At 63.7% G+C, this 53,337-nt stretch carries 51 protein-coding genes, 1 tRNA gene and 2 pseudogenes (1 of these 54 running past the window's edge); 24 read left to right on the top strand and 30 right to left on the bottom strand.

What is annotated here, in order from left to right; all coding sequences use genetic code 11:
- Nucleotides 1-20: 20 nt before the first annotated feature.
- The 3 genes and pseudogenes from IVA87_RS28905 to IVA87_RS28895 all read left to right on the top strand — a co-directional run bounded on the left by IVA87_RS28905 (nt 21) and on the right by IVA87_RS28895 (nt 3,192).
- Nucleotides 21-787, top strand: a pseudogene (locus tag IVA87_RS28905) (AAA family ATPase).
- A gap of 885 nt (nt 788-1,672) precedes the next feature.
- Nucleotides 1,673-2,236: an SRPBCC family protein gene (locus IVA87_RS28900; protein ID WP_247279904.1), complete on the top strand. Its 564-nt coding sequence runs from the start codon at nt 1,673-1,675 to the stop codon at nt 2,234-2,236.
- Nucleotides 2,237-2,238: 2 nt separating this feature from the next.
- Nucleotides 2,239-3,192 carry a cytochrome D1 domain-containing protein gene (locus tag IVA87_RS28895; protein ID WP_247295421.1) on the top strand — a complete coding sequence of 318 codons (954 nt, stop codon included), beginning with the start codon at nt 2,239-2,241 and terminating at the stop codon, nt 3,190-3,192.
- 265 nt (nt 3,193-3,457) lie between these two features.
- On the opposite strand, the gene IVA87_RS28890 is transcribed toward IVA87_RS28895, so the two are convergent.
- The 5 genes from IVA87_RS28890 to IVA87_RS28870 form a co-directional block, all read right to left on the bottom strand.
- Nucleotides 3,458-4,126 carry an HAD family hydrolase gene (locus tag IVA87_RS28890; RefSeq protein WP_247336335.1) on the bottom strand — a complete coding sequence of 223 codons (669 nt, stop codon included), beginning with the start codon at nt 4,124-4,126 and terminating at the stop codon, nt 3,458-3,460.
- A 142-nt stretch (nt 4,127-4,268) separates the two neighbouring features.
- Nucleotides 4,269-4,874, bottom strand: a complete 606-nt coding sequence (locus tag IVA87_RS28885) for a hypothetical protein (RefSeq protein WP_247336333.1) — start codon at nt 4,872-4,874, stop codon at nt 4,269-4,271.
- A 158-nt stretch (nt 4,875-5,032) separates the two neighbouring features.
- Entirely contained in the window at nt 5,033-8,008 is a 2,976-nt protein-coding gene (gene uvrA, locus IVA87_RS28880; protein WP_247336330.1) for an excinuclease ABC subunit UvrA, read from the bottom strand.
- 287 nt (nt 8,009-8,295) lie between these two features.
- Nucleotides 8,296-8,964, bottom strand: a complete 669-nt coding sequence (locus IVA87_RS28875; RefSeq protein ID WP_247279901.1) for an outer membrane protein — start codon at nt 8,962-8,964, stop codon at nt 8,296-8,298.
- A gap of 232 nt (nt 8,965-9,196) precedes the next feature.
- Complete coding sequence (locus IVA87_RS28870) at nt 9,197-9,979, bottom strand: outer membrane beta-barrel protein (protein WP_247279900.1); 783 nt, start codon at nt 9,977-9,979, stop codon at nt 9,197-9,199.
- A 448-nt stretch (nt 9,980-10,427) separates the two neighbouring features.
- Here IVA87_RS28870 and IVA87_RS28865 point away from each other — a divergent pair, with 448 nt between their 5' ends.
- The 3 genes from IVA87_RS28865 (at nt 10,428) to gyrA (ending at nt 14,006) form a co-directional block, all read left to right on the top strand.
- Nucleotides 10,428-10,922, top strand: a complete 495-nt coding sequence (locus IVA87_RS28865; RefSeq protein WP_247295213.1) for a single-stranded DNA-binding protein — start codon at nt 10,428-10,430, stop codon at nt 10,920-10,922.
- A gap of 138 nt (nt 10,923-11,060) precedes the next feature.
- Nucleotides 11,061-11,183, top strand: a complete 123-nt coding sequence (locus IVA87_RS35190; protein WP_256466510.1) for a hypothetical protein — start codon at nt 11,061-11,063, stop codon at nt 11,181-11,183.
- Nucleotides 11,184-11,276: 93 nt separating this feature from the next.
- Nucleotides 11,277-14,006 (top strand): DNA gyrase subunit A, encoded by a 2,730-nt coding sequence (gyrA, locus tag IVA87_RS28860; protein WP_247295211.1) that lies wholly within the window; start codon nt 11,277-11,279, stop codon nt 14,004-14,006.
- A 195-nt stretch (nt 14,007-14,201) separates the two neighbouring features.
- On the opposite strand, the gene IVA87_RS28855 is transcribed toward gyrA, so the two are convergent.
- Both IVA87_RS28855 and IVA87_RS28850 read right to left on the bottom strand, forming a co-directional pair.
- Nucleotides 14,202-16,055, bottom strand: a complete 1,854-nt coding sequence (locus tag IVA87_RS28855; RefSeq protein ID WP_247295419.1) for a KUP/HAK/KT family potassium transporter — start codon at nt 16,053-16,055, stop codon at nt 14,202-14,204.
- A 300-nt stretch (nt 16,056-16,355) separates the two neighbouring features.
- Entirely contained in the window at nt 16,356-16,613 is a 258-nt protein-coding gene (locus IVA87_RS28850) for a hypothetical protein (protein ID WP_247295208.1), read from the bottom strand.
- A gap of 245 nt (nt 16,614-16,858) precedes the next feature.
- Between IVA87_RS28850 and coaD the strand changes: the two genes are divergently transcribed.
- The 5 genes from coaD (at nt 16,859) to queA (ending at nt 20,051) form a co-directional block, all read left to right on the top strand.
- Nucleotides 16,859-17,353 (top strand): pantetheine-phosphate adenylyltransferase, encoded by a 495-nt coding sequence (gene coaD / locus IVA87_RS28845; protein ID WP_247295205.1) that lies wholly within the window; start codon nt 16,859-16,861, stop codon nt 17,351-17,353.
- Nucleotides 17,354-17,391: 38 nt separating this feature from the next.
- Nucleotides 17,392-17,955 (top strand): peptidylprolyl isomerase, encoded by a 564-nt coding sequence (locus IVA87_RS28840; protein WP_247295203.1) that lies wholly within the window; start codon nt 17,392-17,394, stop codon nt 17,953-17,955.
- 9 nt (nt 17,956-17,964) lie between these two features.
- Entirely contained in the window at nt 17,965-18,375 is a 411-nt protein-coding gene (locus tag IVA87_RS28835) for a hypothetical protein (RefSeq protein WP_247295201.1), read from the top strand.
- Complete coding sequence (locus IVA87_RS28830) at nt 18,372-18,836, top strand: peptidylprolyl isomerase (protein ID WP_247295200.1); 465 nt, start codon at nt 18,372-18,374, stop codon at nt 18,834-18,836. The genes IVA87_RS28835 and IVA87_RS28830 overlap by 4 nt, the downstream gene beginning before the upstream one ends.
- Nucleotides 18,837-18,977: 141 nt before the next feature.
- A complete protein-coding gene (gene queA / locus IVA87_RS28825; RefSeq protein ID WP_247295198.1) occupies nt 18,978-20,051 on the top strand; it encodes a tRNA preQ1(34) S-adenosylmethionine ribosyltransferase-isomerase QueA in 1,074 nt (357 codons plus the stop codon).
- 182 nt (nt 20,052-20,233) lie between these two features.
- Here queA and IVA87_RS28820 read toward each other — a convergent pair whose 3' ends face one another.
- The 4 genes and pseudogenes from IVA87_RS28820 to IVA87_RS28805 all read right to left on the bottom strand — a co-directional run bounded on the left by IVA87_RS28820 (nt 20,234) and on the right by IVA87_RS28805 (nt 24,395).
- Nucleotides 20,234-21,271 carry an aspartate-semialdehyde dehydrogenase gene (locus IVA87_RS28820; RefSeq protein ID WP_247336326.1) on the bottom strand — a complete coding sequence of 346 codons (1,038 nt, stop codon included), beginning with the start codon at nt 21,269-21,271 and terminating at the stop codon, nt 20,234-20,236.
- A gap of 233 nt (nt 21,272-21,504) precedes the next feature.
- The gene (locus IVA87_RS28815; RefSeq protein WP_247295194.1) at nt 21,505-22,107 is read right to left on the bottom strand and encodes a PepSY domain-containing protein; all 603 of its coding nucleotides are present in this window, start codon (nt 22,105-22,107) and stop codon (nt 21,505-21,507) included.
- A gap of 251 nt (nt 22,108-22,358) precedes the next feature.
- Nucleotides 22,359-23,102, bottom strand: coding sequence for a TetR/AcrR family transcriptional regulator (locus tag IVA87_RS28810; protein WP_247295416.1), 744 nt, complete (start codon nt 23,100-23,102; stop codon nt 22,359-22,361).
- Nucleotides 23,103-23,237: 135 nt separating this feature from the next.
- Nucleotides 23,238-24,395 (bottom strand): annotated as a pseudogene (locus IVA87_RS28805) (patatin-like phospholipase family protein).
- A 241-nt stretch (nt 24,396-24,636) separates the two neighbouring features.
- On the opposite strand from IVA87_RS28805, the gene tgt reads away from it, so the two are divergent.
- Nucleotides 24,637-25,782 (top strand): tRNA guanosine(34) transglycosylase Tgt, encoded by a 1,146-nt coding sequence (tgt, locus tag IVA87_RS28800; protein WP_247336323.1) that lies wholly within the window; start codon nt 24,637-24,639, stop codon nt 25,780-25,782.
- A 13-nt stretch (nt 25,783-25,795) separates the two neighbouring features.
- On the opposite strand, the gene IVA87_RS28795 is transcribed toward tgt, so the two are convergent.
- Nucleotides 25,796-26,014, bottom strand: coding sequence for a hypothetical protein (locus IVA87_RS28795; RefSeq protein WP_247295185.1), 219 nt, complete (start codon nt 26,012-26,014; stop codon nt 25,796-25,798).
- A gap of 225 nt (nt 26,015-26,239) precedes the next feature.
- Here IVA87_RS28795 and cysK point away from each other — a divergent pair, with 225 nt between their 5' ends.
- On the top strand, nt 26,240-27,217 hold the full coding sequence (gene cysK / locus IVA87_RS28790; protein WP_247336320.1) for a cysteine synthase A: 978 nt from the start codon (nt 26,240-26,242) through the stop codon (nt 27,215-27,217).
- A gap of 3 nt (nt 27,218-27,220) precedes the next feature.
- The gene (locus tag IVA87_RS28785; protein ID WP_247336317.1) at nt 27,221-27,460 is read left to right on the top strand and encodes a BrnA antitoxin family protein; all 240 of its coding nucleotides are present in this window, start codon (nt 27,221-27,223) and stop codon (nt 27,458-27,460) included.
- A 193-nt stretch (nt 27,461-27,653) separates the two neighbouring features.
- Here the strand turns inward: IVA87_RS28785 and IVA87_RS28780 are convergent, their stop codons facing one another.
- Nucleotides 27,654-29,084, bottom strand: a complete 1,431-nt coding sequence (locus IVA87_RS28780) for a caspase family protein (RefSeq protein WP_247336315.1) — start codon at nt 29,082-29,084, stop codon at nt 27,654-27,656.
- Nucleotides 29,085-29,288: 204 nt separating this feature from the next.
- A complete protein-coding gene (locus IVA87_RS28775) occupies nt 29,289-30,164 on the bottom strand; it encodes a DMT family transporter (RefSeq protein ID WP_247336312.1) in 876 nt (291 codons plus the stop codon).
- Nucleotides 30,165-30,314: 150 nt separating this feature from the next.
- Between IVA87_RS28775 and IVA87_RS28770 the strand changes: the two genes are divergently transcribed.
- Nucleotides 30,315-30,713 carry a RidA family protein gene (locus IVA87_RS28770; RefSeq protein ID WP_247336309.1) on the top strand — a complete coding sequence of 133 codons (399 nt, stop codon included), beginning with the start codon at nt 30,315-30,317 and terminating at the stop codon, nt 30,711-30,713.
- Nucleotides 30,714-30,763: 50 nt separating this feature from the next.
- Here the strand turns inward: IVA87_RS28770 and IVA87_RS28765 are convergent, their stop codons facing one another.
- The 3 genes from IVA87_RS28765 to IVA87_RS28755 all read right to left on the bottom strand — a co-directional run bounded on the left by IVA87_RS28765 (nt 30,764) and on the right by IVA87_RS28755 (nt 32,365).
- Nucleotides 30,764-31,309 carry a hypothetical protein gene (locus IVA87_RS28765; protein WP_247336306.1) on the bottom strand — a complete coding sequence of 182 codons (546 nt, stop codon included), beginning with the start codon at nt 31,307-31,309 and terminating at the stop codon, nt 30,764-30,766.
- Nucleotides 31,254-31,604, bottom strand: a complete 351-nt coding sequence (locus IVA87_RS28760) for a hypothetical protein (RefSeq protein ID WP_212432599.1) — start codon at nt 31,602-31,604, stop codon at nt 31,254-31,256. The genes IVA87_RS28765 and IVA87_RS28760 overlap by 56 nt, the downstream gene beginning before the upstream one ends.
- Before the next feature lie 173 nt (nt 31,605-31,777).
- The gene (locus tag IVA87_RS28755) at nt 31,778-32,365 is read right to left on the bottom strand and encodes a formyltransferase family protein (protein ID WP_247336303.1); all 588 of its coding nucleotides are present in this window, start codon (nt 32,363-32,365) and stop codon (nt 31,778-31,780) included.
- A gap of 477 nt (nt 32,366-32,842) precedes the next feature.
- Between IVA87_RS28755 and IVA87_RS28750 the strand changes: the two genes are divergently transcribed.
- Nucleotides 32,843-33,073 (top strand): hypothetical protein, encoded by a 231-nt coding sequence (locus IVA87_RS28750; protein ID WP_247336341.1) that lies wholly within the window; start codon nt 32,843-32,845, stop codon nt 33,071-33,073.
- Between the two features lie 5 nt (nt 33,074-33,078).
- Here IVA87_RS28750 and IVA87_RS28745 read toward each other — a convergent pair whose 3' ends face one another.
- The 3 genes from IVA87_RS28745 to IVA87_RS28735 form a co-directional block, all read right to left on the bottom strand.
- A complete protein-coding gene (locus IVA87_RS28745; protein WP_027575377.1) occupies nt 33,079-33,381 on the bottom strand; it encodes a hypothetical protein in 303 nt (100 codons plus the stop codon).
- Between the two features lie 163 nt (nt 33,382-33,544).
- Nucleotides 33,545-33,769, bottom strand: a complete 225-nt coding sequence (locus tag IVA87_RS28740) for a hypothetical protein (protein ID WP_247336300.1) — start codon at nt 33,767-33,769, stop codon at nt 33,545-33,547.
- A gap of 81 nt (nt 33,770-33,850) precedes the next feature.
- Entirely contained in the window at nt 33,851-34,075 is a 225-nt protein-coding gene (locus tag IVA87_RS28735; protein WP_247279876.1) for a hypothetical protein, read from the bottom strand.
- A gap of 142 nt (nt 34,076-34,217) precedes the next feature.
- Between IVA87_RS28735 and IVA87_RS28730 the strand changes: the two genes are divergently transcribed.
- Nucleotides 34,218-35,297 carry an AI-2E family transporter gene (locus tag IVA87_RS28730; RefSeq protein ID WP_247336294.1) on the top strand — a complete coding sequence of 360 codons (1,080 nt, stop codon included), beginning with the start codon at nt 34,218-34,220 and terminating at the stop codon, nt 35,295-35,297.
- 146 nt (nt 35,298-35,443) lie between these two features.
- Complete coding sequence (locus IVA87_RS28725) at nt 35,444-35,833, top strand: NUDIX hydrolase (protein WP_247336291.1); 390 nt, start codon at nt 35,444-35,446, stop codon at nt 35,831-35,833.
- Between the two features lie 477 nt (nt 35,834-36,310).
- On the opposite strand, the gene IVA87_RS28715 is transcribed toward IVA87_RS28725, so the two are convergent.
- Entirely contained in the window at nt 36,311-36,550 is a 240-nt protein-coding gene (locus IVA87_RS28715; protein WP_247336285.1) for a hypothetical protein, read from the bottom strand.
- 328 nt (nt 36,551-36,878) lie between these two features.
- Entirely contained in the window at nt 36,879-37,100 is a 222-nt protein-coding gene (locus IVA87_RS28710; RefSeq protein WP_247336282.1) for a hypothetical protein, read from the bottom strand.
- Between the two features lie 206 nt (nt 37,101-37,306).
- Between IVA87_RS28710 and IVA87_RS28705 the strand changes: the two genes are divergently transcribed.
- Together IVA87_RS28705 and IVA87_RS28700 are read left to right on the top strand one after the other, a co-directional pair.
- Nucleotides 37,307-40,414 (top strand): DEAD/DEAH box helicase, encoded by a 3,108-nt coding sequence (locus IVA87_RS28705; RefSeq protein ID WP_346658382.1) that lies wholly within the window; start codon nt 37,307-37,309, stop codon nt 40,412-40,414.
- Nucleotides 40,415-40,883: 469 nt separating this feature from the next.
- Entirely contained in the window at nt 40,884-41,540 is a 657-nt protein-coding gene (locus tag IVA87_RS28700; RefSeq protein ID WP_247336274.1) for a hypothetical protein, read from the top strand.
- A 391-nt stretch (nt 41,541-41,931) separates the two neighbouring features.
- Here the strand turns inward: IVA87_RS28700 and IVA87_RS28695 are convergent, their stop codons facing one another.
- Complete coding sequence (locus IVA87_RS28695; protein ID WP_247336271.1) at nt 41,932-42,090, bottom strand: hypothetical protein; 159 nt, start codon at nt 42,088-42,090, stop codon at nt 41,932-41,934.
- A gap of 403 nt (nt 42,091-42,493) precedes the next feature.
- Here IVA87_RS28695 and IVA87_RS28690 point away from each other — a divergent pair, with 403 nt between their 5' ends.
- Nucleotides 42,494-42,709 carry a hypothetical protein gene (locus IVA87_RS28690; RefSeq protein WP_247336268.1) on the top strand — a complete coding sequence of 72 codons (216 nt, stop codon included), beginning with the start codon at nt 42,494-42,496 and terminating at the stop codon, nt 42,707-42,709.
- A gap of 109 nt (nt 42,710-42,818) precedes the next feature.
- Here the strand turns inward: IVA87_RS28690 and IVA87_RS28685 are convergent, their stop codons facing one another.
- From IVA87_RS28685 to IVA87_RS28670, 4 genes are all read right to left on the bottom strand, one after another.
- A complete protein-coding gene (locus IVA87_RS28685) occupies nt 42,819-43,139 on the bottom strand; it encodes a hypothetical protein (RefSeq protein ID WP_247336263.1) in 321 nt (106 codons plus the stop codon).
- Between the two features lie 443 nt (nt 43,140-43,582).
- Nucleotides 43,583-43,658, bottom strand: a tRNA-Lys gene (locus tag IVA87_RS28680).
- Nucleotides 43,659-43,948: 290 nt separating this feature from the next.
- Nucleotides 43,949-46,612, bottom strand: coding sequence for a glycosyltransferase (locus tag IVA87_RS28675; protein WP_247336260.1), 2,664 nt, complete (start codon nt 46,610-46,612; stop codon nt 43,949-43,951).
- A 215-nt stretch (nt 46,613-46,827) separates the two neighbouring features.
- Nucleotides 46,828-47,418, bottom strand: coding sequence for a beta-1-3, beta-1-6-glucan biosynthesis protein (locus IVA87_RS28670; RefSeq protein ID WP_247336256.1), 591 nt, complete (start codon nt 47,416-47,418; stop codon nt 46,828-46,830).
- 329 nt (nt 47,419-47,747) lie between these two features.
- Between IVA87_RS28670 and IVA87_RS28665 the strand changes: the two genes are divergently transcribed.
- Complete coding sequence (locus IVA87_RS28665; RefSeq protein ID WP_247336253.1) at nt 47,748-49,307, top strand: beta-(1-6) glucans synthase; 1,560 nt, start codon at nt 47,748-47,750, stop codon at nt 49,305-49,307.
- Here IVA87_RS28665 and IVA87_RS28660 read toward each other — a convergent pair.
- A complete protein-coding gene (locus IVA87_RS28660; RefSeq protein WP_247275669.1) occupies nt 49,267-49,647 on the bottom strand; it encodes a hypothetical protein in 381 nt (126 codons plus the stop codon). The genes IVA87_RS28665 and IVA87_RS28660 overlap by 41 nt on opposite strands.
- 141 nt (nt 49,648-49,788) lie before the next feature.
- Here IVA87_RS28660 and IVA87_RS28655 point away from each other — a divergent pair, with 141 nt between their 5' ends.
- Nucleotides 49,789-49,935 (top strand): hypothetical protein, encoded by a 147-nt coding sequence (locus IVA87_RS28655; RefSeq protein ID WP_247275668.1) that lies wholly within the window; start codon nt 49,789-49,791, stop codon nt 49,933-49,935.
- Between the two features lie 419 nt (nt 49,936-50,354).
- Here IVA87_RS28655 and IVA87_RS28650 read toward each other — a convergent pair whose 3' ends face one another.
- Entirely contained in the window at nt 50,355-51,749 is a 1,395-nt protein-coding gene (locus IVA87_RS28650; RefSeq protein ID WP_247336250.1) for a hypothetical protein, read from the bottom strand.
- A gap of 170 nt (nt 51,750-51,919) precedes the next feature.
- On the opposite strand from IVA87_RS28650, the gene glmU reads away from it, so the two are divergent.
- Nucleotides 51,920-53,287, top strand: a complete 1,368-nt coding sequence (gene glmU / locus IVA87_RS28645) for a bifunctional UDP-N-acetylglucosamine diphosphorylase/glucosamine-1-phosphate N-acetyltransferase GlmU (RefSeq protein ID WP_247336247.1) — start codon at nt 51,920-51,922, stop codon at nt 53,285-53,287.
- A gap of 6 nt (nt 53,288-53,293) precedes the next feature.
- Here glmU and IVA87_RS28640 read toward each other — a convergent pair whose 3' ends face one another.
- Nucleotides 53,294-53,337, bottom strand: partial view of a hypothetical protein gene (locus IVA87_RS28640; protein ID WP_247336244.1) — the end only. Its footprint extends 175 nt past the window's final position; the window shows 44 of its 219 coding nt (coding positions 176-219); its start codon lies beyond the right edge, outside the window; it ends in the stop codon at nt 53,294-53,296.

The following is a 53,337-nucleotide window of genomic DNA, read 5'->3' as shown; positions in this document are numbered from 1 at the left end:
CTCCGCATCCGACCCCCTCCATGCTCTGGGAGTCGTCTTCAGAATCTCTCTTGCTCTCCAATGCAATAGGCCAGAGAAATCCATATGCGATTCCCCTGCCATCTTCAGGGATGAGTTCGATCACAGCTTCGAGTCCGCGGTCACGATCATCGTCGGCGAGAACGGCGCCGGAAAATCGACCATTCTTGAGGGCATCGCGGGGTTGGCCGGCTTTGCCAGCACGGGCGGCCGCAAGGGCTTTCAGGAGATAGACGGCGGCGGCATCGAAATCACTGGCGAAGAGCTGTCGTCTGCGTTGCGGGGCGCGTGGGTCCCGAAGGTGACCGACGGCTGGTTCTTCCGTGCCGAGACGTTCTTTTCGATTGCGCGCTACATGGACCGCTCGGCCGTGAGCGCCGCGCAAGCCATGGAGGGCGTGTTTGGTGCAAGCGTTCAGGAGGCGCCGGACTATCTCTCCTTTTCCCATGGCGAGGGCTTTTTGGTCTTCTTCGAGGAGCGCTGCCAGAAGCAGGGCATCTACATCTTCGACGAGCCGGAATCGGCGCTGTCGCCGGCGCGGCAGATGGATTTCCTCAAGCTCCTGCATCGCATGGATCTCTCCGGCAATTGTCAGGTGATCATGGCGACCCACGCGCCCTTGCTGATGGCCTATCCGAATGCGCAGTTGCTGCGGCTGGGTAAATACGGCCTCAAGCCCGTTACGGTTGAGCAGACCGATCATTATCGGGTGATGCATGAATTTTGCGCCGACCCGCGCGGCTTCGTGGAGGCCACGCTGGCGGAATGATTGAGGGCAATCGTCACACCCACTCTCCCGGTCGTCATTGCGAGGAAAGCGAAGCAATCCAGAGTCTTTCCAGGGTGACAGTTTGGATTGCTTCGCTTCGCTCGCAATGACGCAGTACGCGGTATGGAAGCAGCCTGCATCCACCTTGGCCTTTTGGTTGCAAGCACAGGTTCATCTTCTCGCGGCACATCTGCCCGAGCTTTATGGTGGTCGTCGCCCTCGAAGATGCCGAGGGCGCAGGGAAGACCTGGCGCCGGCTGGCGCCCGCGGTCCGCTGTGCGCAAATGCGCTGGAAACACATGCACAGCGGCATACAGGGCAGCCTGGACATCCCGGCCTTCCCTGCGCAGTGGTTTGACGGCTTATGTCGTGCTCTCCTCGGGGAGCGATGCACTATTGCCCCCGTCGCCTTGCGGATGGCTGATGCCGCGGACCCGGTCGGGCTGCAGGCATCACCGCAACACTTGGCGCACAGACCCCGGGCGCCAGGACCACACGATTTTGCCGTACGCAGGCTGCACCCATCGTATGCGCGCGGCATTGGCTCACGGAGTGACCCGCCCTGCAAACCATCTGCGCGCGGCGCTGCCCGCGTCCACCACGTCCCATCCCGCGTTCGTGACGATCGCGATCCGCCCCTCGGCCCGGGTTGGGGTGACCGAAACATGCGATAATTCCGAATTCTAGTAAAGCGAATTATTTTGAATGAACGCATTGACCTTGGCCTCGTGTGGTTGCCCGTCAGGCAACGCAAGGGATGGTGTGGATATTCGACACCACGCCCGCCACAAGCGCGCCACGAACACGTCTCCCCGCGGTCCAAAAATGCGCTACGATGACCTCAGCGCGCTCCAAGTCGCGCAGATTGATGAATGAGGAAACGACATGAGGATGACGATGGGAACGGCGATCGCCGGGGTGGCGGCGCTGGTGGTGGCGGGGATGGCTCTGACGGCGGCTCTTGAGCCGGTCTGGGCCCATGGGCCGACACGGCAGAAGGTGCGGGAATCCATCGAGATCAGCGCGCCGCCGGCCAAGGTCTGGGCGGCGATCGGCAATTTTCAGGACATGAGCTGGCTCCCGCCCGTCACCAAGACTGAGGGCCAGAAGGGCAACGAGATCGGCGCGACGCGGACGCTGACCCTAACCGGCGGCCCGACGGTCGAGGAGGAGCTCTACAAATACGAGCCCGACATGCTGAGCTATTCGTACCGGATCACCAAGGTCGACGTGAAGGTGCTGCCGGTGACCAATTATTCCTCGACCTTGACGGTGTCGCCTGCGCCGGATGGCAAGGCGAAGCTGGAATGGGCCGGCGCGTTCTATCGTGGCTATCCCAACAACGATCCGCCACCGGAGCTGAGCGACGAAGCCGCGGTGAAGGCGGTGAGCGGGCTGTACAGGGCCGGGCTCGAGTCGCTCAAGAAGAAGATCGAGAGCGGTAGCTGATGGTGCGAGCGCTGGTCCTGGCGGCCTTGGCCGCCAGCCTTTGCGGTGCCGGTCTCCCACGTGCGTCCGCCGACGAGGCGTTCGTCACCAACCAGCTCAGCGACGATCTGATGGTCGTGGACCTCGCCACTGCGCGCAGCGTTGCAACCATTCCGATCGGAGGCAAGCCGGCGGGCGTCGCCGTCAGCGCGGACGGACGTTTTGCCTATGTGACGAGCCCCGATGGCAAGGCGGTGACGGTGGTGGACGCGGCCGCGCGCCAGGTTGCGGGGCGGATCGAGGTGGGCGGCGGGCCGCTCGGCATTGCCGTCGCGCCCGATGGCAAGACCGTCTATGTCGCCGACTGGTATGCCGCCGCGGTGCGGGTGATCGATACGGCTTCGCGCAGCGTCACGGCCAGCATCGCGCTCGGTGCCTCGCCATCGGGCCTTGCGGTGACGCCGGACGGCAAGCTGCTGCTCTCGGCAGACCGCGACGACGACAGCGTCTCTGTGGTGGACACGACGACGCGGCAGCGCAAAGCAATGATCAAGGTCAGCACGCGTCCTTTCGGCATCACCATCGACGCCGCGGGCAAGCGCGCCTACACCGCCAATGTCGGATCCGACGACGTTTCCGTGATTGACATCGCCGAAGGCCGCGAGATCGGCCGCGTGCCGGTCGGGATGCGGCCCTACGCGGTGGCGCTGACGCAAGGGCGCGGCTTCGTCACCGACCAGTATGGCGGCACCGTCAGCGTGTTCGATCTGGCGACGCTGAAGCCAATCAAGCGCATCAATGTCGGCGATTATCCCGAAGGCATTGCCGCCACCGCCGACGGCAAGCGCGTCATCGTCGCCTGCTGGGAGAGCAACACGCTCAACATCATCGACGCGACTGATCTGAAGGTACTCGGCGAGGTCAAGACCGGCGACGGCCCGCGCGCGTTCGGGGCGTTTTTGCGCAGGACGGAGTAGGGCGGTAGCCCGCATGAGCGAAGCGACATGCGAGACACCTTCCCGGACCGCGATTCCGCGTTCGCTCGTTTGAGCTGTGGCGAACAAGCAGCTTCATCGGGCTACGAGGCCTATGATTGTTGATCGGCGCGTACGCGCGGTTTTCGCGTCGCGTGGGATGAGAACTCATCTCGGATCGCCTTTGCGATCATCTCGTCCTTTTCGCTCGCAATGTCCGTTGCGCGGCCCCGATCAGCAAGGTCGAAGACAGCGGAAATACCTTCATTTAGGTTAGAGGCAGCTGACATGTAGGTTTCTCCGGCCAATCCTGCCCTAGGCAAATGTTGAGAATATCTTTCATTTGGTGGAAAAGGAAATCCGGCCCCAGCGCCCGCAGCGCCGCCGGGGCCGCATAGCCCCAGCACACTGCACCGCAGGCAATGCCGACGTTGCGTGCCGCCTCGATGTCGCGGACCTCGTCGCCGATCGAAATGACCTTGCTAGGCTCGACGCCCGCGCGCCCGATGACCCGGCGGAATTTCGCCGGCTTGCCGAACAGCGACGCCGAGCAGTCGAAATGCGAAAACAGCGCGGCAGCATCCCCGAGCTTCTCGCGCGCATTGGCTTCGCTGTCGGACGTAACCAGCGCGAGCTGCACGCGGTTGTCGGCAAGCGTCTGTAGCATCGCCTCGACACCGGCAAACAGCGAAATCTCGCTAGCTGCCTCCGCCTTCAGCCGCCGCGCATGCCGCGCGATCGCCGGCAGCTTCCACAAGGGCACCTCGAGGTGGCTGAGGATCTCGCGGCTCGACGCATGCCGCAGCTTTTCGATGTCCTCATCCTTCACGCGGCGAAAGCCGAAGCGATCGGCGACGTCGTTGATGGTGCGCAGGAACCAGGGGAAGCTGTCGGCGAGCGTGCCGTCGAGATCGAAGATGGCGAGGGAGTAGGGCATTGATCTCGCTGAGCGCTTTGGTTCGCGGAGCCTTTAGTTCGAACGTGACGTTGCGGAAGAGATTTACGTCCATTTCACACAGCGCGGCCGTCACAAAGCGAGGACTTTGATCTTTGGGTTGGCAAGGTCTCGCTGTAGGACGCTAGCTTCGCTCGGGTGTTGGGAACAATTTTGTGGGCCTGGTGGCGTCCGCCGCAATGGCAGGGCGGCGCAAGCGCTCCCCCGCCCATTCTACGAAGGCCGCGCGCGCGGAGGAGTCACCAATGACTCGTGCCGGAATGAAAAACCCCTGTCTCGCACTGTACCAGAATGCGACCATGACTGGGCTATCTTGAATCGTCGCAATCTCGTCCCAAGACATCCGGCTCTCGGTGTTCGGACCTCTGTGGACGATCGAGAAGTCGTCAAAAATAACGTGCCTCGTCTTCTGACTGAGACGATCCAACTCAAAGAGTTTCTCGAATATTTGGCGAGAAATCCAGCTCGAGACAAAATACATGTAGAGCTGTCCCACTACTAAGCACAGTATCGCGGCAAACACGGCGGGCGGCGTCAGCCACTCCTGAAGTAAGGCGATATAGCTTGCCACGATCATGAAGGCATAAACGGTCAACGCCAAGGTCATTTGGCTACGCCAATCGATGAGGGCCTTCAGGTTGGCTTTCGCAAGTCTTCTGAAGAATCTATCTTCTTCTCTAGAAATTATGAATTCGAAGCTAAAGCTGGATGAATCGGCTGCATCGCTCAATCTAACCTCCTGCAGGCGAAATCAAAAAAGTATAGCATCAACCTTCAACTGAACCACAGATTGTTGGCCGAGGCGCCACTTGAGATGCGTGCTAACGAATGCGCGTCCGACTGGTCCGAGTCATTTCCGGGAAATTCGATCACGGCTGCGAGGCGGCGTCACTCCGCCGCCTCGCTCGTCCTCCCGCGCTTCGGCTTGCTTGCCTTCTTCAGCACCGGCTCCAGGAACTTGCCGGTATAGCTCCGCGGTGCCTTGGCGATGTCTTCCGGCGGGCCCCAGGCCACGATCTCGCCGCCGCCATCGCCGCCTTCGGGGCCGAGATCGATGACCCAGTCGGCGGTCTTGATGACCTCGAGATTGTGCTCGATGACGACGACGGTGTTGCCCTGCGCGACCAGCTCGTGCAGCACTTCCAGCAGCTTCTTGACGTCGTGGAAGTGCAGGCCGGTGGTGGGCTCGTCCAGGATGTAGAGCGTGCGCCCGGTGGCGCGCTTCGACAGCTCTTTTGCCAGCTTGACCCGCTGGGCTTCGCCGCCGGAGAGCGTGGTGGCCTGCTGGCCGACGTGGATGTAGTCGAGGCCGACGCGGTGCAGCGTGTTAAAGGTCTCGCGAACGCGCGGCACCGCCTTGAAGAACTCGGCGGCCTCCTCCACGGTCATGTCGAGCACGTCGGCGATGCTTTTGCCCTTGAACAGCACCTCCAGCGTCTCGCGATTGTAACGCTTGCCCTTGCAGACGTCGCAGGTGACGTAGACGTCGGGCAAAAAGTGCATCTCGATCTTGATGACGCCGTCGCCCTGACAGGCCTCGCAGCGGCCGCCCTTGACGTTGAAGGAGAAGCGGCCGGGCTCGTAGCCGCGCGCTTTGGCCTCGGGCAGGCCGGCGAACCATTCGCGGATCGGCGTGAAGGCCCCGGTGTAGGTCGCGGGATTGGAGCGCGGGGTGCGGCCGATCGGCGACTGGTCGATGTCGATGATCTTATCGATGTGCTCGAGGCCCTCGATGCGGTCGTGCGGCGCTGCGCCTTCGCTGGCATTGTTGAGCTTGCGGGCGATGGCACGATAGAGCGTATCGATCAGCAGCGTCGACTTGCCGCCGCCGGAGACGCCGGTCACGCAGGTGAACAGGCCGAGCGGAATCTCGGCAGTGACGTTCTTGAGGTTATTGCCGCGCGCATTGACCACCTTGATGGTGCGGCGATGGTTCGGTGGGCGCCGCTCCGGCACCTCGACTTCGAGCTCGCCGGTCAGGTACTTGCCAGTCAGGGATTTCGGATTGCGCATGATCTCCGCGGGCGTGCCCTCGGCGACGATGTGGCCGCCGTGCATGCCGGCGCCGGGGCCGATGTCGAGCACGTAATCGGCAAGCCGGATCGCGTCCTCGTCATGCTCGACCACGACAACGGTGTTGCCGAGGTCGCGCAGGCGCTTGAGCGTATCGAGCAGACGGGCGTTGTCGCGCTGGTGCAGGCCGATCGAGGGCTCGTCGAGCACGTAGAGCACGCCGGTCAGGCCCGAGCCGATCTGCGAGGCCAGGCGGATGCGCTGGCTCTCGCCGCCGGACAGCGTGCCGGAGGATCGGGACAACGTGAGATAGTTGAGGCCGACGTCGAGCAGGAAGGTGAGGCGCTCGCGAATTTCTTTCAGGATGCGCCCGGCGATCTCGTTCTGCTGCGCGTTGAGCGCATCGGGCACGGTCTCGAACCATTCGCCGGCGCCCTTTACGGACAGCTCCGAGATCTCGCCGATATGCTTGCCGCCGATCCTGACGCAGAGCGCCTCGGGCTTGAGCCGAAACCCGTGGCACGCCTCGCAGGGGACGTCATGGAAATATTTCGCCAGCTCCTCGCGCGCCCACTCGCTCTCGGTCTCGCGATAGCGGCGGTTGATGTTGGTGATGACGCCCTCGAACGGTTTTTTGGTGTCGTAGGAGCGCACGCCGTCTTCATAGGAGAACTTGATCTCATCCTCGCCGGAGCCGTAGAGAAGCGCGTTTTGCGTCTTCTTGGGCAGGTCCTTCCACTTGGTGTCGAGCGTGAACTTGTAGTGCTTGCCGAGCGCGTTCAGCGTCTGCACGTAATAGGGCGATGATGACTTGGCCCAGGGCGCGATCGCACCCTTGCGCAGCGTCAGATCCTTTTCGGGGATGACGAGATCCTCGTCGACATGCTGCTCGACGCCGAGCCCGCCGCAGGCGGGGCAGGCGCCGTAGGGATTGTTGAAGGAAAAGAGTCTCGGCTCGATCTCGGGGATGGTGAAGCCGGAGACCGGGCAGGCGAACTTTTCCGAGAACAGGATGCGCTCGGGCCCGCTCTTGTCGTGGATCTTCGCGGTCTTTTTTTTCTCTTCCGCGGGCGCGGCCGCCGGCGTGTCGGCGAATTCGACGACGGCAAGGCCTTCGGCGAGCTTCAGCGCGGTCTCAAAGCTCTCGGCGAGGCGCTGGCCGATGTCGGCGCGCACTACGATCCGGTCGACCACGACGTCGATGTCGTGCGGGAATTTCTTGTCGAGCGTCGGCGCCTCCGCCAGCTCGTAGAAGGTGCCGTCGATCTTGACGCGCTGAAAACCCTTCTTGAGCCATTCGGCCAGCTCTTTGCGGTACTCGCCCTTGCGGCCGCGCACGACCGGGGCGAGCAGATAGAGGCGCGTGCCTTCCGGCAACGCCAGCACGCGGTCGACCATCTGCGACACGGTCTGGCTCTCGATCGGCAAGCCGGTGGCCGGCGAATAGGGCACGCCGACCCGCGCCCAGAGCAGGCGCATGTAGTCGTAGATCTCAGTGACCGTGCCGACCGTGGAGCGCGGATTCTTCGAGGTCGTCTTCTGCTCGATCGAGATCGCCGGCGACAGCCCGTCGATCTGATCGACGTCGGGCTTCTGCATCATCTCGAGGAATTGGCGCGCATAGGCCGACAGCGATTCGACGTAGCGGCGCTGGCCTTCGGCGTAGATGGTGTCGAAGGCGAGTGAAGATTTGCCGGAGCCCGACAGCCCCGTGAACACCACCAGCTTGTCGCGGGGAATCTCGACGTCGATGTTCTTGAGGTTGTGCTCGCGCGCGCCACGGATCGTAATCGCGCGCAGGCTTGAGCCCGCGTTCTGTTGTTGGCGCTTGGCCTTGATCACTTCGTCCATCCCGCTGGTCCTCAAGGAATCCCAAAGACGCGCGCTCGCGCCAATGTAAAAGGCGCGCTTCGCCCGGAACCGGGATCGGCGCCGATGGGTATGTCAGCGAACGTAGGAAGAACGCGAGCGGATTTCCAGTGGCACGTGCGAATCGTCAACGGATTGTTGGTGCGCTGGCGGCATCTGGCAGCAGCAGGAGCGAGCGGAACTGCGCGGATCGAGCCGTAAAACAAAAAGGCCGGCGCGAGGCCGGCCTTTCGTGACGATGTGACGTCGGTAGGCGATCAGTATTCAGCTCAGTACTTGGCGACCACTGGGCCCCCGAAGTGATAGTTCACGCCGACCTGCACGGTGTGGAAGTTGATCGTGCCGGAGGCCAGCGGAGCGCCAAGATTAGAGAAGTAGTTCTCGCTGCCGAGGCTACGATAGAGGTACTCGCCCTTGACCGACCACTGCGGAGCGAAGAAAGCTTCGACGCCCGCACCGACGGTCCAGCCGGAATGCCACTTGCTGTCGGAGACGCTCACGCCGAGGGCGCTGACGGTGATCTTGTTGTCGATCCAGGCGTAGCCGCCGGTGCCGTAGAACAGGACGTTGTTAACGGCCCAGCCGATTCGGCCGCGCACGGTGCCGAGCGCATCGGTCTTGGAGGCGACAGTGATGCCAAGTGCGGTCGCCGAAGCGCTCACGTCAGCCCAGGCGCCATCCGCCTCGATACCGAACACGACGTTGCCGGTCTGCCAGTTGTAGCCGGCGGTGCCGCCGACGAAGCCACCCTGCATCCGCGGATCGGACGCGTTTTCCCAAGCGCCGCCGCCGACGACGCCGAGGTAGAAGCCGGTCCAGTTGTAGACGGCGGCCGGAGCGATCGGGGCCTTGGTATAGGGGCGTGCTGCGAGGTCAGCGGCCGAAGCCGGAGCAGCGAGAGCGAACAAACAGGCCGAAGCCAACAAAACCTTTTTCATTTTCAACTAATCCCAGTCCCAGTTTCTGTTGTCGCCTTCCATGCCGAAGGCAGCGGACTCAACGGCCCAACTAATGCCGTGCTTACACCGCTAAAGCCGCAAGTTGTGTCTCCGAAAAGCCACAACAGCCACAAAACGTCTTGATCACTGACTTATCCGTCCGTCTGCTTCGGATAAAACGAAAAAGGCCGGCACGAGGCCGGCCTTTAATCCTTGAACGAAATCAGAGCGATCAGTACCTCGCGACCAGCGGGCCGCCGAAGCGGTAATTCAGCCGGACGAGACCGATGTCGACATCCTGGCCAATTCGGTCGCTCCCGAACACAACGCCCGCCGGCGTGGTAAAGCCGATCGTGCGGTGGCCGAGGAAAATGTGGTCGTATTCGACGCCGACCGACCAATTTGGTGCGAATCCGAATTCCAGACCGGCACCCACCGTGCCACCCCAGCGGGTTTCACGTGCCGATGCCAGCAGCGTGCCAGCGCCCGGGGTGCCTGCGGCGGCATAGACGTCGTACTTGTCCCCGACCACAGCGGCGCCGCCCTTCACATAGAACAGCACATTGTTCCAGGCATAGCCGACCTGCCCAGTGATCAGGCCAAAACTGTCGATGCGAGAGCGGTTACGATCACCGGTGACCAAAGCGGTGCCAGGGAATAGGGTGCTCACGTTGTCGCCGGAAAAGTCAGCCCAGTTGCCCTGGCCCTCGAAGCCGAACACCCAATTGGTCGACTGCCAGCGATAGCCAATCTGGCCACCGACCGTGCCGCCCGTTGCGTTGTGGCAGCCTTCGCCAACCAGAGTGCCGGTAACAGGCGTCACAAAATCCCAGCACTTGTGGCTCGAACCACCGCCGCCGTTGATACCGATGTAGAAGCCGCTCCAATCGTAGATCGCGGCAACGGCGGGAGCCGGAGCCTTGGTGTATGGGCGCGCAGCGAGATCTGCCGCGCTTGCGGGAGCCGAGAGGCCCAGCGCCATTGCACCGATTGCACTAAACAGAATCTTATTCATTGCAGTCTCCCCAGTTTCGACCGCTTCTCAAACTCCCCGAAGCGGCTAATTAAGGCGCGACGCCCATATGAACTAATTCCGAGGCAACCCTAGCTTACGAAACCGGCAAAGTCCGTCTCCGAAATGCCACACTCGCTGACCGAATGAGCCAAGCGCAACTTGATGAATGTTAAGCGGTTTCTGCCGTTCGCGGGAACCCAAAAAAGTTCCATCGAGCCGCTGCCTTCATCACCAACATCGCGGCTTGAAGGGCCCGATATCCGCCCCGATCGTCACAAAGAACAAATCTGGAACAAAGCCAGTGGCGGTGCTATATGTGGGGATAACCCGAGGGGTGATGGGCTGAGCGGCGCCCGCAAGCGTATAGGGTCGCCTCAACGGGCGGCGGAGGAACGCAGAGGGCGGACTCGGCCTTTGAAATTCAGTGGCATTGGAGTGGAGAGCGGCGATGGCGGGAAGCGTCAACAAGGTCATTCTGGTTGGAAATCTCGGCAAGGATCCCGAAATCCGCCGCACCCAGGACGGGCGACCGATCGCCAATTTGAGCATCGCCACCTCTGAGACCTGGCGCGACAAGAACACCGGCGAGCGCAAGGAAAAGACCGAATGGCATCGCGTCGTGATCTTCAATGAAGGGCTGTGCAAGGTCGCCGAGCAGTACCTGAAGAAGGGCGCGAAGGTCTACATCGAGGGCGCGCTCCAGACCCGCAAATGGACCGACCAGAGCGGCGTCGAGAAGTACTCGACCGAGGTCGTGCTCCAGGGCTTCAACTCGACCCTGACGATGCTCGACGGTCGCGGTGGCGGCGGAGGCGGCGGCAGCTTCGGCGACGAACCCAGCGGCGACTTCGGCTCGTCCGGTCCCGTAAGCAGCGCTCCGCGCCGTCCCGTTGCCGCTGGCGGTGGCCGCAACAGCGACATGGACGACGATATCCCGTTCTGAGAACCCGGATCACGCGGCCGAGGCGCATTGCCTGATTGGGCTCGCCTGGTGTGCCGTGTCAGCAATTCATGTTCATCGGCGGGGTGGGCTCGGATTTTCCGGGCCCGCTTCATGTTTGACGTGAGCTCGGATTGCGCCATGACAGATATTCTGACAGGGCACTCGCAGCGCGATCTTGAGGCGATGGAGGCCATTGCCGAAGGCCGCTTCCGCACCTGTCGGGAGCGGGGCTCGGAAGGGCTTAAGTTGTTGGAAAAATAGGCGGAAAAATCGCTTGCCCTGACCTTCGCGAGGGTAGTTATCGCGGCCCCGATGCGCTATATGATTCCCAGATAAACCTGACCGGATTTCCCCTTGGCTGACGACGAAAACAAGCCCGGCAACCAGCCGGCGCAACCCTCGGACATTCGCCCCGTCTCCATCCTCGACGAGATGAAGAAGTCCTACCTCGATTACGCCATGAGCGTGATCGTGTCGCGCGCGCTGCCCGACGCGCGCGACGGCCTGAAGCCGGTGCATCGCCGCATCCTGTTCTCGATGAACGAGGAAGGCTATACGCCGGACAAGAAGCACAAGAAGTCGGCCGGTATCGTCGGCGACGTCATGGGCCAATACCATCCGCATGGTGACCAGGCGATCTACGACGCGCTGGTGCGCATGGCGCAGCCTTTTTCGATGCGCGAATTGCTGGTGGACGGGCAGGGCAATTTCGGCTCGGTCGACGGCGATCCGCCGGCGGCGATGCGCTACACCGAGTCGCGCCTAACCAAGATCGCGCTGAAGCTGCTCGACGACATCGACAACGAGACCGTCGACTTTCAGGACAATTACGACGGCTCGAGCAAAGAACCGGTGGTTCTGCCGGCACGGTTCCCGAACCTGCTGGTCAACGGCGCCGGCGGCATCGCCGTCGGCATGGCCACCAACATTCCGCCGCACAATCTCGGCGAGGTCATCGACGCCTGCCTGGCGTTGATCGACAATCCTTCGCTGACCATTGACGAGCTCAACAACATCATCCCGGGCCCGGACTTCCCGACCGGTGGCATCATTCTCGGCCGCCAGGGCATCCGCAGCGCCTACCATCTCGGCCGCGGCTCCATCGTGATGCGTGGCAAGGTCACCTTCGAGACGATCCGGAAGGAGCGCGAGGCGATCGTCATCACCGAGATCCCGTATCAGGTGAATAAGGCGACGATGGTCGAGCGCATCGCCGAGCTCTACAAGGAAAAGAAGATCGAGGGCATCTCCGACCTGCGCGACGAGTCCGACCGCGATGGCTACCGCGTCGTCGTCGAGCTCAAGCGCGATGCCATGCCCGACGTGGTGCTGAATCAGCTCTACAAGTTCACGCCGCTCCAGACCAGCTTCGGCGTCAACGCCGTCGCGCTCGATTCCGGCCGTCCGCAAACGATGAACCTGAAGGACATGCTGACGATCTTCGTCGGCTTCCGGGAGCAGGTCGTCACGCGCCGGACCAAGTACAAGTTGCGCAAGGCGCGCGAGCGCGCGCATGAGCAGGTCGGCCTCGCCATCGCGGTCGCCAACATCGACGAGATCATCAAGGTGATCCGCACCTCGCCCACACCGGCGGCTGCGCGCGACACCCTGATGACGCGAGACTGGCCGGCGCGCGACGTCGAGGACATCATTACGCTGATCGACGATCCGCGCCACCGCATCAACGAGGACGGCACCATCCGCCTGTCGCTGGATCAGGCCAAGGCCATTCTGGAATTGCGTCTGGCGCGGCTCACTGCGCTTGGCCGCGACGAGATCGGCGACGAGCTGTCAAAACTTGCCGGCGAGATCGGCGACTATCTGGAGATCCTGCGCTCGCGCGCCCGCATCCTCGACATCATCAGGACCGAGCTCGCCGAGGTGAAGGCCGAGTTCGCCACGCCGCGCCGCACGGTGATCATGGAGCAGGAAGGCGAGGTCGAGGACGAGGACCTGATCCAGCGCGAGGACATGGTCGTCACCGTCTCCCACGCCGGCTACGTCAAGCGCGTGCCGCTGTCGGCCTACCGGGCGCAGCGCCGCGGCGGCAAGGGCCGTGCCGGCATGCAGACCCGTGACGAGGATTTCGTCAGCCGCCTGTTCGTCGCCTCCACGCACACGCCAGTGCTGTTCTTCTCCTCACGCGGCCAGGTCTACAAGGAAAAGGTCTGGCGCCTGCCGATGGCCGCGCCGAACGCGCGCGGCAAGGCGCTGATCAACATCCTGCCGCTGGAGCAGGGCGAGCGCATCACCACCATCATGCCGCTGCCCGAGGACGAATCGACCTGGGGCAATCTCGACGTGATGTTCGCCACCACAGGCGGCAACGTCCGGCGCAACAAGCTGTCCGACTTTGTCGATGTCCGCCGCTCCGGCATCATCGCGATGAAGCTCGATGACAACGAGGCGATCGTCGACGTGCAGATCTGCACCGAGCACGACGACGTGCTGCTGACCGCCGCCGGCGGCCAGTGCATCCGCTTCCCCGTTACCGACGTGCGCGTGTTCACCGGGCGCACCTCGATGGGCGTGCGCGGTATTGCGCTTGGCGAAGGCGACAAGGTGATTTCGCTCGCGATCCTGCGCCATGTCGAGACCACATCGGACGAGCGCTCGGCGTACCTGAAGATGCGCCGTGCGGTCGCCGGCGAAGCCGCGACTGAGGAGACCGCCGCGGACGGAGAGGCCGAGGAGACCTCCGGCAGCTTCCAGCTTGCCCAGGAGCGTTACGCCGAGATGTCGGCGCAGGAGCAGGTCGTGCTCACCGTCTCGGTCAATGGCTACGGCAAGCGCACCTCATCGTACGAGTACCGCACCACGGGACGCGGCGGCAAAGGCATCGTCGCCATGAGCGTCAACAACCGCAACGGCAACTTGGTTGCGTCCTTCCCCGTGGAGGATGCCGATCAGATCATGCTGGTCACCGACAAGGGTCAGCTGATCCGCTGCCCGGTCGAGGGCATCCGCATCGCCGGCCGCTCGACCCAGGGCGTGATCGTGTTCGACACCGCCGAGGACGAGCACGTCGTCTCGGTCGAGCACATCACCGAAGAGGCGGAGAGCAACGGCACGAATGGGGAGTAACGTTTAGCGCAGATGGAGCAGGAGGTCGGTGCCAAGCGCCGACCAAAGGCACAATCCGGACCGCATGTTGCCGAACGTTCGCAATCCCGGATTACGCTTGCGCTCCATCCGAGCTGCGCATTTGCGCTGCTTCGCAAAGCTGCAGCCCGAACCGTCGATGCGGTCTGCGCCGCAATCGGCCACGCACTCGATGCTTCAGATCTCCAGCTCCGTGCCGAACTCCACCACCTGCTTGGTCGGCACGCCGAAGAACGCGGCCGAGCGTTCGGCATTGCGCTGGAGGAAAGCGAACACGCTTTCGCGCCAGACCCACATGCCCGGCACGTCCTCGCGCGGGATGATGGTCTCGCGGCCGACATAGTAGGTGACGTCGGAGAGATCGATGCCGGGCAGCTTGCCGAGGCGCCCGACGAACCCCAATCCCTCATAGATCGTCGGGTTCTGCATGAAGCCGTAATGCAGGATCACGCGGGTGATGCCGGGAATGATCTCGATCACCTCGGCCCGTTCTGCGTCGGGAATGTGCGGGGATTCCTCGATCAGCACGGTGACGAGCAGCACGCGTTCGTGCAGCACGCGGTTGTGCTTGACGAACTGGGTCAGCGCCAGCGGCACGCCGCGCGGCGCGGAGGCGAGGAACACGGCAGTCCCCGGCAGCCTGGCGCGGCATTTGTTGACCGCGGTCTCGATCAGGTCTTCCTCCGGCTGGCGCAGCTTCGCCCGCGCCGCCTCGACCAGCTTCACGCCGGCGCGCCAGGTCAGCATCAGGAAGGCGACGAGGCCGGCGAGCAGCAGCGGAAACCAGCCGCCCTCGAACAGCTTGATCGAATTGGCGGAGAAGAAGATCACGTCGATCACGAAGAAGGTGCCGTTCACGGCCACCACGAGCCAGGGCGAATATCCCCATTGGATCGCCACCAGGGCCGCGAGCAGCGTAGTGATTGCCATCAGCAGCGACACCGCGATGCCGTAGGCGCCGGCGAGCGCGTCCGACGTGCCGAAGCTCAGGACCGCTCCCAACGTTGCGGCGGCCAGCAGCCAGTTCACCAGCGGCACGTAGATCTGGCCGATCGCAGCGCTGGTGGTGTGGCGGATCAGCATGCGCGGCAGGAAGCCGAGCTGGATCGACTGCTGGGTCAGCGAGAACACGCCGGAGATGATCGCCTGTGAGGCGATCACGGTCGCAACCGCGGAGAAGGCGACGAGCGGATAGTGCAGGGCGTCGGGGCAGAGCTGGAAGAACGGATTCTCGATCATGGCAGGATCGGTGATCAGGAGCGCGGCCTGACCGAAATAGTTCAGCACCAGCGCGGGCAGGCAGACCGCGAACCAGGCGAGCCGGATCGGCAAGCGGCCGAAATGCCCCATGTCGGCATACATGGCTTCGCCCCCGGTCACCGCGAGGAAAGCGGCGCCGAGGATTCCGAAGGAGATACGGAAATCCTGGTGGATCAGGAAGTCGACGGCATAGAGCGGGCTTAGCGCCGCCAGCACCGCGGGCGCCTTGACAATGCCGTGGATGCCAAGCGCGGCAAGCACGACGAACCAGGCCAGCATCACCGGGCCGAAGATGCGGCCGATGAAGCCGGTGCCCTGCTTTTGCATCATGAACAGGCCGATCAGGATCGCGATGGTGACGGGCACGACGACGGGCGCAAGCGAGGGGGCGTCGACCTTGAGGCCTTCGATGGCGCTGAGCACGGAGATCGCGGGGGTGATCGCGCCGTCGCCATAGAGCAGGGCGGCGCCGACGAGGCCGACGACCAGCAGATGCGCCCGCCAGGTGCCAGGCTGGGCATTGCGGGCGTGCAGCAGCGCCAGCAGCGCGACGATGCCGCCTTCGCCGCGATTGTCCGCGCGCAGGATCAACAACGCATATTTGAGCGAGATGATGAGCAGCAGCGCCCAGAGAATCAGCGAGGCAACCCCCAGGACAGCATCGTGGCTTAACGTGCCGCCATGGGCAGCCGCCTTGGCGGCTTCCTTCAGGGCGTAGAGGGGACTGGTGCCGATATCGCCATAGACCACCCCAAGGGCGCCCATGGTCATGGCAAGCGGCAGCGGATCGGGATGATGGCCGGAAGCGACTGCGGGCGTACTAGACAATGGCGACCCCCGATGGGAATCGCGCCCGACGGATCATTCCGGCGAGCGCGAGCATCACGCAGTCTGCGACGAGACGTCGCAAATATCCATGGGGTTTGTATTGGGTCTAGCCGGCTAGCGCATGACCCCGAAAAGTGCCCAGCGGTTTTTCGAAAAGATCATGCTCAAACAACAACCTAAAGCGCGATGACGATTCATCCTGATCTCATCGCGCTGTGGCTGACGTGAAACTGACAGGTCCGACTAACGGGTCCGATCGGCAGTCACGAGGCGTGCCTCGCGGACATTGGCCTTGGTGCCGGCGCGGCGCAGACACGAGGCTTCGAAGTTGGGCCAGGCCTGCTGCGAGCAGTCCTTGCCGATGCTGCGGATGTCGAGCCGGTCGCTCTTGGCCAGCGGCTGCGGCACGCTGGCTTCGACGGTCGGGGCGAAGCCGGGCAGCAGGGTGAGGGCGGCAGCAGCACATGCAGAGATGGCGATCGCCGAAAGAGCCTTGATCATTGACAGTCCCCTGTGATGCGGCCGCTGCGCCTTGTGTGCGGCCCGTCATTCGTTGGCTGGATTAGTAACCATGGCCAGTTTCCAGACGTCTTCGCCGGAGCGGGAAATGGTTTCGTGGATGCGCCCTTTGTTTCGTGGCCGCCCCCAGGACGAAACAATTCGAGGGATTCCGACATGGTTTGCGGAAAAACCGGCAGGGAACCCGCCCGACTTGCCGGCCCGGGCCGGGCGGGGTAGGAGGAGCCATGCCGCGCATCGCCTTCTATCCCGGTTCCTTCGACCCCATCACCAACGGCCATCTGGACGTGGTCCGGCACAGCGTCTCGCTGTGCGACAGGCTGGTTGTCGCAATTGGAGTCCACCCCGGCAAGAAGCCGCTGTTCTCCACCGAGGAGCGGCTGAAGATGCTGCACGACGTCTGCGGGCCGGTGGCGGCCCAGGCCGGCTGCGTGCTCGAAGCCGTCACCTTTGACGATCTGTCGGTTACTTCGGCGCGCAAGCACGGCGCGACCATCATGATCCGGGGCCTGCGCGACGGCAGCGACCTCGATTACGAGATGCAGCTTGCCGGCATGAACGAGGCCATGGCGCCGGAGGTGCATACGGTGTTCCTGCCGGCCTCCCCAATGGTTCGCCCGATCACCGCCACTTTGGTGCGCCAGATCGCCGGCATGGGCGGAGACGTTTCGGCCTTCGTCCCGCCGCTCGTTGCGGCACAGCTCAAGGCAAAATTCGCCTGATAACGGCGCGCTTCTTCCTCATCTGATCCGGAGTTGTCATGATCCGAATTCTCGCAGTTCTTGCCGCGCTCGTGTTCGCGGCGCCGGCGGTGGCGCAGCAATTGCCGGCGAACCTCGACAAGGCCAACGCCATCGTCATCGACAGCACCAAGGGCCGCATCGTCATCAAGCTCAGGACCGACATCGCGCCCCAGCATGCCGAGCGCATCAAGCAGCTCGCACGTGAAGGCTTCTACAACAACGTGCCGTTTCATCGCGTAATGGACGGCTTCATGGCGCAGACCGGCGACGGCCAGAACGGCAACGGCACCGGCGGCTCGAAATATCCGAACCTGAAGCAGGAATTCTCCAAGGTGCATTTTGCGCGCGGCATCGTCGGGATGGCGCGGCGCGGCGACAGCGTCGACAGCGCCAACTCGCAGTTCTTCATCATGTTCGCCGACGGCGGCAGCCTTGATAACCAGTACACGGTGATCGGCGAGGTCGTGCAGGGCATGGAGGTCGTGGACAAGCTGAAGAAGGCACCGCCCGGCTCGCCGAGCGGCACCGTCACCGATCCCGACAAGATGGTGAAGGTGCAGGTCGCATCCGACATCAAATAGGAGAGGCCGATGGCGCGCCGCGGTGGCAAGCTCCTGCTGGTTGCCGCGATGCTGCAGCTCGGCATCCCCGGTGCGGCCGCCGCGGATGCGCAGGTCAACACCATCCAGGACATTTTCCGGCATCTGCGCACCTGCTGGAAGCCGCCACCGCCGGCCAGGGCGCGCCCACTCGACATCACCGTCGTCGTGAGCTTTAACCGGGCCGGAAACATTCTGGGCCATCCGAGGATTACCTATGAATCCGCGGAGGCCTCCGACGATGACCGGCTGCAATACCGGATCGCGGTGATGGAGGCGTTGCAACGCTGCACGCCGATGCCATTTACCGAGGCAATGGCCGGCGCCGCTGCGGGGCGTCCATTCGCAATCCAGTTCCGCAGCCGGAAGACTTCACCCCCAACGCAAGAGAGACGAGCATGAGCGTCACCGAAAACACCCTGATCCTCGAGACCACGCAGGGCCCCGTCACCATCGAGATGCGACCTGATCTGGCGCCCGGCCATGTCGCGCGCATCAAGGAGCTGGTCCGCGAGGGCTTTTACGACGGCATCGTGTTCCATCGCGTGATCGACGGCTTCATGGCGCAGACCGGCTGCCCGCAGGGCACCGGCACCGGCGGCTCCGGCAAGAAGCTGAAGGCCGAGTTCAACAAGGAGCCGCATGTGCGCGGCACCGCCTCGATGGCCCGCGCCGCCAATCCCGACTCCGGCGACAGCCAATTCTTCATCTGCTTCGACGACGCCCGCTTCCTCGATAACCAGTACACGGTGTGGGGCAAAGTCACCGAGGGCATGGAGAACGTCGACAAAATCAAGCGCGGCGAGCCGGTGCAGAACCCCGACAAGATCGTCAAGGCGCGGATGGCCGCGGACCAGGAATAAGTGCTCGATCCTCATCCTGAGGAGCGCAGAACGCGCGTCTCGAAGGATGAAGGCCGCTGCTGCAGTTTGGCCTTCATGGTTCGAGACGGCGCCACGCGCCTCCTCACCATGAGGGTCTGACTGTGCGGCGCTGAACTCGATATGCGCACCGATCTCTTCGATTTCGACCTGCCGCCCGAGCGTATCGCATTGCGTCCGGCGAGCCCGCGCGACTCCGCGAAGATGCTGGTCGTCGAGAATGGCGCGTTGCGCGACCAGACTATTTCCGACCTGCCACAATGGCTGAAGCCGGGCGATCAACTCGTCGTCAACGACACCAAGGTGATCGCGGCGCAGCTCAAGGGCCGCCGCATCGGCCGCGAGACCGAGCCGAAGATCGAGGCGACACTGATCAAGCGCCTCGACGGCTCGCGCTGGCAGGCGCTGGTCAAGCCGGCGAAGAAGCTCACAGCCGGCGACCGCATCCGCTTCGGCAATGAAGGCAAGGTCTGCCTGCTCGGCCATCTCGACGCCGAGGTCGAGGCCAAGGGCAATGAAGGCGAAGTGACGCTGTCGTTCTCGTTTCACGGGCCCACGCTCGACCAGGCCATCGCCGATCTCGGCAGCCCGCCGCTGCCGCCCTATATCGCCTCCAGGCGTACGCCTGATGATCAGGATCTTGCCGACTACCAGACGATGTTCGCAGCGAACGAAGGCGCCGTCGCTGCGCCGACCGCCGGGCTGCATTTCACCCCCGCGCTGGAGCAGGCGCTGCGCGAGCACGGCGTCGGCATCGACCGCGTGACGCTACATGTCGGGGCAGGGACGTTCCTGCCGGTCAAGGTGGACGATACCGAGAGCCACAAGATGCATGCCGAGTGGGGGACGATCTCGGCCGAGACGGCGGAGCGGCTCAACACCGCGCGCAAGAACGGCGGCCGCATCATCGCCGTCGGCACCACGTCGTTGCGCCTGCTCGAGAGCGCGGCAAGCGAGGACGGCACCATTCAGCCGTTCGCGGCGGAGACCTCGATCTTCATCACCCCCGGCTATCGCTTTCGCGCCGTCGATATTTTGTTGACCAATTTCCACCTGCCGAAGTCGACGCTGTTCATGCTGGTGTCAGCGTTCTCGGGTCTGGAGACGATGAAGCGAGCCTATGCGCACGCCATCAGGAGCGGCTACCGGTTCTATTCGTATGGCGATGCGTGTTTGCTGTTCCGGGCAGAGCCGTAAGGCGGATGAGCGAAGCGAAATCCGGAATTCCTGCCTTGCGGCTTCCCGCATTTCGCTGCGCTCATCCCGGCTACAACACCGCCGTTGGGTGGGCAAAGGCGCAGAGCGCCGTGCCCACCATCGATCTGCATAGTCGAGGCCGATTGGTGGGCACGCTTCGCTTTGCCCGCCCTACGAGACCGCTACGCCATCGCGCGCTGCGGCAAGAGCTCCGCGATCTGCACCGCATTCAGCGCCGCGCCCTTGAGCAGCTGATCGGCCGCGACGAACATCGAGATCGAATGTCCTGTGGGGTCGCTGAGGTCCTTGCGGATGCGGCCGACCAGGACGTCGTCCTGGCCCGAGGCGTCGATCGGCATCGGGAAGTAGTTCTTGGCGCGGTCGTCGACCACCTTGACGCCGGGCGCCTGCGCCATGATGGCGCGGACCTGGTCCTCGGTGATCGGCTTCTCGCATTCGAATGTGATGGCTTCGCAATGGGCGCGCAGCACCGGCACGCGCACGCAGGTGACGCCGACGGCAATGGTCTCATCCTCGAAGATCTTGCGGGTCTCCTTGATGACCTTGGTCTCTTCATCATTGTAACCGGTCTCCGGATCGACCGCGGTGTTGTGGTTGAAGAGGTTGAAGGCGTAGGGGTGCGGCATCACCTTTGGCGTATAGACCTGTCCGTTGAGATTGGCGCGGGTGGATTCGACGAGCTCCTCCATCGCCGCGGCGCCGGCGCCGGAAGCCGCCTGATAGGTCGATATGATCACGCGCTTGATGCGGTTCTTCTGGTGGATCGGCCAGAGCGGCACCAGCGCTGCGATCGCGGCGCAGTTCGGGTTGGCAATGATGCCCTTGTGGTCACGAATGCGGCTTGCGTTGATCTCGGGGATCACCAGCGGCACGTTCGGATCCATGCGGAAGGCGGAGGAATTGTCGACCACGACCGCGCCGGCCTTGACCGCGATCGGCGCGAACTTCTTGGAGATGCTGCCGCCGGCGGAAAACAGGGCGATGTCGACGCCGTCAAACGCGCGCTCGGTCAATTCCTCGATAACGACCTGTTGTCCGCGGAACGACACTGTCTTGCCGGCCGAGCGGGCGCTCGCCAGCGCCTTGAGCTTGCCGACGCGAAAGCCGCGCTTGTCCATGGTGGCGATGAATTCGGCGCCCACCGCACCGGTGACGCCGACAATCGCGACGACGGGATCGTTACTCACTTTGTCCTCCATTGCGTTTGAGAATTTAGGCAACAAAAAAGCCCCGGACCATCGAGGTTGGGGCTTTGGTAGAGCTGATGCGTTTAAGTCGACGACCTACGCGCGCACGCCTCCCCGGGCCCCTGGGGCCGTGGTGGTTTTGGTCGTGCGTTTGGTGGTCGCGAACATGGCGGCGACTTATGCGGGAGAGTCTTGCAGCCGTCAATGGCTTTCCGCCCCGGTCGATGCCGGGGCCGGGCCCGCCGCTATTTGGCCCGCGCGCCCGGCGGCTCCAGGATGACCTCCTTGAGGTCGTCGCCGCTGATCACGACAATCGCAAAATTGAGACGGCCGCGTTCGCGCACCAGCCCGCCGCTGATTGCCTTGCCCGAGGCCGCGCGTTCGGCGACGCGCACGGCGTCGGCGAGGCGATGCCTGATCGCGCCGAGCGCTGCGAGGTTGTCGCGGTCCTCATGGTCGAGCTCGGCGAGGGGGAGAGCGGCTTCCCCGCCGACCAGCTCTCCAGTCGACGCGTTGATGGTGTGGCGCCAGATCCGGTCATTGTGCAGGGTTTTCACCCGGTAGACCGGGGCGCCGGAGGCTCCATCGAAACTCACATCTGCCGTGGTGGCGCCGGCGTGTCGGCCTTCTGCAATCGCCATGGCCTGGCTGATCGAGATTGACGAGCTGCGGAAGCGCTCGATCTCGCGGCTGACCGCCTGGCGGTCCGCTTCGGCAGCACCATCTGTGTCGCTGTGAAGCGCGGTCGGCGTGCCTGCGGTCACGATCGCCTGTGCCGGTGCGGCGAGGAGCAGCGCAGGCAAGGCGATCGCAAGCAGTTGCGAGGTCCATCGTTTGGCTGTCGTCATGCTCGAAACCCTCGGCCAGCGAGTATGCCGGATGATCGTAAAGAATTCGCGGCCGACCTTTGGGCACTGGTCGGCCGCGGAGCGCCGCATCGGGCTGTACCCGGCGCGACGATCGAAGCGGTACGGACCTCCTTAGGGCTGGTGAAAAAGGGGTCCGTCTCGCCTTATAACAAAACCATACCGTATCGTTTCATTTGGTCAACGGCCGCGCCGCGGGTTTCCGGGGATTTGATCGCGAGCTCACGGAATTGTCAGCGGGACGGGCGCCGCTGCGTGCTCTTTGCGGCGCTCTGGACGCGGTCGGCGGGTCCCAGCGCGCCGGCCAGGAACAGCTTGATCGCCGCACGCATGCGCTTCTCCGCAGGTTTTAGCTCCAGCGCCGTTCCGAACGTCGCCATGCGGTGGGTGTGCCCGACGACCACGTCGAGAAACACCTCGGCTGCAATGGTGGTGTCTTCGACATCGAGTGCGCCTTGCGCCACCAGGTGATCGAAGAAGCGCGCCGTGGTGGCGACGGCCTTGAGCCAGCCTTCCTCCTTGCCGAGCTTGGCGACGTCAGGGAAGTTGATGGCCTGTGACGTCATCATGCGGCTGAAGGCGACGGCGTCGGGACCGCAGGTGAATGTGAGCATCTCGCGCCCGATCTCGACCAGCCGCTGCTCGACCGAGATATTCGCGGCGCTAGAGAGTCGCGTCTCCGCGGCTGCCGACAGCGGTGCAAGCCATCGTGCGATCTCGCGCCTCAGCACGGCCGCAAACAGCCCTCGTTTGTCGCCGTAGCGGGAATAGACTGTGGGCTTGCTGACCCGGGCCGCCTCCGCGACCGCGTCGAGCGAGGTCGCGTCGAAGCCGCGATCGAGGAACAGGCGGGTGGCGACCTCGATCAGCCGCTGATCGCGCTCGATCGCGGCGGTCTTCGTCGGCCGGCCGCCGCGCGATTTCGGCACCTCGCGCCGTGGCGCAGCCGGTCTGGTCTTGGTCGCAGTCAATCCCATGCCCAATGATTCCTGCGCGGTCGCAATATCAGTCATTCGCTCTATATCGCGCAGCAGCGGGGGCGTCATCGCGAATCTGGCCGATTTGGCCGTATCATCAACGGTTTCCCTGTGGCCTCGTTCCGTCATGAGGGATCACGGAAGCGTCGAAGTCCAGGCCTGGCCGGAAGCCGCCTTGTCATATCCGTACTGATACAGCGCCCGCATATAGGCGGTATCGAACCCTTCCGAGGGCGCCGCCGGATAGTCGCGCGCGATGTAGGAGAGATGGAAGCCGAGCCGGTTGCGCTTGGCGAAATCATAGGTGGAGAAGATGATCGAGCGCGTCTGCGACTGGGTGATCGATGACAGGCTGCGCGAGGCGACGTCTACGGTGCTGTTGGAGACGAGCTCGAAATTGCGTTCGATCTTCTTGTTGACGAGGATGTAGATGTCCATCTCCGCGTTGCCCGGCAGGCGGCTGCCTTGGAAGAGCAGGGCTTCCGGCAACGTCAGCACCGGCGCCGTCACCCCGCCGTCGACATGCATCTCCTGGAAACGCCGGCCCTGGCCTTCGGCGTCGATCATGATCGGCGGAAAAACCAGCGGAATGCTGGCGGAGGCCGCCATCACGTCGCGAAACAGTTTTAGCGCCTCGGCTGTCCCGACCGCGGCGATCTTGCCCATGTCCCAGATCGCGGTCCGCTGGGTGTCGAGATCCGTCGTCACCACCAATAGCTTTCGGCCCTTGGCATTCTCGCGCGCGACTTGCGCCATGATCTCGGGTCCGACATAGCGGGAGACAAGCTCGCGCAGCCGCGTGTTGCCGAACAGGCCGGATCCGAATAGCACCCGCATGATGCTGGGATCGTTCAGGAGGCTCTCGGCGATGCCGCTGGTGTAGACCTCCTTCAGCGTGTCGTCATATTGCGAGCCGAGGAATGCAAACGGCGCGATCAGGCCGCCGGTGCTCACACCCGAGACGACTGAGAACGTGGGACGGGTTCTGGACGCGGTCCAGCCGTTCAGCACGCCGACGCCATAGGCGCCGTCGGCACCGCCGCCGGATAGCGCCAGGTAGGTCTTGGTCGCGGTGCTGTTGTCTTTGTCGAAGCTGAATTTCGTAACGGGCTCGTCGGCTTAGCGCCGGAGCCCATCGATATCGAGCACGCGCGATGTGCTGGCTTCAGCGGCCGTGTAGGGCGTGCGGTGCAGGGACGTGCAGGCACCGAGCACCAGGCTGCACGTCAAGACCAGGACTCCGCCCAGGCGGGCTCCTCTCGGCCTTATCCAGCCCTGCGATGGGGCGGACATGTCACTCGAACTTGAGGGGTGGGGCATCGTCGGTGGCGGGCGATCACACTCATACGGCCGCCGGCAAATCTGCCGCGGCATTCTCGTCCAGCCTCCATAGTAAAACTACACTGTATCGTTTTGTTTAACAAGAGTAGCGGACCCTCAATATGGCTCCTGGTGTCTCAGTTGAGCCATTGGCCGGCCGTGGCATGGTTCGGGCGGGTTGATCGATGTCCTCCGACACGCAATAAGCACCGCCATGAATCCCGACAATGATCTTCCCAATCACTTTGAATTGCTCGCTACCGATGGCGCCGCGCGCAGCGGGCGCCTGACCACGCCGCACGGCGTGGTGCGGACGCCGGCCTTCATGCCGGTCGGCACCGCGGGTGCCATGAAGGGCATGCACTGGCGCGAGGTGCGCGACGCTGGCGCCGACATCGTGCTCGGCAACACCTATCATCTGATGCTGCGCCCCGGCGCCGAGCGGATCGCGGCGCTTGGCGGCTTGCAGACCTTCACCGGCTGGAACGGGCCGATGCTGACGGATTCCGGCGGCTTCCAGGTGATGTCGCTGGCGGATCTGCGCAAGGTCAGCGAGCACGCCGTCACCTTCCGCTCGCATATCGACGGTGCCAAGGTCGAGCTCTCGCCGGAGCGCTCGATCGAGGTGCAGCGCTTGCTCGGCTCCGACATCGCCATGCAGATGGACGAATGTGTGCGGCTACCGGCCGAGCGTGATGACATCGAGCGCGCGATGCGCCTGTCGCTCCGTTGGGCCGAGCGCAGCAAGCGGGCCTTCGAGAGCGCGCCCGCCGGTTACATGCTGTTCGGCATCGTGCAGGGCGGCGACTTGCCGCAGCTTCGCCATGCGAGCGCGCAAGGCCTGGTTGAGATCGGCTTCCACGGCTATGCGATCGGCGGCCTTGCCGTCGGCGAGCCGCAGGCAGTGATGCTGGCGATGATTGACGAGACCGCCCCGCTGCTGCCGCAAGAGCGCCCGCGTTACCTCATGGGCGTCGGCACGCCCGACGACATCCTCGAGGCGGTCAAGCGCGGTGTCGACATGTTCGATTGCGTGATGCCGACGCGCAATGGCCGTCACGGCGTCGCCTTCACGCGCTTCGGCCAGGTCAATTTGCGCAACGCGCGCCACGCCGACGATCCGCGTCCGCTCGATGAGGAGAGCTCATGGCCGTCGACGCGCAGCTGCGCCCGCGCCTATCTGCATCATCTCGTCAAGGCAGGCGAGACGCTGGGGGCGATGCTGCTATCCGAGATCAATGTCGCTTACTATCAAACCCTGATGCAGGGCATCAGGGTTGCGATCGCACAGGGCAAGTTCGAGGAGTTCTATCAGCTTACGCGTGAGGACTGGGCGAGGGGCGACATCGCCCCGCGCTAGAGCAACTCCACGATCAGTTGCATACGAACCGCTGCTTGACGGCGTGCTTGGTGACGAAGCCGTAGCCGCAATTATCGCAGGTCCAGAGATAGCTGATCACGTGGTCCGAGACGTAGGCGGATGCTTCGGCGGCGACCATGGAGTCGGCGCAGACCGGACAGGTGGGCAACTCGCTGCAACGCGGATCGCGGTTGAGCGCGACGGTCGACAACACTTCAGCAATTGCTGACATCGTGGTGACCTCTCCCTGCTTTGAGACTTAAGTCTAACATAAGCAGATGCGCTTGACGAGGTCGCAACACAAATGCGTTGGTTTTCTGATGTTGGCAGCTCACGTGATTTTGCGATGCAGCGTATTTAACATGTGCTGCATTGTCGCTTGCGTGTCGCCGCAAGCTGTCCGTAACTGCGCAAGAGCAGCGACAGAAGCGCAGATCGTCGCCACAGGGAGTTCATCATGGACGCATCGTCCAACACGGGTGCAGCGCACCAGCCCGGTCGCGGCCGGATCTATGGCTCGATCGTCGAGGCTTTTGGCGACACGCCGGTCGTGCGGTTGCAGCGACTGCCCGGCATGCACGGCGTGAATGCGACCATTTTGGCAAAACTTGAATATTTCAGTCCGGCCGCGAGCGTGAAGGACCGCATCGGTGCGGCCATGATCATCGCCATGGAGAAGGCGGGCATCATCACGCCCGACACCGTGTTGATCGAGCCGACCTCCGGCAATACCGGAATCGCGCTTGCCTTCGTTGCGGCCTCGCGCGGCTACCGGCTCAAGCTGGTGATGCCGGAGTCGATGTCGATCGAGCGGCGCAAGATGCTGGCCTTTCTCGGCGCCGAACTGGTGCTGACTCCGGCAGCCCAGGGCATGAAGGGCGCCATTGCCGCCGCGGAAGAACTGTTGAAGACGACGCCGAACTCGGCGATGCCGCAGCAGTTCAAGAACCTCGCCAATCCCGAGGTGCACCGCCGCACCACGGCGGAAGAGATCTGGCATGACACGGCGGGCCGCATCGATATCTTCGTCGCCGGGGTCGGCACCGGAGGCACCATCACGGGCGTCGGCCAGGTGCTGAAGCCGCGCAAACCATCGTTGCGGGTGGTGGCGGTCGAGCCGGAGGAGAGCCCGGTGCTCTCAGGCGGCCAGCACACCCCGCACAAGATCCAGGGCATCGGCGCCGGCTTCGTCCCCGACATCCTCGATCGCTCCGTGATCGACGAAATCGTCAAAATCAACTCGACGACGGCAATCGAGACCTCCCGCGCGCTGGCGCGGCATGAGGGCATTCCAGGCGGCATCTCCTCGGGCGCCGCGATCGCGGCGGCGCTCCAGATCGGCAAGCGCCCCGAAGCTGCGGGAAAAACCATCCTGGCGGTGGTGCCGTCCTTCTCGGAGCGGTATCTTTCGACGGCTCTGTTTGAGGGAATCTAGAATATGGCGGATCAACCAAGGCGGCCGCGTACGCTTGGCGATGCCAGGACGGAAGCTGAGGCCGCGTTCAAGAAGGTGACAGCCAAGGCCGCCGTGGCGCCGCCCAAGCAAATCTCCGTTCCCGGCATCAAGGAGCAGGTCACGCTGCGTATCGACCAGGACGTGCTGGAATTCTTCCAGGAGGGCGGACCAGGCTGGCAGGACCGCATCAACGAGGCGCTGCGGAAGGCCGCGGGGAAGTAGGCACCCCAGCCCAGGCAGCGGACCCTCATCTTGAGGGGATTGCGCGGCAAGCGTCTCCAACGATGAACGCCCTGCTGCTGCATCCGGGTCCTTGATCCTTCGAGACGCGCTCCATGGCGCGCTCCTGGGATGAGGAACTCGCAACGAAAAAGCCCGGCCTGAGCCGGGCTTTTGCTTTGATTGGCTTCGCGCCTCAGCGGCGAAACATGCCGCCCATCATGCCGCCGACGACGCCACCCACGAAGGCAGCGCCGGCAGCGTCGCCTGGATTGCTACGCTGAGGAGCGGGTGCGGGCGCACTGCTGGGTGCCGGGGCGCTGGCGCGCCGAGCCGCCTTCTGGCTGTTATCGCTGGCGGTCGGCGGTGCAGCCACGATCTCCGAGAGCAGGGCCTTGTGTTGGTGCTTATTGAGGTAGCCGGAGGAAGGATAGCCGCGCGCGGCCTGCCAGCGCTTGAGCACGGCGCGGGTCTCATCGCTGAACACGCCGGTCTGCTTGGTGTCGAAGCCGAGGCCGGTGAGGCGACGCTGCACGTCGCGGCGCTGGTTCTTGTCGAGGCCGATCTGGTCCTCGGTGAGCTGAGTGGCCTCGTCGATAAAGGTCGCGGGATCGACGCCAGCAGTGAGCGTGCGGGTCGCGGTCGAGGGGCCGCTCTTGATCGCAGCAAGGCGTGCCAGCGCCAGCGCCTTGAACTGACCGTTCGGATAGGCGGCAAGATAAGCGTTGAGCTCTTCCGGCTTGTTGGACTCCTTTACCGAGCGCCAATATTCGAGCTCGACGCCGTCCGAGCCGCCGCCGGTCGCCATTGGCACGCTGCCAGCCGCGGTCGGAGCCGCGTTGGCGACCTGGGTCGTCGGGGCCTGGTTGAGATAGACGGAGCCGGTCAGGTTGGTGTGGCCCCAGGGCAGCTGGCCTTTGCGGGTCTCTTCATTGACCTGGGCGCGCACCGACGTCATCGCCTGCTGGATCTCGACGCCGGGCTTGGTGATGTTGTCGATCAGCGCGCGGGTGAACGGGCTGTTGTTGCCCTCCTGGCCGTCGAGGGCGGTCTGGCCAGGGCCGGTGGCGAACGCGATCAGCGTGCCTTCGCCGGACTTCATCTCGGCGAGACCGCTCTGGACGTTGACGCTGCGGGTCGCCGAGTTCGACTTGATCTTGGCGGCGAACGGATTGTCGCGGCAGGCATCGAGGAAGACGAGCTTGACCTTGGCATCGCCCATGGTCTGCTCGAGCGTGAGGTCGATGTTGATGGCCGCCCCCAGCTTGACGTCCATCTCCGACTTGATGTCGGCGTCGACAGGCAGGAGATAGTTGGTGCCACTGACCGCGATGCCGTGGCCGGCATAATAGAACAGCGCAATGTCGGAGCCTTGCGCCTTGCGGCCGAAGTCGAGCAGCTTTTCCGTCATCTGGTCGCGGCTGAGATTGGATCCTTCGATCACCTCGAAGCCGACATTGCGCAGCGTCGCCGCCATCGCCTTGGCGTCGATCGGCGGGTTCGGCAATTGCGCGACGTTCTTGTAATTGCCGTTGCCAACGACGAAGGCGACGCGGCGGTCGGCCTTCGCGGCACTGATCGACAGGGCCATGCACATCAGCGAAGCGAGGAGGGTGAAATAGCGCATCTGAGATCCCCAACAGAATCGAATTGCAGGCAGCAACAAATTGGCAACGAACCTACACGAAGTGCCCGACTCCGCGCCACCAAAACGGCAGTAAGTCGCGTCCAAACCGCTGCTGTGTGGCCGAATGTGCACGATGGGAATGCTTCCCGAACGTGATCCAAATCACACGGCCACTTCGTTTTGTCGCGCAAGGCAGCGCGAGGTTCACTGCGCGCGGGCAGGAACGGGCGGAGCCGGCTTCAAATTCAGGAGATTGCCGCACAGGATCAGCGCCGCGCCGAGGACCGTCCAGGCATCGAGCCGCTCGGAATATAGCAGCCAGCCAGCCGTCGCGGTCAGTGGAACCCGAAGGAAGTCCATGGGGACCACGATCGTCGCGTCCGCATAGCGCATCGCGCTCGCGAGGCAATAGTGTGAAAACGTGCCGCAGACGGCGATCACGCCGACCCAGGCCCAGACATGGGCCGATGGCCAAGTCCAGACAAACAGCGTCGGAGCGAAGCCTGCGACCGACTGCACCACCAGCATCCAGAACAGGATCGACAGCGCGCTGTCCGTGCGCGTCAGGGATTTGACCAGCGCCATTGACACGCCAAATCCGACGGCAGCGCCGAGCGCGATCAACTGCCCCGGATTGATCTCGCCAGCGGCGGGACGGACGATGACGATCACACCGACAAGGCCGAGCACGATGGCCGCAACCCTCCACGGCGTCATGCGTTCGGACAGGAAGCTCGCCGCCAGGATCGCCGTCCAGATCGGCATGGTGAACTCGATCGCGACCACCTGGCCGATCGGGATCAGCGTCAGTGCAAAGAACCAGCCAAGCTGAGCCGCATAGTGCACCAGGTTGCGACCGATATGTTGCGGCAGGCGCGACGTCTTGAGCACCTTGAAGCCGCCCGCGCGGTAGATGATCGGCGAGAGCAGCACGAAGCCGAGCAGCGACCTCACTTCCATGATTTGAAAAACGTTCAGCTCGCGCGTGGCTTCGCGCCCGGCAACCGCCATCACCAGCATCAGCGACAGCCAGCCGGCCATCCACAGTGCGGCCATCGTTTTTGACGGTGTCGTGCTCATTGGGACAGATGCTGGAGAATGAATCTTGAAACAACGGCCGGTATCAGCGACATCGCCGCTGTTTGCAACGGCCAACTCTGCGGATGCAGCGATGCAGGTCGGCGTGCTAAGGCGTCAGCGAACAACGAGAAAATCGGGAGGTCTTTGCTCATGCGTATCTTGCAGCCGGCCGAGTGGAAAAAACCGCGCGGCTTTTCCCATGGGGTCCTGGTCGACGGGCCGGGGCGTTGGGTGGTGCTGGCCGGGCAGACCGGCGGCGATGAGAGCGGCAACTACGCGCCTGACATGGCCGCGCAAGTTGCGACAGCGCTGAAGCGGATCATCAAGCTCCTGGGCGAGGCCGGCGCGGGCCCCGAGCACATCGTCCGCCTGACGTGGTACCTGACCAGCCGCAGCGAGTATGAGGCCGCCGGAGCCGCCATTGGCGCGGCCTGGAAGGAAACGCTTGGACGCAACTTCCCACCCTCGACGCTGCTTTACATCGGCGGTCTCGTGGACGAGCGGGCCAAGGTCGAGATCGAGGTCACGGCGTTCGTGCCGCAGGCATAAAAAAATCGACCCGGCGAGATCGCCGGGTCGACTGTCTTGAACGTGCTATCTCAGCGCGACATCGAGATGTTGGCGCCGCGGAACTGGCTGTCGGCGCGCATCGTGACGGTCTGCTTGTTGCCGCTCGTCTTCAGCGCGATATTGGCGTTGAAGCCGGCGGCAGAGGCGACCACTTCGAAGTTTCCGCCGCCGCCGCGGCCCTGGAGCGAGCCGCTGATGTTGCGGCTGGCCTCGGACCAGCTGCCGGTGATGGCGCTGCCCTCTGACTTGACGCTGGCCCCGAGATTGAACTTATAGGCGTCGCTGGCGCAGGTCAGCGACATTTCCATGGTCGGGCCGATCGGGGTGTACTTGGCCCGGCAGCGGATCCGCTCGGTCGAGCCATCATCGAGGATGACGGTACCGCCGCCGCTCCAGGTGCCTGCCATCGGGGCAAACGGGCCGGCCTGGGCTTGGCTTTCAGTGTGGGCGATGCTCGCCGCAAACAAAATGGCGGCCGCGATCAGCAGCCGCCGGACTCTGGCGCGAGCCTCAATTGGTTTACTGTCGCGATGCTTCCCATCGCCCGCTGCATGGTATGCCTGCAGATGCTCCATTCCACTTCCCCGATCCGGCGTTGCCGTTGAGTTGACCGTTGGCATATGCACCATTGATCGAAACTTTCACAAGTCCCTCACGACCGATGGTGCCGGAAACGTTAGCGCCGGGCGCGGTGATCTTGCCGTCGGCAACCGTTAGCATGGAGCTCGCGGTCGGTTCGCAGGAGCCGCTCTTGGTCACGATCGTGACCTGCCAGTTGCCGTCATAAGGGCTCTGGGCAAAGGCGGGAGCGGCGAGGGTGCCGGCGAAAACTGAAGCGGCACAGAACACCGCAATGCGACCAAAACGCATGAATTCCGTCCTTGAATTTGTCTGGTATGCTGACGCTTATTCGGACCAAATGTGACGGAAGTTTGGTGCAATGCCAAACCGAAAATTGTTCCTGTGGAAACAATGGTTTATTTGAGTCTTGGTGCTCCGATTTCCGCTGCAAAATCAAAGCGGACCCGCGTTAAGGGTAAATGTCAGGAGAGACTCGGCGCCAAGGTCGCGAACTGCTCGTCCTGAACTTTGGCCGGCAGCGCCTTGTGGACCTTGGCATAATCGATCACATCGGCCAGCAGCTTGAGGCCGAGGGGCGCAAGCGCGCGTTCCCAGAGCTCCCGCGCCGTCTCGCCCTTCTTGACGAAGCACCAGTCCTGGGCGGCGATGGCGCCCGCGTCCATGCGGTCGGCGAGGTGGTAGATCGTGCCGCCGGCGATCGGATCGCCTTCCTTGATGGTCCATTCCACGGCGGCCTTGCCGCGGTGGCGCGGCAATAGCGAAGGGTGATAGCCGATCCCGCCCAGCTTGGCGGCGGCAAGCGCGTCCCTGCCGATGCGGGCGTGGCTGTGCGCCGTGACGATCAGATCGGTATCGGAGGCAATCTCGGAGGCCACCACCAGTTTAGGATTGGCCTGGACCACCACCTCGATGCCGGCCGCCTTGGCGGTCGCGGCGAGGCGATCCTCGGCATCGGCCACCACGACCCGCGCGATCGAGACGCCGTGCTCCCGGAGCATGTTCAGGGTGGTCACGCCGAAATGGCGGGAGCCGACGAGGGTAATGCGCATGGGTATCCGATCCGTCTCGCAGCTGCGTTATCCCCCGATAACACGTCCGGACGTCCTGTCACCACCCAGGCCGCGTTTGCGCGGGTTATCAACAATGCACCGGGTGAGGGCGCGATGAACTCAGCGATTGTGCAGCCACCAGCGTTGCCGTGGTGCCACGGTCGGATGGGAAATGTGGGCAAGCCGGCTCTTGTGTTTCGTTGTAGACAGAAGAGATCTTCGGTCTGCCGTAAGAGCATGCACAAACCGGGGCTGGCGACATTTCAACCCGCATCTGTTTTCAAACCCGGCTTGGCCGCTGGCGTGATCGCCAGCGGCTTTTTCATACCGCGCATCGCGAAATCATCTGATGGTAATACGTTATCAACCAGCTTGGCGTATCGACGAATCCGTCGCGGATTTGTATTGCGTACCGCGACCGAGAATGTCCCGCCGGCGCAGGTGCGCCGCGCCGGCCTTTTCGCCGGGACCGATCTCATGCCGAGCGCGATTGAGCAGATCGTCGACATCTATGTCCGACTGAAGAACCGACGCGGCCTCGACGAGCTGATGATGCACAGGCAGCGGCTCGCGGTCGATCTGAAGCGCAGGTCGGGCTATGATTTCAGCCTGCCCATCGGTCAGATCGACGAGGAGATCGCAATCATCGAAGCGGGCCTTAGCCGGCTGAAGGCGTCCAACACGGCCGACACCAGCCAGCCGACCTGATCCGTTCAGTCGCGCCGGCCGCCGTCGATGACCGTGAACAGCGGCCGCGCCGGAGTCGGCTCGACCAGGAGCTCTTCCACCAGTGCGGTCGCCGCATCGACATATTTGCGCGTCGGCTTGTCGAGCGGACGCTTGGCCTCGTCGTCGAGTGCGACTTTTGCGGCCTCGACCAGCTTGCGCATGCGCGCCGCATGATCATCGCCCGCCGTTAGCGTCGCGCGTGCCAGCGAACGCAGCACGAACAGCTCGCCCTCAAGGCGGAGCAGACGGTCGTTGAGCCTGGTGAGGACGGCGTTGAGGTCGGCCATGGCGGATGTTCGGCGCGGAGGATCTGTCCTGATCTAGCGGCGATCGGTGAACGGAGTCCAAACACCCTTGGCGCAATTCGGTCGATCCTCGGCTACGAATTTCGCTGCCGCTGCGTCCAGGCACGATCGTTCGATCGGTCAGGGAACGCGGCGGCTCAGCCGATCATCCAGCTCCGGCCCAGCGCCGTCCGAACACCGGCGGCTTCGACTTCACCGCTTCCCAGCCGAAGAAGTGATGCTTGCCCGACCAGCTATGCACCACGCTGCTACAGATGCTGCATTTGAAGCTGCCGGCATGCGCTTCGTCATGTTCCTCCCTTGTCGCGGCGTAGGTCATGCTGCAACCCCGGCAGGTGAATTCTTCGATCGTCCAGATGCTATTGGCCATTGCACAGAATGTCTTTGAGGACCTCAATCCACGGTAGCCACGGGCTTTTGCAGCGGCGTAAACTGGCCCAGGGAAATCCGGTTAACGGACGTTAGCCAAGCCAGGCCGCAAGTCCCGATCAATGCGCATCTGCACGCGCCTGATGGCGAGCAGCGGCAGCTTGCCTTGCACGCGCCCGGAGCGGACTCTGTCGCCGATCGCATAGGCATAGCGCCAGTAGCCCGGCGCGGCATTCCGCTTCAGCGAATAGTGGACGCCGCGGTGAATCCCCGCATGTGCATCAGGCTCTCTGGGACCGGCCGTCATCGTCCTCAAAATGCCGGTAGGTCCGATGCGTTCCTAGTCAGCGGATGTTGCGGGAACCGGTCGCCTTGACGCCCGGCTTGTTGCTGGCAATAACGGCTAGGGCGCCGCAAGTTGCGTTCATGTCGCAAGGAAAGCATTAGCCGTGAAAAGTCTCCGTCAGCTCCTGACGGGTGAGGATATCATCCAGCTCGTGATCCGGCTCGGACTGCTCGCCCTGCTGATCATCTGGACCTTCCTGATCATCCGCCCGTTCGTGCCGATCCTGGCCTGGAGCGGCGTGCTCGCGGTCGCGTTCTATCCGGCCTTCAGCTTGGTCGCGAAGATCCTCGGCGGCAGGCCGAAAACCGCGGCAGCGATCCTGACGCTGATCACGCTCGGCATCGTCATCGGCCCTGCGACCTGGCTCGGCCTCAGCGCCGTGGACGGTGTGCGGGAGCTGGCGCACCAGCTCGGCACCGGCGATCTGGCGCTCCAATCGGCGCCGGAGCAGCTCAAATCGTGGCCGCTGGTCGGTCCGTGGCTCTATGACCTCTGGGACCAGGCCTACACCAACATCCGCGCAGTGCTGCGCGAGGTGGCGCCTTATCTCCAGCCGCTGGCGGGACCGCTGTTGTCGCTCGCGGGCGATGCGGGCCTCGGCACGGTCCAATTCCTATTGTCGGTGTTCGTTGCCGGCTTCCTGTTTCCGCACGGCCCGCGGCTGGTTGCAGCCGGCCGCAGCTTCCTGTTTCGAATTGTGCCCGAGCAGAGCGAACATTTCCTGGAGCTTGCGGGCGCGACCATCCGCGCCGTCGCGCAAGGCGTGATCGGCGTCGCAGTGGTGCAGGCGCTGCTCGCAGGCTTCGGCTTCAAGCTCGCCGCCGTGCCCAGCGCCGGCCTTCTCGCCTTCATTGTGCTGCTGCTCTCGATCGTGCAGATCGGCGCCTTCCTCGTGCTGCTGCCGGTGATCATCTGGATCTGGACCGCCAAGGACGTCACCACGGCGCTGCTGCTCACCGTGTTTCTCGTCCTGGTCGGCTTCATCGATACCATGCTGAAGCCGCTCGTCATGGGGCGCGGCCTGACCACGCCGACTATCGTGATCTTTGTCGGTGTGATCGGCGGCACGCTCGCCCATGGCATCGTCGGCCTGTTCATCGGTCCGATCATCCTGTCGGTGGCCTGGGAGATGATGATGGCCTGGATCCGGACCGAGGATCGGACGGAGGCGGGCAAGGGCTGACCTTGCGCTCGCCGGCGCGACCGGGGCCGCCGCGTCTCACCAGGAGCCAACGGCTCCGTGGCCTCTGATCAAGATGCGTCCCGAACTTGTCTGTCCGACTAGACAAGTTACGATCTGGACGATTCTGGTCTCGATCTACGGCAGTGATGGCGAAGTCTTCCAAGCTGGTTGCCGCCAGGCGCGGCAAGGTATTGTTGGTCAGACGCCGGTCGGACGGCCTCTGGATGTTCCCGGGCGGGCGTAAGCGCGCGCGCGAATCCGAGAAGGACTGCCTGCGGCGGGAGATCAGGGAGGAGCTGCCCAAGCTGAAGCTCGGCCGGATCAGTCTCTGGAAGGAAGTGAAGGCCAGGAACAAGCGCTCCGGCCGCAAGATGAGCGACGCGATCTTCATCGCCAAGGACGCCAAGGGCAGGCTGGCGATCGGCGACAAGAAGGAGATCGACCGCGCGGCCTGGCAGAAGCCCCGCGGCATCCGCCTGACGCCGACCTCACGTTACATCCGCGACCGCCTGTTTCCGAGAAAGTCGGGGCGGTAAGCTAATCCTCTCGCCCCGCAGGTCGTGTCCGCGCGGCGGATGACCTCGACCGGGCTGCTCGCGACTCCGGCGCAGCGAGCCTGATCACCTCGGCCTCGCGCTGCTCTTTGCGGGCTATGCGCGCATTGCGCATCGCGCGCTTGATGAAGGGGTGTTGGGAGTCCTCCGCGAAGAACAGCACCACCTCGCAGCTCGGACATTGCCTGGAATAGCCGTCCTGCAACCGGCCGGCGCGATCGCGAAACACATCCTTGCAGCGTGTGCACTGAATCTGGACGAAACTCATGCGCGATCAACTATCGAAAATGGATGTTCAGGTGATCTCAAATGTCTGAAGAAAGCCTGAAGCGCCTTCGGGAGTTGGTCGACGCGCTTCGTCGCAGCCGATGCGGGTAAGTGGGCCAGTGCTCGCAGAATGCGAGCAGCCGTCATCGCGCCGCCGCAGCGGCCCCGACCGATCAATTGGCTCGATCAGCGCTATTGCTTGGCCGCCATGGTGTCCAGACAACGGTTGAGATAGGCGGTGCGATCCCTCGGCAGCACCTTCTCGAGATCCGCCTTCATCGCGCATTCGCGCTGCCGCAGCTGCTCGGCTCGGCGCTTCTCGGCCGCCTCCCGATACTCGGCGGCAACCTTGCTTGGGTCGACCAGCGCCTGTGAGCGTGCAGGAGCCGTCGCAAGCAGCGCGATGGCCGCAATGAAAATGAATGGTTTCAAAATGCGCCTCCGTAAAAGCGGGCATCCTAGCTCGCGTTGTGCGCGCGCTCAAATCGGAAGATGCGGTACTCCGATCCGGAGCAATTGGGCGTTGAATGCACCGGTCCGCGCCGATCGATATCTTGCCCGCCGCTTTGGAACGACTCCGCCTGCCGAGCGTAGAATCCAGGCTCTCGGCCCATCCCCAACCCCAAAAGCCCCCGGGCCTGAGAGAAAACCTTCCCCCAAAGGTTGGCGACCTCGGTTTCCCCGAGGTCGTTTGATTTGGATGCCGCAAGGGGTGTGAACCAGTTCACAAACGCCCGGCGGAATCGCTGCTATGAGGACGTCATTGCTTAACCGATTCATTTTGAACGAAACGCCCCAGCGTGGCTCCAAGCGCTGGGGTTTTTTCGTGCCTGCTGGATCCGTAGGCGTTCTCCATCGCATTGACTTTCGCATCGAGAGCAGGGTCCGCATTCACGCGTCGGAACGGAGCCAGTTCCGATCTGCCGGGGCCGATCAGCGGCCAAATTGCCGGGATCACGATGACGCCCCCGACGTTGCCCATCAGCGTGCGTTCGCAGGGCAAATCCCATATGCATAGCGGCAAGCAGCCGAATCGAGATGCGAGCGGCTCGCGTGCAGTTGCCGGCGGTTGACGACCAGAGACGGATTCAAGTGAGGCTTTCCAGAAACGCGCGGGCGACCAAAAAGTCGCCGAAGAAGAGCAAGCGGGCGCAGCGCGCAACGATTTCGTCTTCCTCGCCCCTCGGTATGATGGCTCTGCATCTGCTGGCACAATGGAAGCAGTCCGGACGCAGCGGTCTGGTTTTTCTTGCCGAGAGTGAGAACCGGGCGGAGCGGCTGGGCAGCGTCATCCACGCGCTCGACCCTTCCTGCGAGGTCCTGGTGTTTCCGCGATTGAACACCTTGCCGTTCGATCAGTTGGAGCCGTCCCACGAACTCGCGGGGCGCAGAGCCTCGGTCCTGAGGCGCCTCGCAAGATCCAAGAAGCCGCTCTTTCTGGTTTCAACGGCGGAAGCCGTGATGGAGCGCCTGCCGCCGCCCGCCAACCTGTCGCGCTTGAGCGTGAGCTTGAAGGTGGGCGGCGCGTTTTCCGAGCAGGACCTTGAGGCGCGCCTCCAAGCCCTGGGATACGATCTCGAGGACGAGCCCGACTATCCGGGCGGGGCGCTGTTTCACGGCCAGACCTTCGAGATATTTCCCGCCGGCGCGCTGGGACCATTCCGGATCGAGCATTCGGATCGCGCGATCAGGCGGATCGTGGCGTTCGATCCGAAAGAGCACGACATCATCTTCGAGACCAGCGAGCTTCTGGTCGATCCCATGTCGGAGCGGCTTGGCTTTGCCGGCAAGCGCGGCAAGCGCGCGAGCCTGCTCGACTATTGCGGACGTGCCAAATGGATCGCCGATGCAAGGGTCCCATTGCACGCCAGCGCGTGGCTGAGCACGATCGAGGAAGCCGCGCCCCGTGCGGAGCGGGAGCGCGAATATCTGGGCCGAGGTGACTGGAAACGGCTCGCCAAGGGCATGAAAGTGTTGCCGCGGACGGCGCCTTTCCAAACCACGCCGGAGTTTTCGAAGCTGACATCCGCAAGGAAAGCACTTCGGGCCTTCGTCGAGGAGACGCGGCGAGCCGGTTCGCGCCTGATCCTCGTCGCCGCGCAGGAGGACGATCTGCGCGTGATGGAGCGGATGAGCGGCGTCAAGGCGCAGCGCTGTGAGGACTGGGACGAGGCCACGAGTGGGCGCAACGGCGAGACGGCGCTGCTGGCTGATCTGGATGCCGGCTTCGTCCTGCCGGGGAAAAAGCCTCTTGCCGTGGTCACGGCATCCGACGTGCTCGGCAGCCGGGCGCATCATCCGCAGCCGATGGCGCGCGCCTGGAGCGCGGCCTTTGATCATCCGGACGTGCCGGAGCAGGGCACGGTGGTCGTCCATCTCCAGCGTGGTCTTGCCGTGCTCGACGGCTTGCAGACGGTGAACACGGGCGGTGGCGCAATGCGCGAGATGATCCGCCTCAAGTTCGCGGGCGACAATGCGGTGCTCGTGCCGCCGCCCGATCTCGCTTTGATCTGGCCTTACGCAACCGAACTCGGCAAGCTGGCGCTCGACAAGGCGGACGGCAGCACGTGGTGGGCGCGCCGCACTGAGGCCGAGCGCGAAATCCAGATCGCGGGCAAGGTGCTGGCCAAGCACATCAGCCAGCGCCGCCGGCGGCGCGCCGAAAAGCTGGTTCCGCCGGGATCGGCCTACGAGAAATTCGTGGCCCGTTTCCCGTATTTCACCACGAGCGACCAGGCCAAGGCGATCGCCGACGTGCTGGACGATCTCGCGTCCGGTCACCCGATGGACCGTGTGATCTGCGGCGACGTCGGCTTTGGCAAGACCGAGGTGGCGCTGCGCGCGGCGGCCGCCGTGGTGCTGTCGGGCAAGCAGGTGGCGATCGCGGTGCCAACGACCGTGCTGGCCCGGCAGCATGTCGCGACGTTCCAGAAGCGCTTTGCGCCGTTCGGCATCGAGGTGGGCAACCTGTCGCGCGCGACGTCAGGCGCGGAGCTGCGCGAGACCAAGGAGGGACTGCGCAGCGGCCGGATCAAGGTCGTGATCGGCACGCAGGCGCTCATCGGCAAGGACGTGAAGTTCGATGATCTCGGCCTCGTCATCATCGACGAGGAGCAGCATTTCGGTGCCGCCGAAAAGGCAAAGCTCTCCGGCCTCGCCAAGAATGTACATGTGCTCATGATGAGCGCGACGCCGATCCCGCGGACGCTGGCCGCCGGTCTTGCCGGCTTCCGCGATCTCAGCGTGATCGCTTCGCCACCGGTTCACCGGCTGCCGGTCGCAACCAGAATCGCACCGCTGTCGGATGCTGCCATCGCCAACGCACTGCTGCGCGAGCAGCGGCGCCACGGCCAGAGCTTTCTGATCTGTCCGCGCATTCAGGATCTCGATCCCATGCTGGCGCGGGTGCAAGCGGTGGCGCCGGATCTCCGCATCGTGTGTCTGCACGGCAGGCTGGCGGCCGACGAGATCGACGACCGCATGATGAGCTTCGTCGAGGGCAGGGCTGACGTCCTGCTCGCGACCAATATCGTCGAGAGCGGCCTCGACATTCCCCGTGCGAACACCATCGTGGTGTGCTGGCCGGAGAAGTTCGGCCTTGCGCAGCTGCACCAGCTGCGCGGGCGGGTCGGCCGCAGCGGCATCCGCGCCTTCGCCCATTTGCTGACGGAGACGGAGTCCGGGCAATCCGAGAAGCGCCTGGCAGTGCTCGAGGAGTTCAGTCGGCCCGGCGCCGGCTTTGCCATCAGCGAGCGCGACCTCGATCTGCGGGGCGCGGGAGACCTGTTCTCGGAGCAGCAATCCGGCCACGTGCAGGTGTTCGGGCCCGTGCTCTACAGTCACCTGCTGAAAATGGCCTCGGAGAAAGTCGACGAGGGGCGGGCCCCGGTGTGGGTGCCCGACCTCAATTTGCCGGTCGGGGACATGCTTCCTGACAGCTACGTGCAGTCCGAGCCGGTGCGGCTCGAGCTCTATGCACGTGCAGCACGATGCAATGACGAAGACGACCTCGACGACCTCGAGGAGGAAACCTCGCGCCGGTTCGGCCCCTTGCCGAACGTCGCGCGCGACTTCTTCGGCGCAGCTCGGCTCAGGATCGAATGCAAGCGCAGAGGCATCATCCGCCTCGACGTCGGCCCCGGGGCGGTCGCCGCGACGTTCCTGCCCGGGCGCTTGCGGAAGTCGCGGGGAAAGTCGTTGCAGCGCGACGGCGATCGCGTCGTCTATCACAGCCCGGTGCGCGGTGCGCCATTCGAGCGGGTTGAGGAGTTGTTCGAGGTGCTGGACGAGGGCTAAGGGGCGCTTGCGCCTTCGTCAGCACGTGCACCGGAAGCAGGGCAGGCAGGCACGCGGTCTGTCGGCATCGTCCTTCGACCGCAGCTTGACGTCATCTTCAGCGGGTACCCGAGCAGAGTTGCTGGATGAAGGTTGAGGCGCTGCCAAATCTGCGAAAACAACCCCATGCACAGTAGCTAAGTGCTGCCGGCACAACGTCTTCTGTATTCGACGCAAAGGTCGTTTGACGCGTCGGGCAAAACAATGGCATTCTGCCATCTTCGGAAAATCCGCCGCGAAGCATTTGGGTCATTCCTCGATACACCCCGTATTCAGCCGGACTGGCTGAGCATGTCAGCCGCCCAGGCCGCTAACGTGGAATTAATCCGAAACCCCCACAATCTTAGGCACTTGTGTATGGGTGCTGCGTAAAGGAGGCGTCGCGAGGACGTTCCGGGAGCGGCTTCCTTTTGCTCGCTCATTGGGGTCAATGCACGTGACCATGATTTTCGAAACGCAAGGCTTCGTCGAAGAGCTCGACCCTGCAGCACTTGCAGCGGCAGTCGCCGCACCCGCAGTGCCAGAAGCTCCAGCGCCGGTCAAGCGGTCCAGCCGCAAGTCGGTCCTGGCACTGTCGGTGTGTGCCTTGGCCATCAACGGCTCGGCGGCCATCTATACGTTGCCGTTTGAGTTTTCGTCGCTGAATGTCGGCAGCTTGGCTGAACTGCTTCCGCGCCAGGAAGCTTCGGCGCCAAAAACCGATTCGGTTGTCGCTGCTCTGAAGGACATTCAGTCCGCCCAACAGCAACAGGCTGCCTTGCTGAAGGAGAACAATGATTCCGTGCAGCAAAATGCAGCTTTGCTGCAGCAGGATTCGATGGTGCTGCTTTCTCTGCGACAGAGCATCACGGACGAACGGGCCGATGTGAGAAAGATATCTTCGCAGCTTTCCACGCTGATCGCGAAGGTCGACTCGCTGCAAAGTGCAATGATGTCGGACATAACCTCCTCCATCCCACGAGGGCACGCCCGCAATCGGCTGGCGATGCGCAAACGGACGGTTCGGGAAGCGAAGCCTGTCGGGCCTGTTTCGGTTGGTGGAGCTCCGCTGAGTACCCCGGCTACGACGCCGGCTCCGGAAAGCTGAAGCATCCTATTCAGCAGCCTAACCGGCGAACGCAGGGTGCTTTAGGTCTTGGGTGGCTCACCCTCTGACTTCTTCTGAAAGTGGATGTTGCACTTCTTTACGATTGGAGCGCGGCGGTGATTAGCGCAAGGGCCTTCAGTTGCTGGACCTCGACCTCCAGCCGTATTCCTGATGCGGGATCGTGGCGGTGATGTCGGCCTCTTTGTCCGCTGAGAGGCGCCAGGCCGCCACCCCGAAGCACAGGGTCAAGATCAGGGCTGTCGCAAGCAGAAGCATAGAAACGAAATGGCTCACGCGCGTTCACCACAGTTTGAAACCACAGAGAGCGAACACGAGACACCGATTCGGAAAATACAGACGCGCTGACCTAAAGCCTGATTTCCACAGCTAGTCATATGGGGCCAAAGGCGCTCACGATTCCGATCGTGATCGGGACCAACGCGACGATTGTACACAAGGCGGGCGAGCTGGAGGATAGGCCGGCGAAAAAGATCAAGAGACCGAAGCCGACGAGGGCCGCCGAGATGGCATAGGCGAGCGCTTTTTCCATCGTTCGATCCACAGGGAATACGGGATGGATTGCGCCTGTAGGACTCGTTGCCGGTCGAAACGTTCCTATACCCGAATATCTGGATCAGCGGTGCATCAGCATCTTTGATCCGTTGACGGGAGGCATTGGCAAAGGCGCTGGTCGACTTGCTGCTCTACATGGAAGAACTTCAGCACGCAGCCGCAGGAGGTGGTGGGTCGAGCGCTCGCACTCGAGCTGATCCAGACCGTGCGGCTGTCGCTGAGGATGATCGCCAAATACAGGAAGAGCAAATGAAGCGCCGGCGGCCGAACCCACGGGAGGCGCGACCGGCAGCGGCTGATGACGCACCACCGACGGCTAAAAGGGTGAAACAATCAGGGCGCGGGACTTCGGTCCCGCGCTTTCAATTTGGAGGTCAGAGGTGGACGAGGCTCACGAAGACGATGTTGAGCAGAAACTGGTGCAGCACGAAATCGTCGAGTCCACGCTTTCTGTGACCGATGAAGAAATGATCCGCCGGCTCGGCGTGCCGCGGAAAGCAGCGCGCGCAGCGATCTTCATGCTCGACAACGACTTATCGAAGGGCTTCCCCCAAGGGTCACCGTGTGGGGCAAGCGTCGCTATTGGCCGGCGGTGAAGGCGTGGTTTGATCGGCAGTACGGCGGGCGTTCCTGCGAAGTCCCCTTGGCCTCGGCGAGCGGGCCGGTCGCTGACAGGGGCCCGCCGGTTCACGCTCGGCGGGCTTCCTAATAATAGCGATAGTAGCGGCGTCGGGGGCGGCGATCGTAGTAGTCGTCGTCGCCGAAGTAGCCCTGTCGGCCCTGCTGAAACTGCGGGGGTACCGTTCCGTTTGGGTAGCATTGCCCATCTCGGATGTCGACGTCGGCGCCGTGGCCGCAGGGCACCGGATATCTGCGATAGCCGTAGCCACCCCCGCGATTATAGTAGTGCCTCGCAGCCTGTTCCTGAGGAGGAAGGTACCCGTTCGGGTAGCACATGCCGTCACGGGCGCTCACGTCCCAGCCGTGGCCGCACGGCGGGGGATGCACCGGGACCCCATATTGCACTTGATGAACCTGCGGCGGCGCTCCTCTGTCGGGCGCTACTTGGCTCAATTGGAGAGCCACAATTGCAATCGCGGTAATCATCAGATTTCCTCTCAGTCAGCAGTATATATGCTTCTGAGCCGGCTGAATGATCACTGAACGATCCACACTGCGGCCATCCGCCTACAATGCACCGCTGAACCTTTGACCGCCGGCCGGTCACCGGAGTCTGATCGCGCACATGGGGCATCAACCCATCGACGAGCTCGCGCGCATGGAGCGCATCTGCCAAGAGTTGGCAGGTCAGGCGACCAAGCCGGAGGAGCGCGCCGGCTTGCTAATCATGGCAAACAATATCGCGCCGAGATCTCCGGCCGCCAGCGGAGCAATCGATTTGCCAACACGGTGCCCACACAAGGCTTTTTCGGTTGGCTGATATCTCGGCCTAAGTCATTGATCTTAATTGGTGAGCGCGCTGGGGCTCGAACCCAGGACCCCGTGATTAAAAGTCACGTGCTCTACCGGCTGAGCTACGCGCTCCCATGACCGCTGATGGCTTGAAAGAGATCGCCATCGTGTTCGGTCATTTCGAGAAGCATGTCTTGCCGCCACGCTCGACTTGCGTTGCGGGGAAAACCGGCTGTTTCCGGATCATGCTGTCAGCCCGCGCTGTGTAGGGGGAGTGGCTGCGGAGGTCAATAGTGCGGATGGGTGCCGAAGATCGCGGCAGGAGCGGCAATTCGTGCACTGCTTCCGTTGGTTAGGTCAGGAATTTCAACCTGATTGGCGGGCCATCATCCACGCCGAAAGCGAGGATGGCCTGCCATCCGTCAGTTCGCCTCCCGCCGGACCTCGCTCGGCACCGGTTGCGGCGTGCCGCCCGGGTGGGGCAATGCCACGGGCCGCAGGCCGATCAGCTCGGCGGTGCGGATCGCGCTGTCGCGCCAGAACTGGAACGAGTTGATGCGGCTGAGCTCGAGGACGGCAATCGCGACCGCGGCGAGGAACGGCAGGCTTTGGAGCACGAGGACGCCGGCGAAGATGTAGATCTCGGTGATCTGCCTAAAACTGTTGGAGGCGATCAGGACGCCGGCGCCGATCACCAGCAGAGTGCCGATCACGGCCTCCCAGAACGCCTGGAACTCGATCGACATCCGCGACAGGCCGCCTTTCGAGGTGCGGGCGAACGCGATGTGCTCGGTGATGAGGCCCTGCGCGACCGCGCGCGACACGGTCCATTGCACGCTCATCGCCGCGATCATGGCGCCCAGCATCTGGCCGGGCCTGATCGCGACACGGGCACGGTACATCGACAGGAAGTGCGCTAGCGAGACGATGAAGGCGCCGATGATCGGCAGCGTCAGGATCTTGTCGGGGATGGCGATGTCGGCAAAGGCGACGATCGGCACCCAGACGAGGTTGAGCAGCGCCACGACCACGCCGAGGCTTTCGGCGCCAAGCCAGTTCAGCCAGCCGAGGCCATATTCGCGCTTCTGGTCGGGCGTAAGCCGGCTCCTGCCGGGCAGGAAGAAGCGCCAGTGCTTCTTGACGATCTGGAGGCCGCCATAGGCCCAGCGGTGACGCTGCTTCTTGAAGGCCTCGTAGGTGTCAGGAAGCAGGCCCTGGCCGTAGCGATGGTTGGTGTAGTGGGTGATCCAGCCGAGCTCCTGGATCGCCAGGCCGAGATCGGAATCCTCGCAGATCGTATCTGACGACCAGCCCCCGGCCATGTCCATCGCGGCGCGGCGGATCAGGCACATCGTGCCGTGCACGATGATGGCGTTGGCCTCGTTGCGCTGGACCATACCGATGTCGAAGAAGCCGGCATATTCGCCGTTCATGATGTAGTGCATGATCGACAGGTTGCCGTCGCGATGCTCCTGCGGCGCCTGCACGAGGCCGACGCGCGGATCGGCGAAAGCCGGCACGAGGTCCTTCAGCCAGTCGGGATCGACGACATAGTCGGCATCGAGGATGCCGATGATCTCGGCATCCGCCGCGGTGCGGTCCATCGCGATGCGCAGCGCGCCGGCCTTGAAGCCCTGCACCTTCTCGGCATTGATGAACTTGAAGCGTTCACCGAGCGCGCGGCAATGATCCTGGATCGGCTGCCAGAAGGCGGGGTCCGGCGTGTTGTTGATGATGACCACGCATTCGTAGTTCGGATAGTTCAGCCGCGACAGCGCATCCAGCGTCTGCTTGAGCATCTCGACCGGCTCGAAATAAGCGGGGATATGGATCGAGACCTTCGGGTAGTAATTCTCGGGCACGTTCTCGATCGGCTTGCTCTTGGTGAGCAGCCGCTGCGGCCGCCGGCCGAAGGCGACGGCCGCGATCTCGTCGATGCGCGCCATCGCGATGAGGACGAGCGGAACGAGCAGGATCATGCCCAGCGTCAGCGCGAAGGCCGAGCCGAAGATGAAGTAATGGCTGTTCCAGAACGCGAACACGGTGGCGGCCCAGGCGCCGACGCCGTTGGCGGCTGCCGACAGCAGGAAGGCCTGTTTCGCGGTCGGCTTTTCAAGCCGCAGGATCGGCAGTGACAGCAGGATGCCGACCAGCAGCGCGATGCCCATCAGCTTCCAATAATCGGGATTCTCCACCGGGCCGGTCCAGGCGAATTTCGGCTCGCGGCTGGCGTTGAGGATGCCCCAGTACGGACCGACGCCGCCTTCGAAGAACTTCCAGGGCTGATCGATGGCTTCGACGATGTTGTATTCCATGCCGATGGCTTCGGCGCGGGTGACGAAGTTGCGCAGGATCAGCGCTTGCTTGAATGGACCGGGGTCAGCGTTGCGCAAGTTGTAGCCCGCGCTCGGCCAGCCGAACTCGGCAATCACGATGCGCTTGCCGGGAAACAACTTGCGCAGAAGTTCGTAACGGTCGACGGCCTGATCGACAGCCTGGTCAGAGCGGAAGTTTTCCCAATAGGGCAGCACGTGGGCGGCGATGAAGTCGACGTTGGAGGCGAGGTCCGGAAAATCGCGCCAGATGTTCCAGATCTCACCCGTCGTGACCGGAACGCGGACCGCGCCCTTGACCTTCTTGATCTTGTTGATGAGGTCATCGACCTTCTGCTCGCCGCGGAAGATCACCTCGTTGCCGACAACGATGCCGTTCACGTTGCTGTTCTTGCGGGCGAGCTCGATCGCAGCCTTGATCTCCCGCTCGTTGCGATCCTCGTCCTTGTCGATCCAGGCGCCGACGGTGACCTTGAGGCCGAACTCGGCGGCGATCGGCGGCACCAGCTCGTTGCCCTCCGTCGCGGAGTAGGACCGGATCGCTCGCGTGAGGGTCGAGAGCTTCTTCATGTCCGCGCGAATCTTGTTCGGGTCGACGTTGATGTCGACGACGTGTCCCGGTTCGAACGGCGTATAGGAAAGGCTCGGCAGCAGGCCCTTGAAGTCGGGCGCCGGCTCCTTGTCGCGCAAGACTCCCCAGATGCCCGCATGGAGCGCAGACACAAGCAACAGAACGGCGGCGACAACGCGCATCGCGGCTAACCAAAAGGGGCTGAGGTGGCAGGGAAGCGGATCCGACCCCGAGATCCGACCGAGTCCGCGGCAAAGGGAGCATACCTCTGCTGCGCGGTTTCACAACTGACATGGCCTCATGTCCTTATGAGGGCATGGCCTTTTCGAACGACGCGCGGCAGTGCCAACCGTGTCTATGGCCGATCGTTCCTGAACGACAGCTGAAACGACCTTGGCTATTTCTGGGTCGCGGGCGTCGGGCTTGCCGCAGGCGAGGGGCTTGCGGCCGGCTGGGCGGCCTGCGCATTGCCCGGCGTCGGCGCTGGGGTTTGCGCGGCGCTCGCCGCCGCCTGCTGCGGCTGGGACGCCGGGTTGATCCAGCAAGCGTGCACGCGGCTGTCCAGGGTCTCCGCGACCTTGGGGTCGATCTGCCCGCCGAAGCGGGTCAGGCAGCGGAACGCAGCCTGGATGTGGCCGCCGGGGCAGCCGAAACGGTCGTAGAGGTCGAGATGGCGAAATGCGGTATCGAGATCATCCCGCCACATCAGCCGCACCACGCGCCGGCCGAGCCAGACGCATTCGGGATTGCCCGCGGGGCCGTTGATGACCTGGGCCGCTTCCGCGAATTCGTCGGTGCGGCGCTGGTTCTGGGCGGCGTCCTTGGCGGCGTCCGCGGGCTGGGCCGCGGCCTTCTGGTCGGGGGCGGGGGTGCCGCTCTGGGCGGAGGCGCCACCGAGGCCGGCGAGAACGAGAAGGGAGGAGACGGCCAAGGTGGCGGCGAACTGCCGCAGGACCGCATTTCGTAACTCGAACACCCGCTGCCGCATGAATTCCCCAATGTATCTGCTGGTCGTCCGCGTCAGGATCCCGCAGACGCGTCGGTGATGGCGTCCAAATGGGTCTCCAATGCGGCGGAAAAGTCTTTCCGAGTCCATGACCTGTATTTGGAATTTTGTCCAGCAAAGTCACAATCCTAGGCCCCGGTCGAACGGCCGCAGCCAGATTCCTTTGGGAGCAGCGGATCCACACCTGGGCGCACCCCCTTGGCAGACGGCGTGCAAGCAGGTAATCGACGGACCCTTCGCGGAGGACGGAACCGATTTCTCTTCGTACGCCACTGGCGCTTCTGCTCGTTTCACTGGGTGCGATTGCTGCCGTGTGGTGGTGGTTGGCGACGCCAATCACGCTCGCGCGCGCGCCGATCGATCCCGCCGAGAAGGTCCAATGCGTCTCCTACGCTCCGTTCCGCGGCGAGCAGTCGCCGCTGGAGGCGTGGACCCACATCGAGGCGGACCAGATCGAGCAGGACCTGCGCCAGCTCAAGGAGATCACCGACTGCGTCCGCACCTATTCGATGGAGAACGGGCTCGACCAGGTGCCGGCGATCGCCGCCAAGGTCGGCGGCCTGAAAGTGCTCCAGGGCATCTGGCTCTCCAGCAACCGCACCAAGAATTTCGAGCAGGCCGCGCTCGCGGTTCGCCTCACCAAGGAATTTCCTTCCATCATCACCGCGCTCATCGTCGGCAACGAGGTGCTGCTTCGCGGCGAGATGACGACGGCGGACCTCGTCTCCATCATCCGCTCGGTCAAGGCGCAGGTCAGCGTGCCCGTCACCTATGCGGACGTCTGGGAGTACTGGCTGAAGAATCGCGAGGTCTATGACGCCGTCGACTTCGTCACGATCCACATCCTACCCTATTGGGAGGATTTCCCGGTCAAGGCGAAATTCGCCAGCGCCCATGTCGAGTCGATCCGCGAACGCATGGCGGTGGCGTTTCCGGGCAAGGAGATCCTGATCGGCGAAACCGGCTGGCCGAGCGAGGGACGTATGCGTGACGGCGCGCTGCCGTCGCGCAGCAACCAGGCGCGGGTGGTTTCCGAGATCCTGAGCCTTGCGAAGGCACAGAAGTTCCGTGTCAACCTGATCGAGTCCTACGACCAGCCGTGGAAGCGCAAGCTGGAAGGCACCGTCGGCGGCTATTGGGGCTTGTATGATTCGGTGCGCCGCAGCCTGAAGTATCCGCCGGGCGAGCCGATCAGCAATTTCCCGTACTGGAAGTGGTACATGGGCGCGGGCATGGGCCTCAGCGTGCTGGTGTTCGCGGTTGCCGGTCTCACGCTGCGCCGGCGGCCGTGGACGCCGCGCTTCTCGGCCTGGCTCGGCGTGGCCATCTCGGCGACGACAGCGGGGAGCCTGCTCGGGATCGGCGCCGATAAGATGTATTACGAGAGCTACGGCATCGGCGGCTGGCTGCTCTGGGGCGCGCTGCTGCTGGCCGGAATCCTGTCGCCGATCTTCTGCGCGCAGGCGATGGTGATCGGCCGCAGCCTTCCCACCTTCCTCGACCTGCTCGGCCCGCGCGAGGGCCGGAAATGGTCCAAGCTCACCGCCGTGCTCGGCCTGACGCTGGCCGTGGCCGCGGTGATCGCGGCGCAGACCGCGCTCGGCTTCGTGTTCGACCCGCGCTACAAGGATTTTCCCTACGCCGCGCTGACGATGGCCGTGGTGCCATTTGCGCTGCTGATGCTGAACCGGCCGCAGATCGGCCAGCGTCCGATCGCGGAGGCGGTGTTCGCAGGCCTGCTGGCGCTCTCGGCCGTCTATGTGCTGTTCAACGAGGGCCGCGACAATTGGCAGTCGCTGTGGACCTGTGCGATCTACCTCTTGTTCGCGCTCACGCTGTGGCGGGCGCGGGCCGAGCAAATCCAAGAATGAACAGGCCGATCGCAAGGCCCGACAGCACGACATTGTAGAGCACGATGCCGAGGCCGGCGGCGATGACGCCGACGGTGAGCAGCACGATCGACGGCCGCATCAGGTTCAGCGTCGCAACCACCAGCGCGACGATCCCGAACACCGAATTCTTGAACAGCACGGTCGAGACCGAGCGCGCCTTGCAGAGCAGCGTCTGAAGGCCGGCATCGCAGGCGAGCGCGACTTGCGACAATTCGATCGCGAGGTAGCGCAGATAAAGCGCATAGCCGACGGAGGCGAAGCCGACGACGATCAGGAACTGCACCTGGTAGGGCGTGAGGCGGAAGGGCTTTTTTGTCATGCCGGCAATATGGTCGGGATGGCGCGGGCAGGCAACAGGGCAGGCGAAGTTTCTGCTGACCGCATCAGAAGGAACACAAGAGCGGCCGGGCTGGTTCTGAAGGTTGTGACGCCTAACGCATGATGCCTTCGAGGAGTGAGCATGGACAAGCCAACCCAGGAGCAGCTGAAAGAGCTCAAGAGGCTGAGCAAGGAAGCGCGGGTCGACGATTGGTCCGAGGTCGTACAGTCCAAGGATGAAGCGGAGATGCGTATTCGGGATCTGAAGGAAAAGGCCCGCATCGAATAATGATTGCGTGCGCGGAGATCCAGCAGGCTCAATTTTGCGCCTTTCGGCTCTGTTCTGAGAGACGGCGCTCGTATTTCTCAGCCAATGCGAGCAACCGCTTAACGCGGAGCCGAGGGCCACCAGCGCCACGGTCCGCATTCCCACCGGCGTGTCGTTCATATCGCGGTCAATGCCGATCAGCAGACTTGTTCCCGCCGCGACGAGAAACCTCAGCACGTCATCCAGTACGTTCATCAAAGCACGCGAGGTTTCGGATGGGCGACTCTTGAGGCGGCGTTGGACGAGCGCGAACTTGCTGCGAAAGAGCGGCTCAGGTCCAAGCGTCCGATGGCCGCATGCGCTCGCAACGCGCATCTCATCGCTGACCTTGCGGCGAGTCCGCGCGCCGTCTTCGAAGGCGCCCGCGAATGTTTGGGCGCCTATCGCCTGAAGAACGAGGACAGCGTCGATCCTGTAGACGTTGACGCCGCCTCCGGCTTCGCCTGCGGCGCGGGCTGCGCCGCAGGTGGGGGTGCAGGCGGCGGCTCCTCGCGCTTCGAGCGTTTCGAGGAATAATTGCGCCGGCGCTTGTCCGGCTTTGCAATTGGCGCGGGCGCCGAGGCGCTCTCGGCCTGCGGCACCGCCTCCTGGCTCTTCTCGGCGTTCTTGTCTTGAACCCTGTCTTGAGTCTTCTCCGGCCCCTTTTCTTGAGCCCTCTCTTGACCGCGCATCGACAGGCGCTGGCCGTCGAACACGGTGGTCTCGCAGTGGCGGTCGTTCTCGGTCAAGCCCGCGCAGAGCTTTGCGGCGGCGGCGGCGTTGATCAGGGGCCCGGCACCCAAACGGAGCTGCATGCCGAGGCCCGCGGCGCCCTCCTTGATCATGATGATCGGCCGCAACGCTCCAATTTCCGGATGGGATTTGGTCACGCCGCGCCAGAGTGCGCGCAGGCCATCGATCGAGTTGGCGCCGCCGAGGTCGATGGCAAAGCGCGTCTGCTGGACTGCGATCGCGGGGGCTTCGGTCTCGGCTGCTTCCGGGGGCTTCGTTGCTGTCGCGACGGCCTCGGTTGGAGCAGGAGCCGGCTCGGCCTTCTTCTCGGCGGCCTTCTCGGCTGCCTCGGGCTGAACCAGTTTCGTCGCGGCGGCATCCGGGGGCGCCATGATCGACTTGGACGGCACCAGCGGAATCGTCGGCAGCGCCGAAGTCGTGGCCGGTGACTGCTGAACGAGCGAAGCGGCGGCCGCGGACTGCGGCGGCGGGCTCGACGGCTCCTTCGCAGTCTCCTTCGGCGTATCCTTCTGGGTATCCTTCTGAGTATCCTTGGCGGCTTCGGTGCGCGGCTTCTCGCTGGCCGGAGCTGGCGTCGAGACGACCGGCGCGACGCTGGGAGCTGCGGTCGCTGGCGCGACATCCTGCGGCCTGACGGCTTGCGACGGCGTGGCGTTCTGCTTGGCGATGGCACCGGTGACGGAATCGAGACCCTGCTCGAGCACCGTGACGCGTGAATAGAGCCGGTCGCGGTCGCTGTTCAGCGTCTCGATGGCGGCGGCGAGGCGGCGCGCCTCGTTCTGGCTGTCCTTGGTCAGCATTTGGAGCCGGTCGGCCTGGCGCGCGAGGTCAGCGGAGGCAATTTGGTCACGGCGCCAACCAATATGGGCCTGGTTGGCCACCACCGCGATGACGACGGCCCCGACGGCCGCGACGCCCCACGAGCCCAGCCGCCACATCATGCGGCGGTCGAACGCGCTTTCCTCGGCCAAAAGTCCGGAGAACAGCCCGCCGGTCTCCTTGGTGTCGAAGGCATCCGCCAGTGGGTCGGAATCCTTTGCCATGAACGTTAAGTGCCCAGCCCCGTCTGCTTCCCCGAATCAATCAGGGAACATTAACAGGAAAAGCGTGCCGCACTTGAATTCCGGGCGTTTGCGGGGGTAGCAAGACGAGAGCATCTGGGCGGCCTGCCGTCCGCCTCACAATTGATCCGGCCGTATCTGACAGGATTCCGATGACCGCCCGTTCCAGCCTTACGATCGTGCTCGCCGCCGGCGAAGGCACGCGCATGCAATCGAGCCTGCCGAAGGTGCTGCATCCCGTCGCCCATCAGACGCTGCTCGCCCATGTGCTCGCCGCCGCACCAAAGGGAACCGGCACATCGCTCGCCATCGTGATCGGTCCCGATCACCAGGCCGTCGCGGAGGAGGCGAGGCGCAGCCGCCCCGACGCACTCACCTTCGTGCAAGCCGAGCGGCTCGGCACCGCGCATGCGGTGCTGGCGGCGCGCGAGGCGATCGCGCGGGGGGTGGACGATCTCTTGATCGCGTTCGGCGACACGCCGCTGATCTCGGCCGAAACCTTCGCGCGGCTGCGCGAACCGCTCGCCAGGGGCGCCGCCATCGCCGCGCTCGGTTTTCGCGCCGACGATCCCACCGGCTATGGCCGCTTCATCGTCGAGGGCGACCGTCTGGTCGCGATCCGCGAACAGGCCGACGCCAGCGAAGCGGAGCGCAAGATCGATCTCTGCAACGCCGGCGTGATGGCGATCGACGGTCGCCGCGCGCTCGAAATCCTCGGGCAGGTCGGCAATGCCAATTCCAAGAGGGAATATTATCTGACGGACGCAATCGGCATCGCCCGCGACAAGGGATGGGAGTCCGTGGTGATCGAGACCAGTGAAGACGAGGTGCGCGGCATCAACACCAAGGCGCAGCTCGCCGAAGCGGAAGGCGTGATGCAGGCGCGCTTACGCAAAGCGGCGATGGAGGCCGGCGTCACGCTGATCGCGCCGGAGACGGTGTACCTGTCCGCCGACACCGTATTCGGCAAGGACGTCACCATCGAGCCGTTCGTGGTAATCGGCCCGGGCATCTCGATTGCCGACGGCGCGGTGATCCATTCCTTCTCACACATCGTGCAGAGTGCGATTGGCAAGAACGCGTCTGTCGGTCCGTTCGCGCGCATGAGGCCGGGCAGCTCGCTCGGCGAAGGCGCCAAAATCGGCAACTTCGTGGAGACCAAGGCCGCGACTCTCGAGGCGGGAGCGAAAGCCAATCATCTTGCCTACATCGGTGATGCGGTCGTCGGCGCCAAGTCCAACATCGGCGCCGGCACCATCACCTGCAACTACGACGGCTTTGGGAAGCACAAGACGGTGATCGGGCAGGGCGCCTTCGTCGGCACCAACTCCTCGCTGGTCGCGCCCGTGAAAATCGGCAACGGCGCCTATATCGGCTCCGGCTCGGTGATCACCCGCGATGTGCCCGACGATGCGATGGCGCTGGAGCGCAACCAGCAGACCATCCGGGAAGGCGGAGCGGCGCGTTATCGCGAGATGAAGACCGGCGGCAAGACTCCCGAAAAGAAGCCGGAGACGTGAGCGAGGCTATTCGTCGTCGGCGAATTCGGAGAAGATGGCGCGGGTCAGGC

The organism is Bradyrhizobium sp. 147, from assembly GCF_023073935.1.
Classification (GTDB): Bacteria; Pseudomonadota; Alphaproteobacteria; order Rhizobiales; family Xanthobacteraceae; genus Bradyrhizobium.
The sequence above is the reverse complement of the archived record's forward strand: the minus strand, read 5'-3'. Positions and strand labels throughout refer to the sequence as shown.

What these genes read in the sequence shown, in the direction of transcription:
- IVA87_RS28900 (WP_247279904.1), top strand. Translation starts at nt 1,673, where the DNA reads ATGAGGATGACGATGGGAACGGCGATCGCCGGGGTGGCGGCGCTGGTG.
- IVA87_RS28890 (WP_247336335.1), bottom strand. Translation starts at nt 4,126, where the DNA reads ATGCCCTACTCCCTCGCCATCTTCGATCTCGACGGCACGCTCGCCGAC.
- uvrA (WP_247336330.1), bottom strand. Translation starts at nt 8,008, where the DNA reads ATGGACGAAGTGATCAAGGCCAAGCGCCAACAACAGAACGCGGGCTCA.
- IVA87_RS28875 (WP_247279901.1), bottom strand. Translation starts at nt 8,964, where the DNA reads ATGAAAAAGGTTTTGTTGGCTTCGGCCTGTTTGTTCGCTCTCGCTGCT.
- IVA87_RS28870 (WP_247279900.1), bottom strand. Translation starts at nt 9,979, where the DNA reads ATGAATAAGATTCTGTTTAGTGCAATCGGTGCAATGGCGCTGGGCCTC.
- IVA87_RS28865 (WP_247295213.1), top strand. Translation starts at nt 10,428, where the DNA reads ATGGCGGGAAGCGTCAACAAGGTCATTCTGGTTGGAAATCTCGGCAAG.
- IVA87_RS35190 (WP_256466510.1), top strand. Translation starts at nt 11,061, where the DNA reads ATGACAGATATTCTGACAGGGCACTCGCAGCGCGATCTTGAGGCGATG.
- IVA87_RS28855 (WP_247295419.1), bottom strand. Translation starts at nt 16,055, where the DNA reads ATGACCATGGGCGCCCTTGGGGTGGTCTATGGCGATATCGGCACCAGT.
- IVA87_RS28850 (WP_247295208.1), bottom strand. Translation starts at nt 16,613, where the DNA reads ATGATCAAGGCTCTTTCGGCGATCGCCATCTCTGCATGTGCTGCTGCC.
- coaD (WP_247295205.1), top strand. Translation starts at nt 16,859, where the DNA reads ATGCCGCGCATCGCCTTCTATCCCGGTTCCTTCGACCCCATCACCAAC.
- IVA87_RS28840 (WP_247295203.1), top strand. Translation starts at nt 17,392, where the DNA reads ATGATCCGAATTCTCGCAGTTCTTGCCGCGCTCGTGTTCGCGGCGCCG.
- IVA87_RS28835 (WP_247295201.1), top strand. Translation starts at nt 17,965, where the DNA reads ATGGCGCGCCGCGGTGGCAAGCTCCTGCTGGTTGCCGCGATGCTGCAG.
- IVA87_RS28830 (WP_247295200.1), top strand. Translation starts at nt 18,372, where the DNA reads ATGAGCGTCACCGAAAACACCCTGATCCTCGAGACCACGCAGGGCCCC.
- queA (WP_247295198.1), top strand. Translation starts at nt 18,978, where the DNA reads ATGCGCACCGATCTCTTCGATTTCGACCTGCCGCCCGAGCGTATCGCA.
- IVA87_RS28820 (WP_247336326.1), bottom strand. Translation starts at nt 21,271, where the DNA reads ATGGAGGACAAAGTGAGTAACGATCCCGTCGTCGCGATTGTCGGCGTC.
- IVA87_RS28815 (WP_247295194.1), bottom strand. Translation starts at nt 22,107, where the DNA reads ATGACGACAGCCAAACGATGGACCTCGCAACTGCTTGCGATCGCCTTG.
- IVA87_RS28810 (WP_247295416.1), bottom strand. Translation starts at nt 23,102, where the DNA reads ATGGGATTGACTGCGACCAAGACCAGACCGGCTGCGCCACGGCGCGAG.
- tgt (WP_247336323.1), top strand. Translation starts at nt 24,637, where the DNA reads ATGAATCCCGACAATGATCTTCCCAATCACTTTGAATTGCTCGCTACC.
- IVA87_RS28795 (WP_247295185.1), bottom strand. Translation starts at nt 26,014, where the DNA reads ATGTCAGCAATTGCTGAAGTGTTGTCGACCGTCGCGCTCAACCGCGAT.
- cysK (WP_247336320.1), top strand. Translation starts at nt 26,240, where the DNA reads ATGGACGCATCGTCCAACACGGGTGCAGCGCACCAGCCCGGTCGCGGC.
- IVA87_RS28785 (WP_247336317.1), top strand. Translation starts at nt 27,221, where the DNA reads ATGGCGGATCAACCAAGGCGGCCGCGTACGCTTGGCGATGCCAGGACG.
- IVA87_RS28780 (WP_247336315.1), bottom strand. Translation starts at nt 29,084, where the DNA reads ATGCGCTATTTCACCCTCCTCGCTTCGCTGATGTGCATGGCCCTGTCG.
- IVA87_RS28775 (WP_247336312.1), bottom strand. Translation starts at nt 30,164, where the DNA reads ATGAGCACGACACCGTCAAAAACGATGGCCGCACTGTGGATGGCCGGC.
- IVA87_RS28770 (WP_247336309.1), top strand. Translation starts at nt 30,315, where the DNA reads ATGCGTATCTTGCAGCCGGCCGAGTGGAAAAAACCGCGCGGCTTTTCC.
- IVA87_RS28765 (WP_247336306.1), bottom strand. Translation starts at nt 31,309, where the DNA reads ATGGAGCATCTGCAGGCATACCATGCAGCGGGCGATGGGAAGCATCGC.
- IVA87_RS28760 (WP_212432599.1), bottom strand. Translation starts at nt 31,604, where the DNA reads ATGCGTTTTGGTCGCATTGCGGTGTTCTGTGCCGCTTCAGTTTTCGCC.
- IVA87_RS28755 (WP_247336303.1), bottom strand. Translation starts at nt 32,365, where the DNA reads ATGCGCATTACCCTCGTCGGCTCCCGCCATTTCGGCGTGACCACCCTG.
- IVA87_RS28750 (WP_247336341.1), top strand. Translation starts at nt 32,843, where the DNA reads ATGCCGAGCGCGATTGAGCAGATCGTCGACATCTATGTCCGACTGAAG.
- IVA87_RS28745 (WP_027575377.1), bottom strand. Translation starts at nt 33,381, where the DNA reads ATGGCCGACCTCAACGCCGTCCTCACCAGGCTCAACGACCGTCTGCTC.
- IVA87_RS28740 (WP_247336300.1), bottom strand. Translation starts at nt 33,769, where the DNA reads ATGGCCAATAGCATCTGGACGATCGAAGAATTCACCTGCCGGGGTTGC.
- IVA87_RS28735 (WP_247279876.1), bottom strand. Translation starts at nt 34,075, where the DNA reads ATGACGGCCGGTCCCAGAGAGCCTGATGCACATGCGGGGATTCACCGC.
- IVA87_RS28725 (WP_247336291.1), top strand. Translation starts at nt 35,444, where the DNA reads ATGGCGAAGTCTTCCAAGCTGGTTGCCGCCAGGCGCGGCAAGGTATTG.
- IVA87_RS28710 (WP_247336282.1), bottom strand. Translation starts at nt 37,100, where the DNA reads ATGGGCAACGTCGGGGGCGTCATCGTGATCCCGGCAATTTGGCCGCTG.
- IVA87_RS28705 (WP_346658382.1), top strand. Translation starts at nt 37,307, where the DNA reads ATGATGGCTCTGCATCTGCTGGCACAATGGAAGCAGTCCGGACGCAGC.
- IVA87_RS28700 (WP_247336274.1), top strand. Translation starts at nt 40,884, where the DNA reads ATGCACGTGACCATGATTTTCGAAACGCAAGGCTTCGTCGAAGAGCTC.
- IVA87_RS28695 (WP_247336271.1), bottom strand. Translation starts at nt 42,090, where the DNA reads ATGGAAAAAGCGCTCGCCTATGCCATCTCGGCGGCCCTCGTCGGCTTC.
- IVA87_RS28675 (WP_247336260.1), bottom strand. Translation starts at nt 46,612, where the DNA reads ATGCGCGTTGTCGCCGCCGTTCTGTTGCTTGTGTCTGCGCTCCATGCG.
- IVA87_RS28670 (WP_247336256.1), bottom strand. Translation starts at nt 47,418, where the DNA reads ATGCGGCAGCGGGTGTTCGAGTTACGAAATGCGGTCCTGCGGCAGTTC.
- IVA87_RS28660 (WP_247275669.1), bottom strand. Translation starts at nt 49,647, where the DNA reads ATGACAAAAAAGCCCTTCCGCCTCACGCCCTACCAGGTGCAGTTCCTG.
- IVA87_RS28655 (WP_247275668.1), top strand. Translation starts at nt 49,789, where the DNA reads ATGGACAAGCCAACCCAGGAGCAGCTGAAAGAGCTCAAGAGGCTGAGC.
- IVA87_RS28650 (WP_247336250.1), bottom strand. Translation starts at nt 51,749, where the DNA reads ATGGCAAAGGATTCCGACCCACTGGCGGATGCCTTCGACACCAAGGAG.
- glmU (WP_247336247.1), top strand. Translation starts at nt 51,920, where the DNA reads ATGACCGCCCGTTCCAGCCTTACGATCGTGCTCGCCGCCGGCGAAGGC.